Source organism: Halovenus halobia, from assembly GCF_051414135.1.
Classification (GTDB): domain Archaea; phylum Halobacteriota; class Halobacteria; order Halobacteriales; family Haloarculaceae; genus Halovenus; species Halovenus halobia.
In genome coordinates this window covers 1-53561 of the sequence record NZ_JBLKOA010000004.1, presented here as the reverse complement: position 1 = coordinate 53561, position 53561 = coordinate 1, and the positions used below count along the sequence as shown (strand labels likewise).

Here is a 53561-nt window from a genome sequence, read left to right as displayed (position 1 = left end):
ATGCCGCGACGCTCGGCAACGCGAGGCGCGTTGACGGCGTTGACCTGCCATTCCAGTGGTTCGAAGACGCCTTTCAGCGCGCTCGCAGTGACGAGGTCGATATCCTCGTCGGCAATGTCGCCGAAGTAGTCCACGTCGACTTTCTCGACGCGTTCGTCGAAGAGCTGGACGGCGATTTTGCCGGCGGTGTCGGCAAGGTCGATGTACGGCTCGATTTTCGGGAACGAGCTCTCGTCGACCGACGGCGCGTTCAGCGCGTTCATCACTGGTTCTTCGTTGAACGCGGCGAGAATCTGGTCTGCAGTCTCGGTGGCGACGTTTTCCTGTGCGGCCTCGGTCGACGCACCGAGGTGAGGGGTGACGATGATGTCCTCGACCCACAGCAACGGATTGTCTCGTTCGACCGGTTCGTTTGCGAAGACGTCGACCGCAGCGCCGCGGAGGATACCGTCGTCGACAGCCTCGGCCAGCGCTGCCTCGTCGACGATACCGCCCCGGGCGCAGTTGATGACGTAGCCACCTTCTAACTGAGCGAGTTCCTCTGCACCGATCATGTTCTCGGTCTCGTCGGTCAGTGGGGTGTGAATCGTCACGAAATCAGCCCGTCGCAGGCAGGTTGTGAGGTCATCAACGAGCTCTGCGCCGAGCTGTTCGGCGCGCTCCTCGCTGATGTACGGGTCGTAGACGACGAGTTCCATACCGAGGTTGTTGAGTCGTTTCGCGACTTCCTGTCCGACGCGGCCGAAGCCAACGATGCCCAGCGTCTTGTCGTTGACCTCAGTGCCGAGGAAGTCGCCTTTTGCCCACTCGCCCTCGGAGAGTCGTTCGTGGGCCTGTGGGATCGAGCGCGCAGTGGCGAACGTCATCGCAACGGTGTGTTCGGCCGCGGCGCGGACGTTGCCTTCCGGTGCGTTGGCGACGATGACACCGTTGTCTGTCGCCGCTTCGATATCGATGTTGTCGACACCGATCCCGGCACGGCCGACGATAACAAGTTCCTCGGCGGTGTCGAGTACCTCGCGAGACACCTCAGTTCCAGACCGGACAATCAAGGCATTTGCGTCGGCAACCGCGTCGAGCAGTTCCTCCTGAGAGAGGTTGTAGGACTTTTCGATATCGTGGCCCTGTTCGCGTAATCGCTCGATGCCAGCCTCGGCGATCGGGTCGGTGACGAGTACCTTCATGCGCGTCACAAACCATGGCGGGGAGATAACTGTTGTTTTCTCGGACGCAGACACGCCTGTGAACGTGCGACTCACTCACACAACTGCAAAAAAGGCGTGTTATCGCCAGGCCGGCAGCGAGGCGGCCTCCGCAAGCGGCACTGTCAGGTAGGCTTCGTCTGTGTTGATGTCTGCGAGGATGAACTCCTCCTGTGGACCATCCTCGACCGCTGCCATCACTTCCGAGTCCGCTCCCCCCGTCTGGACGACAGTATCCGACTCCATGTATGAGAGTATGTAACAACCAATCATAAACGTATCGGAATCAGTATCGATAGCCTAGTCAGAAAACTCCGGGAATGCACGCCGGGCGTCAGACAACAGTCAGCGAATAATCACATTTGACGAACAAATCATATGCAGAAAATGAAATGACTTGTCGGTCGTCTGGGATTTGAACACCGTTTTGGCGGGTGTCTCCGGTCAGTCCTGTGGCCGCCAGCCCGAAGTGTAAGGACTTAGTGGGTGGGGAGAAGAATAGAGGCAAGTATGAACGTCGAAGATATCATGACGCCAGCCGCCGATGTTGTGACGGTCGAAATTCCGGGTACCCGTGACGACGTCCTCGACTATCTGCAGGACCGACAGTTCTCCTCCGTTCCCGCGGTCAAAGTCGAGGACGGCCACGAGGTCTATCGGGGGCTCATCTCGCGGTCAGCACTGATCGAACGGCCAGACGAAGACCAGCTCGCGCTGCTGGCCGAAGAGGTTCCAACAACGTCACGCGAGACGAGTCTCGCGGCCGCCGCAGCACAGATGGTCGAAACGAACGCCCGGCGCATGCCCGTCGTCAACGGCGATTCGCTCGAAGGCATCGTCACGGTCACCGACGTGATTCGAGCAATCGCCCGGGGCGAGGCCGCCACGGAGGCGACGGCCGGTGACGTTGCCGGCGAGGAAGTCAACTGTGTCTACGATGACGCGCCGCTGCCGGTCGCCGAACGCGAGCTCTCCTTCGCTCGCGTGCCCTACGCGGTCGTTCTCGATGAGGAGGGGGAAATGTGTGGGATGCTCACCGAAGTCGACATCATCGACGTCGCCCGAGTTGTCGAGGGCGAGGAAGGCACCGGCGACTCTATCGCCGGTGAGGACGACGACTGGGCGTGGGAGGGAATCAAGGCGGTCGGAAACCGCTACATGCCGACGCGAAACGTCGAGATTCCAGCCGAACCCGTCTCGGCGTTCATGACCGCCGACCTGGTGACCGTGAGCCGCAAGCGGCCAGTCGAAGAGGTCGCACAACTGCTGATCGAGCACGACATCGAGCAGATTCCGCTGGTCAGCGGCGGTAGTCTCGCCGGTATCGTCCAGGACATGGACCTGCTGGAGGCGATCCAATGAGCGAGGGCGACCGCCTTACCGAACTCGCGAAACGCCGCGGGTTCTTTCTACAGTCTTCTGGCTCCTACGGCGGCGTGGCCGGCTTCTACACCTACGGCCCGCAAGGCGCAACTCTCAAGGAGAACATCGAGTCTGCCTGGCGTGACCGCTACGTCACCCGCGAGGGCCACATGGAAATTGACGGCCCGACCGTGATGCCCGAGGCTGTCTTCGAGGCGTCCGGCCACCTCGATGGCTTCGACGATATGATCATCGAGTGCCCCGAGTGTGGCGAAAGTCACCGCGCCGACCACCTCGTCGAGGACGCACCGGGGTCGACGGTCGAAGACGCCGAGGCGCTGCCGATTTCAGAGGTCGAAGCGCTATTCAGCGAGTACGACATCGACTGTCCGACCTGCGGGACGGCACTGGCCGGCGAGCCAATCGACGATTTCAACCTCATGTTCGGCACGAACATCGGCCCCGGCAGTTCCTCGCCCGGCTATCTCCGCCCGGAGACGGCACAGGGGATTTTCGTCGAGTTCCCACAACTGGCCGAATACGCTCGCAATCAGTTACCGTTCGGTGTGACCCAGATTGGCCGAGCCTACCGCAACGAAATCAGCCCGCGGAAGGCGCTGGTTCGGGTGCGTGAGTTCACCCAGGCCGAACTCGAACACTTCATCGACCCCGAGGAAGACGAGCCACCGCTGCACCGCGTCGAAGACGTTGTGCTCCCGCTGTACTCTGTCGAGCAACAGCAGGCCGACGACGGCGAGATGCAGGAGCTTACCGTCCGAGAGGCGGTCGACGAGGGTGTCGTCGCGGACCCGTGGATTGCCTACTATCTCGGTGTCTCGAAGGGCTGGTACGACCGCATTGGCGTCGATATGGACCGCTTTCGGTACCGCCAGCATCTGCCAGGCGAACTCGCACACTACGCCTCAGATTGCTGGGACGCAGAAACGGAGATTGGCGGCGACTGGATCGAGGTCACCGGCTTCGCCTACCGAGGGGATTACGACCTCGCAAAGCACGAGAAACACTCCGGCGAGGACTACTCAGTGTTCAAACAGTACAACGACCCTATTACCGTCGAGAGACCGACAGTTGACCCCGATATGAGTGCGCTCGGTCCCGAGTTCGGCGGCGCCGCAGGTGCGATTGCCGACGAACTCGAAGCCCTCGCCGAGCGTGACCCCGACGCCTTCGACGGCGAGACGGTCGACGTGACGGTTGACGGCGAGAGCTACGAGGTAGCCGTCGAGCAGACCGGATTCTCCGTCGAGGAAGTCACCGAAGCGGGCGAACACGTTACACCACATACAGTTGAGCCCTCCTTCGGCGTGGACCGGTTGATCTACACAGTTCTCGCACACGCTTACGAGGAAGACGAGGTCGACGGCGAGGAGCGGACCTATCTCTCCCTGCCACCCGAAACCGCGCCGACCACCGTCGGCGTCTTCCCGCTGATGGACAAAGACGGACTGGCCGACCGCGCCCAGGAACTGGCTCGGGACCTTCGTGCAGCGGGACTGGAAGTGACCTACGACGACTCCGGCGCAATCGGGCGCCGGTACCGCCGACAGGACGAGGTCGGCACGCCGTTCTGTGTCACCGTCGACTACGACACGCTGGAGGATGGGACGGTGACTGTCCGCGAGCGAGATAGTACGGAACAGACACGTATCGCACTCGAGGCGGTCGGCGAGCAGCTGCTCGCGCTTCGCGACGGCGAACAGCGCTTCGAGAGCCTCTAAGCGATGTCCTCTGCACCGACTGTCTTCGACCGAGTCGAACGACAGCTCCGCGGCGAGTTCGGCCGCAGACTCGTCCACGCAAGTGGAACTGGGCTCCCGCTTCTGTACCTGCTCAACCTCATCACGTGGGCACAGACAAGAGCGCTGTATCTCTTCTTTGCGGCAGGTGTCATTATACTGGAGTCGCTTCGGCTCATTGTCGGCCTGGATGTCTGGCTGTTCAACCACCTCATCCGCGAGTACGAGGAAGACAACATCGCCGGCTACGTCCTCTATATGTTGTCGAGTACGGTCGCCGCAGTGGCGTTCGAGCCACAGATTGCGGTGCCGGCGATCCTGATGCTCACACTTGGAGACCCAATCAGCGGCACCGTCGGCGGTGACGAACTGCGGGTTGTCAAACGACCGGTAGCACTGGCCGCAATGTTCATCATCTGTGCAGCCATCACTGTGCCGTTTCATTACACGACGCCGATTGTGGTGGTCTGTGGCGGTCTCGGCGGCATGCTCGCTGACGGCGTCAAACCGATTATCCGCGGCTACGTCATCGACGACAACCTGACGATTCCAATCGTCGCCGGGGTTGCGATGCGGCTCGGACTCGAATTGAGTATAGCAGTGTAACGGCGAGTCTAGCGGCCGTCTCAGTCGAGCGAGGCTCCGTCGACCCGGTCGGTCGCGGCCGCGATATTTTTGTCTTCGCGGTCGATTCGGTCCTCTGCAGTGAGTTCGTTGAGGTTGTCGACCATATCGTCGATGGCGTTACGCTGTTCGGCTGTTTCCTCTGTGATCTCACCGATACGGTCCTCGATGTCATCAGCCCACCCGGCAACCTGCTCGGAGGTACTCGTGATTTCTTCGACCGACGCGGCCTGGTCGTCGTTGGCGTCAGCGACCTCAGCAATTCCTTCGGAGGCCTCCTGTGACGCGACAACAACCTCGTCGAGTGCGTCGAGCAGGTCACGGCTGTCTGTGTAATCGACGCGGGCGCTGAGGTTGCCGTCTTCGAGTGCCTGTGCCGTGTCGACCGCCTCCTCGACGAGGTTGCCCATCGCCTCCCGGCGGCGAATGAGTTCGGTGTTATCCTGAACGAGTTGGATAACTCCTTGGAGGCGGTCGTCCTGATAAATCGGCGTGGCGACGGAGTGAACGTACAGCATCTTGCCGTCCTGGTTTTTCATCTCCTGTTCGACCTCGTAAGCGCGCTGGTCCCGGCCCGAGCGCTCTGCACCGAACTCTTCATCAGCCCGGCGAGGGTGTTCGACGACGGCGTTTGCGAGCGTCTGGGTCCGGTTATCGCGGAAGAATTTCGCGGTGTCGTCGTCACCCAAGACCTCGCTCCGGTCGATACCCGTCAGCACTTCCATCTCTCGGTTCCAGCCGATGACACGGTGTTGTGTGTCGATCAGAAAGGCTGGGGCAGCGTATCCAGCAGTGCATCTGTTGCAATATCGATATCGTCTGACCCCGAGTCTCGACTTCGAGTGTCGAATCGTCGGCGTGTTCTTGTTGAGTTGCAGGACCCGATTGCTCACTCGTGTCAGCGGGCTGGCTTCGATATACTTGAAAGGATAGCCAACCATATCAGCAGTGATAACTGTTCACCCAGCAGGGACATTCTTTAACCGTTGGGTCCGTTACCAGCGAGTAGATGGACGAGGAGTACGGGTTACTCGACACAGACGAGACAGACGCGCCGGGCGACGAGTGGGAAGAGATAGATTACTCGGACACGGAAGCCGACCGGATCGCTCGCGAACGCGACCGGAAGTTCAGCCAGTTCCGCGACCGAATCAAAGACGCCGACCAGTTCAAGGTTACAGAGTCGGTCTTCGACGACGCAACCTACGGCGCGCTGTACAAACTCGTCCAGGACGGTCACATCGACGCCTTCGGCGGCCCAATCTCGACCGGCAAGGAGGCCAACGTTTACACCGCCCTTGCCGGTGACAAAGAGGTTGCGGTGAAGATCTACAGGATCAACGCCTCCGACTTCCGGGAGATGGGCGAGTATCTGGAGGGCGACCCCCGGTTCGAGGAGGTCGCCGGCACCAAGAAAGCGGTCGTTGTCGGGTGGGTCCGCAAGGAATTCGCAAATCTCCAGCGCGCTCGCGCGGCCGGCGTTCGCGTCCCGGAGCCGATTGCCGTCGAGCGAAACGTGCTCGTCATGGAGTATCTCGGCGCTGAAGACGGCCGGGCGAAACGACTTGCAGAGGTGAGCATCGAGAACCCCGAGACGGCCTACGAAGTCGTCAGGGAGTATATGTACCGCCTCTACGACGCGGGAATCGTCCACGGTGACCTCTCAGAGTACAACATCGTCGTGCAGGATTCAGAACTGTACGTCATCGATGTCGGGCAGGCGGTGACGGTCCATCACCCCAACAGCGAGGATTTCCTCATCCGCGATTGCGAGAACGTCGCGGCGTTTTTCAACAGACAGGGTGTCGACACTGACGGCGACCAGTTGCTCGCGTACATCCACGAACACGCGAACCCTACCGAGGACTGACGGGGGGAGTCTCGAAAATGGTTTTTGTCGTGCGCTGGAAGAGTGTGTATGCTCCGTCTCATCGGGCTGTTGTTGCTCATTCCCCTCCTCGACGCAATCCTGCTGGTCGTCTTCGGCTGGTATTTCAACTGGGTACTGGTCGTGTTGCTGGTGGTGCTCTCGGCGCTTATCGGACTGCTGCTTGCGCGTGCAGAGGGGAGACACACGCTCAGGAAGATTCAACAGCGGACAGCCAAGGGCGAGGCCCCGACAAACGAACTGATCGATGGTGCGCTGTTGCTCATCGCGGGTGCCTTCCTGCTCACGCCGGGGCTTGTCACTGACGCGATTGGACTGCTGCTGGTCATCCCAGTAACGCGGTATCCGTTCCGCGTGCTCCTGAAGAAGTACGTCCTCGTCCCGTACGCGGACAAAAAGACCGGCGGGTTCGTCACTGGCAACGTCTACATCGGCGGCTTCCCCGGCGGCGACAGTGACCCGAACGTCGGCGGCTCTGGCGGCTCTGGCTCCGGTTCTGGAGACGGCGGGTTCGACGACGCACAAGACGTCGAGTTCGAGGAAGTGGACGATACCGACCGGTGAGTCGGCGCGACTGCGTGCGAAAAGAAACGCTTAACAGTGGCCCTCGGGTACACCCTGATGCGTGATGGGCCAATAGCTCAGTTAGGTTGAGCGCTCGGCTGATAACCGGGAGGTCCGCGGTTCAAATCCGTGTTGGCCCACGTGTCAGGTGTTTTATACAAATCCCGTGTAGCGAGAGCTGTCTGTGATCGAAGGATGTGCTACCCAATATTTTAAACAGTATAACGCAACCAAGTGGTCATATCGGAAGCCACTCAGACAATCATGTCTGTGAGGAGCGGATCCGGTGTTGGAGCACCGATCTTCCGTGGATGAGCACGGAAGCATGCTACGAAAGCTATCCCCGAGGAATAAACCCCTCGCTCAACCGTATCGTCTGACCGACCTACAACAATGTGAATGTGCTACTGGGCCGCGAAGGTCAGGAGGATTGAGATGATCCGGCGCAGGGCACTGCTGGACGAACTCAAACGCGTCAGCGAGATCGTCGGTCGCCAACAGAACAAGATATGCTCGACCACGGAAATTTTGCATATTCCACATATTTCAGGTATTTTGAATCCTGGACGCGTGCGAAGTCGATCGCTGGCGTGGATGACCCAACAGAAACCAAGGTTAGCGATGACGAACTCCTCACAGAACTTCGGCGTGTTGAGCAGTCAGTGGACGAATCACCGACGCGACGGGAGATGGATAGAGTGGGCGAGTACCCGTCTTCGACCTACAAATATCGATTCGGTTCGTGGAATGGAGCGCTCGAAGCGGCCAATCTCCCACCGAACGAATGTACGACAGAGAGTGGAACCGATCCGTACGGCCCTGAGTGGGAAACATGTCGACGGCGCATACTGCAGCGTGATGAATATCAATGTCGTGTCTGCAAGCGCGACGCCACAGAACTGGCTAAATCACTCCACGTACATCATATCAAGCCACTTCGAACATTCGTAGAGCACGATGGGAGCGTGGATTTCGAGCAGGCACACGAGCCAACGAATCTCGTCACCCTTTGCCCGTCCTGCCATCTAACGTATGAAGGTACATATCGCGAGTCTTCGCCTTCGGAATTCGTTCGACAAGTCAGAGACGCGGAAACCGAAAAGTGAGACCACCCAACCTCGTAAGCCACAATGTCGTCACGTGAGAAATAGTCAATACGCCAGAGCCTACTTGCCCCTGCAGTCCTCTCTGTCTGTATGGACCTCGACCGGTTCAGCGACGACACACCGGCAGACGACGCCCCCGGCGACGGGACAGTCTGTGCGGTCGCAACCCAGCCGGACACCTTCGAGCGCTGTCGGCGTGGGTTCTACCCGGCACCGCGGTCGTACGAACGAACACGCAAATCCGTCGAGTACATGGCTTTCTACCGGACTGCGCCGGTCTCGGCCATCACCCACTACGCACGGGTCGAAAATCGCGTCGAACAGGACCGCGGCGAGGACGGACCGATGAGCGAGGCCGACTGGGAGGCGACAATCGACCCATTCTCCGAGGAGCGTCGAGTCGTCGTTTTCGAGTTCGGCGACCTGATTCCACTCGATTCGCCCGTCGAGAACGACGGCACAGGAGTGCGCGGCGCGTGGTACTGCACGATTGCGGACCTCCGGGCTGCGGGCACACTGTCAGCGCTCGCCGAGCGGGCAGACACCTGACCGAGCGCAAAGTCCTTTGGGAGACGCCACCTGTGTAGTTGTGTGTCCGACGACGTACCCACGGACGTCGAGACGGTGCTCACCCAACTGTTCGCGGCCGGGCAGGACGCACTCGACGACGACGACATCGACACTTGCCAGCAGGTCGTCGGGAGCGTCGAGTCCGTGGCGACGAACAAACTCGCCGAGGGCGAGCGTAAAGCACGACTGTTGCACGGCTGTGAGCGCGTGCGGGAACTGCTTGCGGAAGAAGAGGTGGCAGTCGCAGTCGAATACCTGCGGGCGATGGACGAGCAGTTGACCGACGGCGGCTGACCAGACTGGCTGAACGGGTAACTCAAGCGCGGGACGGTGGGGAAATAGGGGCAAATGTTGCCCAAACCTGTCATATGACAACAAATGACAACGTCGGTTATGTTGCATGAGCGACACACAATCACCGCCAGAGGGGGACACCGAGGCACACGACGACCACGGCCACGAGGGGCCGGGATACGCGACGCCACAGGCCGCAATCGAGGAGGCGAAGCGTGAGAAGACGGCCTACGTCATGGGGCTGTACGTCGGTACCGACGTCGACGCGTCGGATTTTCTCGCTGTTGTCGACCTCGACCCAGAATCAGACACGTACAGCGAAATCGTCGACCGCATCGACATGCCGAACCGGGGGGACGAACTGCACCACTTCGGCTGGAACGCCTGCTCGTCGTCCTGTCATATGGATGGTCTCGAGCGCCGCCATCTGGTCATCCCTGGCCAGCGCTCCTCGCGCATCCACATCGTCGATACGAAAGACCGCCGCAACCCAGAGATTACCAAAGTCATCGAGCCTGAGGAGGTGTTCGAGCACGACCTCTCGGCACCGCACACCGTCCACTGCGTCCCGGACGGCGAGATTCTCATCTCGATGCTCGGCGACGCCGACGGCGACCTGCCGGGGGGATTCCTCGAACTGAACGACGACTTCGAGGTCAACGGGCGGTGGGAGCCACCGGGCGAAATCGAGATGAACTACGACTACTGGTATCAGCCCCGCCAGAACGTGATGCTCTCGACAGAGTGGGCCGCGCCGAAAACCTACTACCCGGGCTTCGACCTGGAAGATGTCGAGAACGGGAAGTACGGCCAGCGGTTGCACTTCTGGGACTGGGAAGCGGGCACCGTCGAACAGACCATCGACCTCGGCGAGGAGGGACTGATTCCGCTGGAAGCGCGATTCCTGCACACTCCCGAGAGTACCCACGGCTTCGTCGGGGCGGCGCTGTCCTCGAACATCATCCACTTCGCCGAGAAAGACGGCGAGTATCACGCCGAACCGGTCATCGAATTCAAGGAGCGCGAGCACGAGGACTGGGACATTCCCGTCCCCGCGCTGACGACGGACATCCTGATTTCGATGGACGACCGCTACCTGTTCGGGTCGAACTGGATTCACGGCGAGGTCTGGATGTACGACATCTCCGACCCGTCGAATCCACGGAAAGCCGACTCCATCTCCATCGGCGGACTGTTCGGCGACATTCAGGCAGTACAGGGGCGTGAGCTCAATGCCGGCCCACAAATGCTGCAGTTGAGTCTCGACGGCGAGCGACTGTACTGGACGAGTTCGCTGTTTTCCTCGTGGGATAACCAGTTCTTCCCGGAGATAGCCGAGAAGGGGTCGGTGATGCTCAAAGCCGACGTGAACCCGCGAAAAGGAACGCTGAGCCTCGACGAGGACTTCCTCGTCGACTTCGGGGACTGTGAGCCGGGGCCAGCCCGCGCACACGAAATTCGCTGGCCCGACGGCGACTGTACGAGCGACGTCTGGCAGTAATGCCCGACGTGACGCTCGTCTGGCGAGACGGCCGCGAGGAGACAGTGAATGTCAACCCTGACGAAACAGTGCTGAACGCCGCCGAGGACGACGGACTCGGGTTGCCCTACGGCTGTGAGACCGGTGCCTGCGGAACCTGCGTGGGACGACTGCTCGACGGCGAGCTGTCGTTTACCCGTCCACAGCGGGGGCTCAAACAGCGCCATCGAGACGACGGGTACGTACTGACGTGTGTCGCCACGCCGGTGAGTGACTGCTCTATTGCAGTCGGGGCGCATCATCAGGCAGAGATGATGTCGACACCCTGGCGGTGAGCCTCAGCACAGGACGGTCTCGACGTCCAGCCCGGTTGCCCGTCGGACGACCGCCGACACCGGGTTCTCTGTCCCGGCGAGATTGTGCGAGTCACCGTCGAGAACGACCAGTGCGGCGCGCCGCCCAGGTTCGATAACGCCACAGTTCAGCCTAGCAATCTCGGCACCGGCGGTCGTCGCCATCCGCAACACTTCGCGGTCAGTCACGTCGAAGTGTTTGGCTGTGTAGGCCATCTCGCGGAACATCGACGGCTGATTCAGCATGACGTTGTCCGTCCCGAGCGCGACGGTCGTGTAGTCGAAGAGCTGTCGGATGTTCGCTTTCCCGACATCCAGCACGGTATTAGCGCGCGGACAGACCGCGATGGGGACCGACTGCTCGGCGACGCGGTCGAGGTGCTCAGCCTCGGCGTGGACCATGTGGACGAGCAGTTCTGGCTCGAGGTCCAGCGCAGGGTGGATATCGGTCGGGTCCGGTTCGCCGGCGTGAATCGCGAACGGAAGCCCCGCCTCGCGGGCCGCCGCACGTTCGTCGCTGAAGTCGTTGTCGTTGGCTCCGCTGGCTCCAAACCCATCAGCAACCTCGAGAACTGCTCGCTCGTCGCTGCCGAAGATGAACGGGTCGATTCCCAACCCATCTCCCGCCTCTCGAAGTGCGGTTGCGCCCTCGACGCCAAACTCCCGGAAATCCAGCGTCGAAATCGTCCCGGTTTGCTGCATGAACTGCAGCGTTCGTCGCATCGCAGTCACGAGTTCCTCCCGGTCGGCCGCCGCCAGTCGGCGGTGTTTTCGGCTGTCTGGCGGGACGACCGCTTTTTCGAGTCCCATCCCGACGGCGGCTTCTTTCGCCACGGAGTCGCCGAGATGCGTGTGTGCGTTGACGAACGCCGGGACAACGATGCGCTGTGAATCGGTCTTCGTCTCTTCGATAGCCTCGATGTGTCCGTCGTCGATGACGACGCGGCCGCGAATCGGCTCGAACTCCTCGCCAGTGAGAATTGTTCCGGCAACCTCGTCCATACTGTGAGTCCGTGCCTGACCACAATATGGATTTGTATTGGTATCGTGTGCGCTCAGGTTGGCTCCGGATTCGGTGTCGCCGTCGTGGCTGTTCAACCTGCGGGACGCAGTTAGCAAAAGCGAGTCGCTGAGACACCCCAGATTGCTGGCGGGACTGAGTGTATCGGTTTGCGAATCCGTCGCTGACAGCCACCTATTCGTCGAGGTAGGGAGTCTCGATCTGTTGGTTGCCCCCAACTCGTGCCGTGAGCCATCGAGTGACGATATCGAACACCGCCACGAGTGGACCGAGTGCACGTTCCACGTACGAGATTGGGCGGGCAACGCGAAGACTCCACGATTCTGCGTGACCAAGCCCGTAGGATTTCGGCACGATTTCGCCGAAGACGAGGATGAGCACGCTCACGCTGAGTGTTGCGATGACGACTGTGAAGCCGGCGGGCACAAACCGTGCAACCAGCAGTGTTACGATGCTGGTGATGGCGATATTGACGAGGTTGTTGCCAACGAGCAGTGTGACGAGCAGGCGGTGTGGATTTGCGCGGAGTTCTTCGAGTGTCCGACTGTCTGCTGTGCTGGCTTGGTCAGCAGACTGGACCCAGTCGTCTGACAGCGAGAAAATTGCCGACTCGCTGCTCGAAAAGAAGGCACTCAACGACAGCAGGATGGCGACTGCGACGAGCGACGGCACCAAAATCGAGACTGGAGTCATACAGCAACGGTATGCTGGCACGTATATGAATCTCGGTGGTTGGGGGGCAGTCGCTCTCTGGCGACGACCGGTCAGGTGCACTCGAAACGGCGATTGGTACAGGACAGTAAGCGGACCAGCGCCAGCGGGCGAGCAAAGGCTCGGTGTTCGTTCCGCTGAACGGATTCGATATAGCGGCATACCATTGACGGCCGCAGATCGGCTGTACAGTTGGCCGCAGACCAAATCATTATACACACGGGCTGAGACGGCATCAGCATGGATTTTGGACTCAGCGACCGAACGGCAGTGGTAACAGGCGGCGGCGGTCGAATCGGGGGCGAAGACTGTCGAGTACTCGCCGAGGAAGGGGCCGAGGTAGTGGTCCTCGACGTCAACCTCGAAACAGCAGAGAACATCTCCGAGGAGATTAACGACGGCGACTACGCGGGCGAAGCGCACGCTGTCGAGTGCGACCTCACAGACCGAGCGGATGTGAGCGAGACTGTTGCAGCTCTGGAAGAGGAGACCGGAGGCATTGACGTGTTGGTAAACAACGCCGGGATGGTCGACGCCCGGGACCGCGTCGAATCCTTCGACGACGACATCTGGGACCGTGACCTTGCGGTGAATCTCACCGGCGCGTACAACATCACTACCGAGGTGTTCCCGCACATGAAAGAACGGGAGTGGGGCCGAATCATCAACATGTCCTCGATGGCTGGCTGGCAGGGTGGGTTCGGCCAGATCTCCTACTCGGCGACGAAGGCTGCGCTGATTGGCTTCGGGAAAACGCTCGCACTGGAGGGCGCACAGCACGGCATCACCTCGAACGTCATTGCGCCGAGTATCGTCGTTGGCCAGCTCGCGGACCTGCCGATCGACCAGCTCGAAGAGATGGACGAGCACTTCGCCAGAATTGCGAAGGCAACACCGATGCGGAAACTCGGCAAAGAAGAAGACGTGGCCAACTTGGTCGCGTATCTCGCGTCCGAACAATCGAACTACATTACCGGACAAGTAGTCGGCGTGACCGGCGGCATCGACCTGTTCTCATTCTGAGCCGCGTCTCAGAATTTCCGGCGTTAGCTGCCCCAGAAGTTGTCCCGACTGCCCAGACGGGGGTCGTCTTCTTCGTACTGCTCGGTTTCCTCGACTTCCTCGTCGGCCTCGTCTTCCTCGTCCAAATCGGCCGTTTCTTCGGAGTCAGCGTCTTCCTCGGCTTCTTCGGGAAGTCGTTCGAGCTCCTCACCGCGAGCGTGGTTAGACATGACGTTGGTTACTTTCACGCGAGCGCGGGCTGGCGGGAGGAGCCCATCGACCATGATGATGAACCCATCCTCAGTTCGGCCGACCCCCGCTCCGCTCTCGTGAATATCTTCAACCTCGATAACCACTTCCTCGCCGGGTTTGACCGGCTGTGATTTCAGGTCTTCAATCGGCTGATTGTAGTGGTTGCACCACTCTGCACCCCCCCGGTCACCGTAGTGTTGACAGCCCATCCCCTCGATATGTTCGCTGAAACTGGGACAGTCATCCGCGAGTGGACAGTCGGACATGCACTCGGCTACTCTGCCGGCGAATTAAACGCTTACGCACCCACGCGGAGAGACCCCAGGCGACACAATTTTGCCCGGTGGGAAGGTTCTTCAATGAGTAGGAACAATCTCGGGTCATCAAATGGCCCGTGCGGATGACACCGAACTGATCGACAACTTCGAGGAGTTCTACCGGAGTTACTACCGCAACGAAATTGCTGAACTCGCACAGAAGTACCCGAACGAACAGAAATCGCTGTATATCGACTGGCAAGACCTCTACCGATTCGACTCTGACCTTGCCGACGATTTCCGGAACAAACCGGACCAACTCCGAGAGTACGCCGAAGAGGCACTCCGCCTGTACGACCTCCCTGTCGACGTGTCTCTCGGGCAGGCACACGTCCGCGTCCGGAATCTCCCAGAGAAGACCGAAATTCGTGGCATCCGTTCAGACCACCGCGGAATGCTTATTTCCGTCCAGGGAATTATCCGGAAGGCGACCGACGTGCGGCCCAAAATCACGACCGCAGCATTCGAGTGTCAGCGCTGTGGCACACTCACCCGGATTCCACAGGAGGGCGGCGATTTTCAGGAACCCCACGAGTGCCAGGGCTGTGAACGGCAGGGCCCGTTCCGGATCAACTACGACCAGTCGGAGTTCATCGACGCCCAGAAACTCCGCGTGCAGGAATCACCGGAGGGACTGCGCGGCGGCGAAACGCCACAGAACATCGACGTCAATATCGAAGACGACATCACGGGAGAAGTCACCCCCGGCGACCACGTCACGGCGACGGGCATCCTCAAACTCGAACAGCAGGGCAACGACCGCGAGAAGTCAGCCATGTTCGATGTCTACATGGAAGGGCTGACCATCGACATCGAAGACGAGCAGTTCGAGGAGATGGAAATTACCGACGAAGACAAAAAAGAGATTGTCGAACTCTCCAACCAAGAGAACATCTACGAGGAGATGGTCGGCGCAATTGCGCCCTCCATCTACGGCTACGAAAAAGAGAAGAAAGCAATGGCCTTCCAGCTGTTTTCGGGTGTGACGAAGTTCCTCCCCGACGGCTCGCGAACCCGTGGCGACCTCCACATTCTTCTGGTCGGGGATCCCGGGACAGGGAAGTGCTTGAAAGGCGATACGAAGGTTACGCTCGGCGACGGACAGCGGAGACAGATTCGTGACCTTGTCGAGGAGAATCTCGACGACCCGAAGCCGGTAGACGACGGAGTCTACGATACCGTCGATTTCGCCGTTCCGTCGATGACGGCAGATGGTCAAATTAGCCAGCGGCGTGCGACGAAGGTGTGGAAACGTGAATCGCCGGATGAGATGTATCGGATTACGACCGCGAGCGGACGAGAACTAGAGGTCACGCCGTCGCACCCGCTGTTCATCCAGTCTGGGGGTGAGTTCGTTCCAGAAAAAGCCGAGGAACTTACCGAAAAAGACCAGATCGCCGTAGCTCCCGGTACAACTTCCGTTGCTGATGGCGGGACAGCAGTTCGATTACCACGGGGGAGAGGACGGGACAGTTACGAATACCGGACTGAAGCCGAAGCAGAGTCAGTCGAGGCGATCGAAACTGTCACCCCGGAGTACGATTGGGTGTACGACTTGGAGGTCGAAGGCACGCACAACTACGTCTCGGAAGGAATTATTTCGCACAATTCCCAGCTGCTTCAGTACATCAAAGAAATTGCGCCACGGTCGGTGTATACCTCGGGGAAAGGTTCGTCCTCGGCAGGACTCACAGCCGCAGCAGTCCGTGACGACTTCGGTGAAGGCCAGCAGTGGACGCTGGAAGCAGGTGCACTCGTGCTGGCAGACCAGGGGATTGCAGCAGTGGACGAGTTAGATAAGATGCGGTCGGAAGACCAAAGCGCAATGCACGAAGCGCTCGAACAGCAGTCCTACCACCCGAATTCGGAGGTGTTACTGTCTGACGGCCGCCGGGTCGAGATTGGCGAGTTCGTCGACGAGAAGTTCGAGACGAATCCAGAGCAAGCAGTCGATGGGGTCGACTGCGAGATTTTGCCGACCGACGACGTCGGCGTCCACACGGTCGATTTGGAGACGAATGAAGTAACGAAAACCGATGTCGACCGGGTGAGTCGACACGAAGCGCCCGAGGAGTTCGTGCGCGTGACGTTCTCGAACGGCCGGGACGTACTCGTCACGCCAGAACATCCGATGTTCGTCGACCAAGACGGCGAGGTCGGGACGGTCGAAGCCGAAACCATTGAGGAAGGAGCCTTCGTGCCCGCGCCGCGGAAGCTCCCGAACTCCACCGAGGCAGTCGAATTGGACGATGAACCACACGTCGGCAAGGAGAAGGATATCGAGCTTCCAGAGGCGGTCACGCCCGACCTCGCGGAGATTCTCGGACTGCTGACTGCCGAGGGGCATTCCTACGCTGGCTCGGCCCACGAGATTGGCTTCTCGAACCAAGACGAACGACTGCTCGGCCGGTTCAGTCGGTTGATGAACGACGTGTTCGGGATGGACAGCACCGACACGACGAACGACGCCGGAACCGTCACCCAGCGGTACGTCTCGACGAAACTGTATCGCTGGTTCGAGTCGAACGTCCCCGAGTTGATGCACACTGCACGGGATAAGCGCATTCCAGCGGCTGTGCTTGGAGCGTCCGAAGAGGTAATCCGTCGGTTCCTCGTCGGGGCGTTCGCCGGGGATGGCGGCGTCGAGAGCGAAGCGATGTCCTTTTCGACTGCTTCGGACGGGCTGGCCGAGGACTACGCAGACGCACTCGCAAAGATTGGTGTCGCGTCACGGATTCACTACACCCGCCACGAGGACGCGTGGAAGACGTACGTCATGGGCGATTCGACAGAACGGTTCGTCGAACGGGTTGTCGAGCCAGCAGACGACCGCTACGAGAATGCCCAGTCGTTCGTTGAGCGAAGCAACGAGACCGCGCGCCATCACGACGTGTTACCAACCAGCGCCGCAACCGAGCTTCGAGAGTTGCGTTCGCTCGTTGGCCTCCCGCTTACCGGCCGGTACCGTCCAAATCTCGATGACAGCTACGGAGTACAGGTCGAAACTGTTGAAGCGGAGCTGACAGAACTCCAGGACCGAATCGAGACAGTGCAAGCAGAACTCGAAACTGCCGAGACCGTCTCGGACATTCGGGCAGCTATCGACTGGTCGGGACGTGAGCTAGCAGACCGGCTGGATGGCGTCACCACGAGTGCGATCCACTACGCCGAAGACGGCGGCTACGACGACGAGAAGCGGCGCTCGCTCGCTCAGCGAGGCGAAGAAGCTGTCGAGACAGCGCTCGACGAAGCGGGCGACCGAATCGACGAACTCGAACGGAAAACCGAGCTTCGCTACTACCGCGTTCAGAACGTCGAAACCGTCCCGAACGAGGGCGAGTACGAGTGTGAGTGGGTCTACGACGTAACTGTCGAACCGACGAACACCTTCGTCAGTCAAGGCGTCGTGTTGCACAACTCCATCAGCGTCTCGAAGGCCGGAATTAACGCCACACTAAAGTCGAGATGTTCACTTCTCGGCGCAGCAAACCCAACATACGGTCGGTTCGACGAGTTCGAGCCAATCGGCGAGCAGATTGACCTTGCGCCGCCGCTGATCAGTCGATTCGACCTGATTTTTACCGTCACTGACCAGCCTGACGAGGAGAAAGACAACGAACTGGCCGAGCACATCCTCCAGACGAACTACGCCGGGGAGTTGAACACCCACCGAACGGAGACCAGCACCTCGAACTACACCAAAGAAGAGGTCGAGCGCATCACCGACGATGTCGCGCCGACAATCGACGCCGAGTTCCTCCGCAAGTACGTCGCCTACGCGCAGCGAAACTGCTATCCGACGATGACCGAAGAGGCGAAGTCAGCAATTCAGGAGTTCTACGTCGAGTTGCGGATGCAGGGCTCCGGTGAGGACGCGCCAGTGCCTGTCACAGCGCGAAAACTGGAGGCGATGGTTCGACTGGCCGAAGCCAGCGCCCGTGTGCGATTATCCGATAGCGTCACCAACGAGGACGCACAGCGAGCAATCGAGATTGCTCGCTACTCGCTCGAAGATATTGGCCTCGACCCAGAGACCGGCGAACTCGACGCGGATATGATCGAGACTGGCACCTCGAAGAGCCAGCGCGACCGGATCAAAAACGTCCTGAAGCTCATCGAATCCATCGAAGACGAATACGACGAGGGTGCACCTGTCGACGTAGTCATCGAGCGCGCCGAGGAAGAGGGGATGGACACGAGCAAGGCCGAGCACGAAATTGACAAGCTAAAACAAAAAGGCGAAGTGTACGAACCGCGCAACAACCACCTCAGAACGACGTAGTATGGACAGAATTGCCGCCCTCCGAACAATCGAAGAGGCACTGAGCAACTACGAAGCTGACGATATTGCCCTCCCAGAACTCGAGCGCGAAGTCCAGGGAATCCTGCGAACCTACGCAACGGAGTTCGATGACGAGACGACGGCCTACCGCGCCAGCGGCGACCCCAGTGCTGACGGGCTTGTCGTCGTGGCGTCCTCCCGGACCGAGGCCCGTAAACGAGTTGAACAGCACCTCGTTGACCCCGCTGGGACCGATTTCGATATCGAACCCGACGAGTGAGCCGAGGGTTTTTGTCCCAATCCGGGACCACGGTCCCTATGCACGCGTTTCGGGATATCGAGACTGCAGCGTACTGTCCTCGGAAACTGTACTACCGCCGTCAGGACCCCAGCGAGATAGAGCGTCCGTCAATTGTCGCCGAACGTCGTGACCTGGCGTTCGAGTATCAACGTCTGCTCGACGGCGAGAGTCTCGAAACGGCGCCAATCGAGGTGACGCCGACGCAGTTTCGCTCACGGCTGGGCTGCGCACGAGCGCAACTGGCGCGCTGGGAGGACCTCCTCAACCCTGCCGAGCGCGAGGCCTTCCTTAGCGGGCGAGAGTGCCGCGGTATTGCCCACAAGCGACTTGCCGACCCGCCGTCACTGTCGCTCGTCTTTGCCGGCCAGCCCCCCGACAACGGCGTCTGGCGACCACAGAGCGCGCGCCTGGTCGCCGCGGCAAAGGCCCTCGCGTGGGAAGAAGAGACACCGATTGAGACCGTGTACGCGGAGTATCCGGCCTACGGCGTGATTAGGCGAGTTGACGTGGACGCTCGGCGGACCGCCGCCTACCGAGAGGCAGTGCGAATCGCAGATTCGATTGAGGGACCGCCAGCCCGAATCGACAACGACCAGAAATGTGAGCCCTGTGAGTACCGCAGCGAGTGCGGTGTGCGCACGCGGTCGCTACTGAGCCGACTGGGCTGATTACGCAGAGAGCCAGTCGGCGACAGCGTCGGCTTCTTTCCCACGACGGTGAATCGTGTCTGCGGATACGTCGACAACCGTCGACCCGCCGCCGGGAGCAGTTCCGGTGTCGAGAATGACTGCCGCGCGTTGGCGGATTCGAGCGGCGAGGGCGTCGGGGTCGCGGACGCTGCCAGTGCCGCTGACGTTGGCACTGGTCGCCGTGATTGGGCCGGTGTGGTCGAGCAACTTCAGGGCGGCGTCGTGGTCCGGGATGCGGATACCGACGCGGTCACGGCCAGCAGTGAGCACGTCCGGGACCTGCGGGCCAGCCTCGACGACCACCGTCACCGGGCCGGGAAGAAACTCGGCGATGAACGCTCGTTCCCGGTCAGCGAGGATTGTGTACTCGGCGGCAGTCTCGATATCCGGGACGGCCATCGAGACGGGTTTCGAGCGGTCACGGTCTTTCGCGTCGAAGACTCCTTCGACAGCGTCGGCGTCCAGTGCGTCCGCTCCGAGGCCGTAGACAGTCTCTGTCGGGTAGACGACGAGTTTGCCGTCGCTGATGGCGCGGGCAGCACGGTCGAAATCGAGGCCGGTCATCTCACTCGGCGACGTCTTCGACGGCGGCTTCGAGCTCGTCGTAGTCGGGGAATGCAGGGTGTTCCTCGGCCGCCCAGGCGTACTGGACGGTGCGCTCCTCGTCGAGGACGAACGTCGCGGGCCGGGGTTCGGAGACCCCAGTCATCCCGTCGAGGTCGTTGACGATACCGTAGCGTTCTGCGACTTCGTTTGCGGGGTCGGAGAAGAGTGCGAAGTCGGTGTCCTCGATGTTGCGTTCGTCGAGTGTTGTCTTGTGCTCGTAGGGAGTCGAAATCGAGAGGCCGACCACGGTGGCGTCGTAGTCGTCGAACCCGCGGTCACGAATCTCGTTCCACATGTACGTGGTTGGGAAGGCGCCGTCCATCGGGTGGAACAAGAGGACGACAGGCCCCTCGTCGGTGAGGTCCGACAGCGAGGTGTCCTCCCAGTATTCGTCGTTGACCAGCGGGCGCTCGAAGTCGGGTGCAAGTTCGCCTTCCTCGGGGTGGTCCGGTGCGTCGAGGTCGACAACGTCGAAGTCCAGTTCCATTCAGGCACCCTCCGCTGACTCGGCCGGTGTGCTCGATTGGGCTGCCTGCTCGCCGTAGGTCTTGTCGAGATACTCGACGATGTTCGCACTCTCGGCGGTCGTGAGCCCGGTGTTCTCGTCGACGATAACCGGGACGGTCCGAACGCCGCTTGCGCGTTTGACCGCGTCGCGGGCCGAGTGCATCGGTTCGACGAACCGAGACTCGTACTCGAGGCCGTACTCCTGCAGTTTACGGACAACCCGCTCACAGAACGGGCACGCCTGTAGTCGATACAGCGTGATTTGGGACTCTGTCATGGTCGTCAGTACGAGCGAGAGACGTGTAAGCGTTTGCACCGCAGTCCGCGGGAAGTACAAAAACGCTTAATTCGGGAGGGCCAGAAAGTCAGGCGTGATGCATACTCTCGCTGGCGACACGCTCCAGAGTCTCCCGTTGTTGGGAATCGAAGTTGTCGGTATCTCGCTCTCGGGCACAGCGTTTGCCGCCATCGGTGCGTTAGCAATTGTCGTCCTGTTGGCACTGTCAGCGTTCTTTTCCTCCTCAGAGATTGCGCTGTTCTCATTGCCAACACACCGCGTCGATAGCATTGCCGAAAGCGGCGGGAAGGACGCAAAAACGCTCCAAGCGCTGAAATCCGACCCGCACCGGCTGCTCGTGACGATTCTCGTCGGGAACAACCTCGTCAACGTCGCGATGTCCTCGATTGCCACCGGACTATTGGGGTTTTTCATCGGTAATCAGGGCGTCGCTGTCGCGCTGGCTACGTTTGGAATCACCGCCCTCGTGTTGCTATTCGGCGAGAGTGCGCCCAAGTCCTACGCAGTCGACCACACCGAGTCGTGGGCGCTTCGGGTTGCTCGCCCCGTCCGGTTTGCTGAAGTGCTGCTGATGCCGCTGGTGTGGCTGTTCGACCACCTGACCAGAATCGTCAACAAGGTCACCGGCGGCCGAGCAGCCATCGAGGAGTCCTACATTACCCGCCAGGAGATCAGAGATATCATCGAGACAGGCGAACGCGAAGGGGTGCTCGAAGCGGACGAGCGTGAGATGATTCAGCGGACGCTACGGTTCAACCGGACCATCGCCAAGGAAGTGATGACGCCGCGACTCGATATGACCGCCGTCTCGAAAGACGCCTCCATCGACGAGGCCATCGAAACCTGCGTCCAGAGCGGCCACAACCGCCTGCCGGTCTACGACGGCGAACTCGACAACGTCATCGGAATTGTCGAGGTGACAGAGCTCGTCCGGGACCGACACTACAGCCCCGAGGAAAACGTCGACCTCGACGACCTCATCAACCCGACGCTACACGTCCCAGAGTCGAAAAACGTCGACGAACTCCTGACCGAAATGCGCGAAAAGCGACTGAATATGGTCATCGTCATCGACGAGTTCGGAACTACTGAAGGACTCGTCACGATGGAGGACCTCGTCGAGGAGATTGTCGGCGAGATTCTCGAAGGCGGCGAACAAGAGCCAATCGAGTTCGAGAACGACGACGCCGCGGTGGTCAAAGGCGAAGTCAACATCGACGAAGTCAACGAGACTCTGGGAATCGAACTGCCAGAAGGCGAAGAGTTCGAGACGATTGCTGGCTTCATCTTCAACCGGGCCGGTCGGCTGGTCGAGCAGGGTGAACAGATCGAGTACGACGGACTCAACATCCGCGTCGAGCAGGTCGAGAACACCCGAATCATGCGCGCTCGCATCTCCGGACTCGAAGCGTATCAGGCCGAACAGGAAATCGAAATTGACGAAGAGTAACTCAGAGGACGGCACTGATAGCAGTAAACAGCCCGAAACTGAGGACGAACGCCCCAACCAGTGAGGCAATCCACGCCAGTACTGTGTAGGCCATCTTGCCGCCGCTGACTTCTCCTTCGCCGTCGCCGCTGGCCGCGTAGCCGCTGCCGATAATCGCGGAGACAATAATCTCGTTGAACGAGACAGGGATGCCGAAAAACACCGCCGTCTGTGCAATTGCGAACGAGGGAATCAATGCTGCAATCGAGCGGTTCGGCCCCAGCGCGGAGTAATCCTGTGAGAGTGCCTTGATCATCCGCGGCGCGCCGGTCCATGACCCGACCAGCAGCCCCAGTCCGCCGAAGGCAAGCACAGCAACAAGCGGGACCTGAACGTCTCCAAGCAGCGGGATGAGCGGCCCTAGCGCGAGGCCAACCTGACTCCCCCCGGCCGAGAACGCGACCAGTCCACCGAGGACGAGCAGAAACTGTTGCTGTGCGCCAGCGGGGTCGACGCGGGTCCGGTACCACAACAGGAGCGTGATGACCGCGGCGACGGCAAGCGAAACACCGACGAACGTTACCGTGCCGCCGCCGAGCGCGCGGACTGACGCTCCCGCAAGCGAGCCCTGTTGGTCGCCAGGGGCGAAGAAAACGAACTGGATATTGGCGAGCAACAATCCAATCACGCCGCCCAGCAGCGGAACCGCGAGTTCAGTCGGAACGGCCTCAGCCCGGAGCAGTCGGGCAATCGCGTATGAGAACCCACCGCCAATGAACGGCGTTAACACCCACAGCGTCGCGATTTCCTGGTATTTGGCCCATGCCGGGTCACCGCCCATCGCCAACCCAACGCCGACGACCGCGCCTGTCACGGTGAACGCAGTTGCGATTGGGTAGCCGGTGAAAATGCCGATTGCGACGAGGATTGCGGCCATCATCAGCGCGATAATCGCGGCCAGCGCCGACAGTTGCGTGCCGATAATAAGTTCCTCACCGACGGCCGAGGTGACGTTTGCACCCTGTAAAATTGCGCCAGAGAAGCCAAGAATGCCGACCAGAAAGCCGGCACGCATAATCGAGATTGCGTTGGCCCCGACAGCAGGGGCAAACGGTGTTGATCCTGACGATCCAGCACCAATCGCCCACGCCATGAACAGACTGGCGAGGCCGGCGACCAGAAGCGTAGCGACCAGCGTCCCAGTGACCATCTGGGCGTCGGTACACAGCGAACCCGTATGAGACTGCCGGTTGACCGCCGTCAGCGGGGCGAGATAGCTGTCTGACGCCGGTCAGTTCTCGCGTCTGGTCTGAAGGTACCAGCTGAAGACTCCGAACGAGAGTCCGCCGAACAGGCCGGGAATCAGCCCGTCGGCCAGTCCGTCGCCAAGAATGAAACTACCAAGTGTGAATATCCCAACCCAGACGGCGACATTGACGGCGACGTAGACCAGTGGATGTTCTATATCGACACCAAGTAGCTCGGCCATGTTACCGGCTACCACAGGTTGTTTGATAAACCACACTGCAGCGTTTCTCAGCCTGAAGCCCGTACCGACTCGGCCCGTGAAGCGAATATTGATTGGGGTTGGGACGAACAGACGGGTATGTACGCGGTCGTTGGTTGTGGCGAGTGCCAGGCGCTGTGGATTGTCGAGGGCAGACCCGAGCGCAGCGAGTGTCCTCGCTGTGGGACGAGTCGGAAATACGAGAAGCGACGCGAGTTCGTGACGACTGACGACGAGGACCACGCTCGCGAGGTGCGCGCGTCGATGCTGGCCGCCCGACAGGACCAGAGCGACGCCTTCGCCGAACTGGATTCCTTTGGGGAACTCGACGACCAGGTCGAACAGGCAGGAATCGACGACGAAACGTATCTCGCCGAGTCGGGAATCGACCCCGGGGAAGTCGCCGCTGCCGGCGAGGAAGACGCCACATCGCGGAGTCGCGAGGAAATCGTGCGTGCAGCCATTCGCGAGCAGTCAGCACCCACAGAGGCAGACATCGTCGAATACGCGAGCGAGCACGACGTGTCGGCGTCCTACACTGAGCGAGCGCTCGAAAAGCTTCGCCGGGCCGGAGAAGCGAGCGAGAGCGGCGGGCAGTATCGGCTGTTGTGAACGGAGCAGTGAGAGCGGTGGTTATTTTTCTCTCGGCAGCGAGTGCCAGACGTGCGCCTCGTCCAGATTACGATTCCCTCGGGCAAGCGGGAAACGCTGCTCTCGACACTCGACGACGAGGGCGTCGATTACGTCGTCTCCGACGAGACGAGCGGTCGGGAGTACTCCGGTGTCGTCCACATTCCGCTGCCGACCAACGCAGTCGAACCTGTGCTCGAGTCGCTGCGGGCTGCCGGACTGGACGACAGTTCCTACACCGTCGTGATGGAGGCGAATACGGTCGTTTCCCGGCAGTTCGACCAACTCGAAGAGAAGTACGCCGAGGAGAAAGACGAAGACCAGATTGCACGGGACGAACTGGTCGCCGCGGCTGACAGTCTCGCACCCTCGACGCGAACATACATCATCATGACCGTCGTCAGCGCGCTGATTGCAACGGCCGGGCTACTGCTCGACTCGCCAGCAGTCGTCGTCGGGTCGATGGTCATCGCGCCGCTCGTCGGCCCGGCGATGGCCGCCAGCGTCGGCACTGTCGTCGACGACCGCGAGATGTTCGCTCGCGGTGTCCGGCTCCAGATTGTGGGGCTGTTACTGGCGATTGGGACAGCCTTCGTGTTCGCCTTTGCCGTCCGAGAAATCAACCTCATCCCGCCGCTGGCAGATGTGACGGCAATTCCGGAAGTCCGCGAGCGGGTCGCGCCAGACTTTCTGTCGTTGATTATCGCCATCGGTGCTGGTATCGCGGGGATTGTCAGCCTCATGACCGGTGTTTCGGCGGCGCTGGTGGGCGTGATGATTTCCGTCGCGTTGATTCCGCCGGCGGCGACTGTCGGTATCGGGCTGGCGTGGGGCCAGCCGATGGTCAGCCTCAGTTCGGTCGTGCTCGTGTTGGTGAACGTGCTGTCGATCAACCTCTCGGCGCTGGTGGTGCTGTGGTACAGCGGCTACCGGCCAGAACACTGGTTCCGTCGCTCCGACGCGAAGCGAGCGACGGCTACCCGGGTCGGCGCGCTCGTCGTCGCGATTGCCGTGCTCTCGGTGTTTCTGGTCGGCGTGACCCTCGACTCCTTCCAGCGCGCCACGACCGAAGAGCAGATTCAAGACGACACCGCCGCGGCAATCGCAGAGTACGACGACGACCGCGGTATCCAGCAGTTGAGCGTCGAGGTGGAGTACCCCTCAGAAGTTCCCTTCGAGGACCCCGAGCGGGCAGTCGTGACCGTCGGGGTACCACCGGGCGAACAGGTCACCGGACTGGCCGAGGAGATTAGCCGCCGGGTCCAAGAGTCGACGGGAACCAACCCCGTAATTGAGGTCCGGTACGTCACCATCGAGCGCGGATAGCCGGCCAGTTCCGCGTTCGGTACTTAAGGGGACACATATCGAAACCTAAAACAGTGTTTCTCCCGACCCTGTGAGTGAACATGAGTGTTGACAAGCGGCTCCACGAGCGAAAGTTCGTTCGGACGTTTTTCACGACGCCGACGGCAGAGCAGGGCGAAGACGATTCCGCGAAGAAGCTGCGCAGTGCAATCGGCCTGCGCGGGATGCAGGCACCTGACGTCTGGGTGCCGGACAACGAGGACGCCACCGCGCCGAACATGCGCGACGAAGGTGCAGAGAACATCGCTGACGTCGTCGCCGAGGACGGTGAGGAGTTCCCTGGTGAGATTCACCCCCGCGTCGTCTGGCACCGCGACAGCCCCCAGACACGCTACAAGGGCTTCCAGCACATGCTCGAAATCGCCGACCCCGAAAACGGCGCTGTCGAAAACATCGACGGCTTCGTCATCCCGGAAGTCGGTGACCTCGACGACTGGAAGAAAGCAGACGAGTTCATGACCATCGTCGAAAACGAGTACGGCCTCGAAGAGGGTAGCCTCGCCATGTCGGTCATCATCGAGAGCGGAACGGCCGAACTGGAAATGGGCCGTCTCCGTGACGAGATTGGCAAACCATCGAACAACCTCGAACGGATGTTCCTGCTGGTCGACGGCGAAGTCGACTACACGAAGGACATGCGCGCCATCACGCCAACCGGCGCGCTCCCCGAGTGGAAGGAACTGCGACACAACACCTCCCGCGCAGCCAGCGCCGCCGGCCTCATCGCCGTCGACGGTCCGTTCGACGACATCCGCGACGTTGCGGGCTACCGCCAGCGCATGACCGAAAACCAGGCAATGGGTCAGCTCGGTATCTGGTCGCTGACGCCGGGTCAGGTTGTCGAAGCCAACAAAGCCCCACTCCCACCGAAAGAGGGCTACTGGCTCATTGACGAGGACGGCGAAGAAGTCGAACTCGACGCCGAAGACGGCGTGCAGCAGTACGTCGGCGACAAGATTTCCCTCGAAGCAGATGGCGACGAGTACCACCTCACCGTCGGCAACGACACGCAGGTGCTCAGCCACGACGAACTGCAGACTGAACTGGTCGACCTGACGGCCTACGTGCCGAGCCTTGACGACATCGTCGACTCCATGGAGGAGTTCGAGGCCGCCAAGGAAGCCGGCAAGGGCGCAATCGCCATGACCCGCGCGACGACCGTCAGCATCGACGGCGTCGAGGTCGACATTAGCTCCGACCGAATGTGGGACGAGGCAACCTATCAGGCTCTGCAGACGCCGATTACGCTGTTCCAGGACGTCTACGACAACCGTCCAGACCAGCACGACGACCTCGCCGAACTCTACGGCGAGGACGTCGTCAACCGCGCGAACGAAGTCGGTAACTGAGCGGATTCGACCTGCGAATTTTTTGACGAGCGGTACTGCGGCTGGTAACTCTGAATCTAAAGCGTGCAACAGCCGTGGTGACCGGAGAGCGCGTGCTGGCACCCTGGCGACAGCAGCGTTTTTGTATATACGTCTGCAAAGCATCTGTATATGTCTGGTACGGATAATACGGCAGGCGACGACGGCCCCGAGATGGTCCAGATTAATCTCCGACTCAGCAAGGCGTTCCTCGAAGATATCGACGCAACGTGGGAGCAAGAGGGCTTTAATTCCCGAAGTGAGTTTCTCCGGTACGCCGCGCGTGACGCGGTGAAACACCCAGCGTTCTCCCGCGAGGGCTGGAAACAGATTGCGGCGAGCGAACACGAACTCCGGTCGGGTGAGTCGGAGATGGTCTCTCGGGAGGACGTGCTTGAGATGATGGGTGAGGATGACGAGTGAGGAGGACTGGAGCTGGCAGTTCACGCCGCAGGCTGCGGACCAGTTCGAGTTACTCGACGGGCACGTTCAGGACCGAATCGTCTCGAAGCTCCGAGTCGGCCAGTATTGTCTCGCCTGCGTACTCAACCATGGCGGCCAGGTTCTCGAAATCCACCGAATCGAACACCGGAGTGGAGCGTACACAGCTGATGACGACTGAAAACGAAGCGCTCCGGGCAGCCAACAGCGTGGCAGAAGACGTCGAGAGAACGAGTGCGATTCTCAACGCCAACGTTTTGGACGCCGAGCCACCAGTATAGCGTATGACGTTTGACCCCACGGAACCAGACCTGAGTCCCGACGAAGTACAGGAGGTCGTCGACGAGGCAATCGAATCGGAGGAAGTCGTCCTGTTCATGAAAGGCGACGCGCGGATGCCACAGTGTGGCTACTCACAGAAGGCAGTCACACTGCTCCAGCAGTACCGCGGTGCTGACGGTGTCGCCACCGTCGACGTACTCCAGAATCTGGAAGCGTTCCGCGAGGCGCTGAACGAACACAGCGGCTGGGAGACCACCCCGCAGACGTTCGTCGACGGCGAGTTCATCGGTGGCAGCGACATCCTCGAAGAGCACCACGAGAACGGTGACCTGGCCGAGAAGGTGAATGTCGACCCCGAAACCGTCGAAGTCGGCGCAGAATCCGACAGTGCAGGCGAGAGCAGCGACGTCGAAGCTCCATTCTAGCGCGGCCCACGGCGCTTATATGCGAGCCACTCAGTAGACACGGGTATGGAGTTGTCCGTCGTCGTTCCAACACTGAACGCCCGTGACGAGCTGACGGGCTGTCTGGACGCACTTGCCGAGCACGCGCCAGACACAGAAGTGCTCGTCGTCAACGGGCCCTCAGCGGACGGGACGACGGGGATGGTTCGCGAGCGCGACGACGTCGATGTTCTGATCGAGTTGGCCGACCGGACGATCAACGCCGCACGGAACGCCGGTATCGACCGGGCTCGCGGCGACGCAATCGCGCTGGTCAACCACACCCTCTCTGTCACTGAGCGGTGGCTTGAGGCCGTCCGGGAGGGGATTCAATCCAACAAGGTCGTGACCGGCCCGACGCTGACGCTTCCCGACGGACGGGTCGTCCGGGATGTCGAACGCGAGACGGTCGCCGGCCGAGCGATTACCTATCTGAATGCTGGTAACATGGCCTTCCAGCGAGAGGTCAGCGAGCAACTGGATGGGTTCGACGAATACCTGCAGATTGGTGGCGCACGAGATTTCGCCCACCGACTCGCCGCGACAGGTGTCGAGGCACGCTGGGACGAAGAGATGAGTGTCACCCGCGGCGTCGACGCCGACGGCGGCGAACTCGAAGTCGACAGAGACTGGAAATACCGCTCGCTGGGCTACCGACTCGTCAAAAACTACAGTTTGCGCCCGAGGGTTCTCGGGCGGCTAGGTGGCCTCGCACTGCGCGACGCGGGCGGTGAACTCAAAGCCGTCTCCCGCGGTGAAAGTCGTCCATCGCAATGGTTCGGGGCGGGTCGTGACGTGGTGACAAATATTCTCGGCGGCTGTAAGGATGGGCTCGCTGCCCGCCGACAGGACGACGCGCCGCGGCGCAACCCCAACGGTCGCTCGTCCCGGACTGACCGCGCAGTGACGGTCTACGACTGGCGCTGAGCCGTGAGGTCGTCGAGTGTGTGTGCGAGCGCTTCTCGGTTACTGCGCAGTCAGATACATACGAATTCGGCTCTAATGTCGCGTATGTCCGACAAGGCAACATTCGGCGGCGGCTGTTTCTGGTGTGTCGAAGCGGCGTTCAAAGAACTCGACGGCGTCCATGCGGCCGTCTCGGGCTACGCCGGTGGCCATACCGAGGACCCCAGTTATCGGGCGGTCTGTTCGGGAAATACCGGCCACGCTGAGGTCGTACAGGTCGAGTACGACCCCGATGTAATTGGCTACGACGAACTGCTGGAGGTGTTTTTCGCGGTTCACGACCCGACACAACTCAACCGACAAGGGCCGGACGTGGGGACGCAGTATCGTTCGATCATCCTCTACGACGGCGAAGACCAGCGCGAGCAGGCCGAAGCCTACATCGAAGCGCTCGACGAGGAGTACGACGACGATGTCGTGACCGAACTCGACCGACTTGAGACCTTCTACCGGGCAGAGGAGAAACATCAAGACTACTTCGAGAAAAATCCCAACGACGCCTACTGTCAGATGCACGCCCAGCCGAAAATCGAGAAAGTCCGCGAGAAATTCGAGCAGAAACTGCAGGCCTGAGTCGGGCACCGAGAAATGTTGGGCAGTACGGAACTTTAAGTAACAGTTTTCCCTAGAGGAGGTATGAGCGAAACAGATGCTCCAGAAGAACATGTCGACGAGACAACGACCTGGCCAGAACTCGCAATCGGTCTCTATGACCGGCTGACCGGTCGCGGCGCAGAAATCACCTACGAGTTCACCGATATGGAGATAGACGTGCCGAGTAAGACCGGTGAGGACGCCGAACATGCCCGCTGGCGTGTCGACGGTGAACTACGAATTACGACTGAAGACCGCGACTGATGGCCGTCGACGCCGCCGGTGACTCGCTTGCGGAGCTTGCTCACCAGCGTGGCCGACTGCAGATCGAGGCAAATCTGTCGGTGACAGTCGAGGGGCGGGTGTTCGCAGTTGACGGACGCGGAGACCGGGTCGTCGTACAGGCACCCTCGGTTGCGGCCTGTCTTGTTGTGCTGCAACAGGGTAGCGGATTCGTTGCAGAACTGGCGAATTTTTTGGATGCAGCCGGCGTAACTCTCGAAGTCAGAACGGGGGATGCCGTGCTCGCAGTTGTCGGTGCCGAGGCCAACGCGGGGCGACTGACCGCAGCGTTGGTTTCTGAGGCTGTCGAGGTCCGGGCTGGCGGCGTGCTCGCCGGGTTGCTCCGCCTGCGGTAAGCTACGGCCCGTTTTCGCCGGTAGCGCGACGAGTACTCGTCTGGGAGGGTCACTGACGAGTATTTCGCGATAAACCAAATGCCGCGATATCAAATAGCGGTTCTGCAGCGAACCCACGCCGGAGTAGACTGACAAAACGCAGTGTCGTGGTGCCAAAGCCGGGGCTGGGAGTGAAACGCGAGTTCTCTCCGGCAGAATAGGGCGAGTCGGTAGTTAGGCTTCGGCGCGGATATCGCGGTCCTGTGAGTTGGCCGCGAGCGCGTCGAAGGCGGCCGCGCCAGCCTCGGTTAGTTCGTAGCGTTCGTGCACGTCGTCGGGGTCACGGCCCCGGCCGCTGGCCAGTCCGACGACCTTGGCAATCGACTCGTAATTATCTCGGACAAGCGAGCCGACCAGTCCCGGCATGCCGGCACGGTCGGTCAACTCCTCGGCGGCGGCCCGGCCACCGTAGACGGCCTTCTCGGTGCGGTCGACCAGCACCATCGCGAAGGGCGTCTCGCCGAACTGTGCTTCGAGGAACTGCTGTGCGGCGTCGTCGTACCACGAAATCGCACCGATGTCGTCGATGGCTTCCAGAGCCCGAGCGGCGACCGAGCAGTACGGACACTCGCCGTCGTAAATCAGAACGGAGTCGTAATCGCTCACGACTTGTATTGGGGCTGGAGGGGCAAAAACTGTCGTCTGAGCTGCTCACACACAACCGATTGTCCTTTAATCCCGCCGCCGGATATATCGTGTATGAGCGACGAGCAGACTGGGGGTCACGGCCGATTCGAGGACGTGACCGACCAGTACGAGCCTGCGGCAGTCGAAGACCGGGTCTTCGAGTACTGGGATGCGGTCGACGCCTACGAACAGACGGTCGAGCACCGTGCCGATGAGGAGACGTTTTTCTTTGTCGACGGCCCACCGTACACCTCCGGCGCAGCGCACATGGGCACAACCTGGAACAAGACGCTGAAGGACGCCTACATCCGCTATCACCGGATGCAAGGCTACGACGTGACCGACCGGCCGGGCTACGACATGCACGGCCTCCCCATCGAGACGAAAGTCGAGGAGCGACTTGACTTCGAGAACAAGAAAGATATCGAGGAGTTCGGCGAGCAGGCCTTCATCGAGGAGTGCAAGGACTTCGCCGAGGAGCAACTCGACGGCCTGCAGGAGGACTTCCAGGACTTCGGCGTCTGGATGGACTGGGACGACCCGTACAAAACAGTGAATCCCGAGTACATGGAAGCCGCGTGGTGGGGCTTCGAGCAGGCTCACGAGCGCGGCCTCGTCGAGCAGGGGATGCGCTCGATCAACCAGTGTCCCCGCTGTGAGACCGCCATCGCCAACAACGAGGTCGAGTACCACGAAGTGCACAAGCCGTCGATTTACGTCAAGTTCCCACTGCGCGAGACTGACCGAGGGGAGGTCTCGGACGGCGCGAGCGGCGAAGCCGCGAGCGAAGAGCGTGAGGGGAACCTCGTTATCTGGACGACGACGCCGTGGACCATCGTCGCAAACACCTTCGTCGCCGTCGACGGTGACCTCGATTACGTTGGCGTGGATGCAGAGAAAAACGGCGAAACCGAGCGCCTGTACGTTGCCGAGGCAGTCGTCGAAGAAGTGCTGAAAGAGGGTCGCTACGAGGAGTACGAAATCGTCGAGACCCTCAGCGGCGAGGAGATGGTCGGCTGGGAGTACGACCACCCACTGGCCGAGGAGGTGCCAGACCACGCGAGCGCCGAAGGTTCGGGACAGGTCTACACCGCAGAATACGTCGAAGCCGACCGAACTGGACTGGTCCACTCCGCGCCCGGTCACGGTGAAGAGGACTTCGAGCGCGGGCAGGAACTCGGGCTAGAAGTGTTCTGTCCGGTCGACAGCGACGGGCGGTACAACGACGACGCCGGCGAGTACGCCGGCACATTCGTCCGCGAGGCAAACGACGCGATTATCGGCGACCTCAGCGCGAAGGGGCACCTGCTCGCAGACGACCAGACGAACGTCCGCGAGGGGCAGTGCTGGCGCTGTGACACCGATATCGTCCGCATCGTCACCGACCAGTGGTTCATCACCATCACCGACATCAAGGATGACCTGCTCGCGAACATCGAGGATTCCGAGTGGCATCCGTCGTGGGCCCGAGACAACCGCTTCCGCGACTTCGTCGAGGAGGCCCCGGACTGGAACGTCTCCCGACAGCGCTACTGGGGCATTCCGATTCCAATCTGGACACCCGAAGACTGGGATGGTGATATGTCGAACGTCGTCGTCGTCGGCGACCGCGAGGAGTTGGCCGACCGAGCAGACCAGGAAATCGACCCCGAATCGGTCGACCTTCACAAGGGCACCGTCGACGAGATTACAATTACCGAGGACGGGACGACCTACAGTCGCGTCGGCGACGTGTTCGACGTGTGGCTGGATTCCTCCGTTGCGTCGTGGGGAACACTCGATTATCCCGAGAAGCAAGCCGAGTTCGACGAACTGTGGCCTGCTGACTTGATTATGGAAGCCCACGACCAGACCCGCGGGTGGTTCTGGTCGCAGCTCGGGATGGCCACTGCTGCGATGGACGAAATTCCGTACAAACAGGTGCTGATGCACGGCTACGCGAACATGCCCGACGGTCGCGGGATGTCCAAGTCGAAGGGCGTGCTCATCGACCCGCACGACGTCATCGAGAAGCACGGCCGCGACCCGATGCGGTTGTTCCTGCTGTCGGTGACCGCTCAGGGCGAGGACATGAACTTCTCGTGGGAGGAGACCAGCGAAATGCAGCGGCGACTCAACATCCTTTGGAACGTCGCGCGCTTCCCACTGCCGTACATGCGCGCGGACGATTTCAATCCCGACGAGACGACAGTCGAGGCAGTCGAGGACGACCTCGAACTCGTCGACGAGTGGGTGCTCTCGCGGCTCCAGAGCGTCGAGGTTGCGATGACCGAGCACATGGACGACTTCGAGAACGACAAGGCCGTTGAGGAACTGCTGGACTTCGTCGTCGAGGACGTCTCGCGGTTCTACATCCAGGTCGTTCGCGAGCGAATGTGGGAGGAGAGTGAGTCGGCCTCCAAGCAGGCCGCCTACGCCACGCTGTATCGCGTGCTCGAAGAGGTCTCGGCCCTCTTTGCGCCGTTCACGCCCTTCGTCGCCGAGGAGATTTACGACGCGCTGACCGGCGACGCCGGCCACCCGACCGTCCACATGTGTGACTGGCCCGAGGCAGACGAGCAGTTCCGCGACCCGCAACTGGAACGGGAAATCGAAATCGTGCGGGAGGTCGAACAGGCCGGCTCTGCAGCGCGCCAGCAGGCCGAGCGGAAACTCCGCTGGCCCATCGCACGAGCGGTCGTCAGCGCACCGACCACGGAGGTCGTCGAGGCTGTCGAGGCCCAGCGCGACCTGCTCGAAGAGCGGCTAAACGCCCGGAGTATCGAGATTGTCGGCCCCGACGAGGACTGGGCGGAACTGGCCTACTCCGCGGAGGCAGACATGAGCGAACTCGGTCCTGCCTTCGGCGATGACGCCGGCCGTGTGATGAATGCGCTCAACGAGGCCTCAGTGGACGAGTGGAGTCTCGACGCGCTCGAAGCAGCCGTCGAAGACGCGACCGGACTCGCTGTCGACCTCGAAGACTCGATGGTCAAGCCAGTGCTGGAACTGCCCGATGGCGTCTCCAGCGCCGAGTTCGCGGTCGAGGATGCCGACGAGCAGGTGAGCGGGCAGGTCTACGTCGATACCACGCTGACCGACGACATCGAGAGTGAGGGCTACGCTCGCGAGGTTATTCGGCGGGTGCAGGAGATGCGCAAAGACCTCGAACTGGACATTCAGGCAGGCATCCGTCTCAGTCTCGACGTGCAGGACGACCGCGTCGCTGACCTCGTCCGCGAGCACGAGGACCTAATCGCCGATGAGGTCCGCGGCAAATTCGGGGCTGTCGAGGACGGCCACCGCAAGGAGTGGGAGGTCGAAGGCGTGACGATGGACATCGCCATCGAGAAGATTGCCGAAGCGACGGCGTAACGCAGTCTGAGCGGATTTTCCATTTGGATAGCATCCGCGCGAGCGCAGCGAGCGCGGTTCACTCGCTGCGAGCGGCGCGAGCAGCGAGAGCTTTTTCGCCCACGTTTTTTCGGCGAGCGGTGCGCGGAGCGCACCCGAGTCGAAAAAAGGTGGTCTGTCGGGAACGGAGGGATGTGCAGCCACGGAACGGGACTGGATTTATGTCGTCGCCGGCCGCCATCGTAAGTATGAAACAAATCATCAGCACCGACGACGCACCAGCCGCACTCGGCGCCTACAGCCAAGCAGCAGCGACAGAAGACCTCGTCTTTACGGCCGGACAGATTGCCCTGACCCCGGACGGCGACCTGCTCGACAGTGCGGCAATCGACGTCCAGACCGAGCAGGCCCTGGAGAATCTCGAAGCAGTCCTGAACGAGGCCGGTGTCGAGATGACCGACATCCTGAAAACGACGGTTTTCCTGGCCGATATGGATGATTTTGAGGGGATGAACTCCACCTACGAGTCGTTTTTCGACGACGAACCACCAGCTCGGAGTGCAATCGGCGTCAACGAACTCCCGAAAGGCGTCGGCGTCGAAATCGAAGCTATCGCCACGAAGTAATGGAGCCGCGGACCAAAGCGAGTCTGCTCTGGGGACTGGTCGGATCGCTCACCTTTCTGGTCTTGCTGCAGGCCTACCAGCTCACGACTCAACAGTTCGCGGCGCTCGGCGTCGTTGTCGCTGTCACGACAGTCGTCGGGGGTGGAACTGCACTCGCAGCGCACGTGCTCAGGCCGTGGTTCCAGACGCGACTAAACTGAGTCAGTCAGACGTGCTGAACACGCCGGCCATACTTGCGAGACGGTGTTTCACCCGTCGTTTCGCCCCGCCGGCAGCCTGACGGAAACTGATCCGCCAGGGCGTTCTCGTCCCCTTGACGCGGGTTCGCCCCTCGCGAATCTCCGTCAGAATGCCGTCGACACTGCGTTCGTCGGGGTCGACTTCGGTGACTGCCTGCCCGACCATCTCACAGACGTGGGCGTCGCTGCCGGCAGTCATCGGGAGGTCACGCTCGGTCGCAAACTGGCGAGCCTGTCTGTTTGCACGGCCAGTGAGCAGCCGAGAGTTGTACACCTCGATGGCGTCGGCAATCTCCAGGGCGTCCTCGGCGACGTTTTTCAGGACGCCGCTTCTGGTCTCCTGGTACGGATGGGGAACGACAGCGAGTCCGCCCGCGTCGCGGATGCGTGCAACAGTCTCCGCGAAGGAGAGATTCGGCGGAATCTCTGTTTCAGTTCCCAGCGAGAGGACGTGACCGGCAGCACTTGAGACTTCCATCCCGGGGATGGCAACCAAGTCGTACTCCGAGGCGCGTTCGACAGCCTCGCGACTGGCCCAGATTTCGTCGTGGTCGGTGATAGCGACCGCGTCCAGCCCGACCGCCTCGGCCTGTTGGAGGATGAGGTCGACCGAATCACGGCCGTCGAAGGAAGCCTCGGAGTGAGTGTGCAGGTCGATAGAGAGCACACGCGAGGGTACTGGCCAGATATATTTAAGTCGTTGGAGACGGCCTTGCTGTCATCCGGCTCACCGCCGGCCGAGCATGGCTGTCGTGACAGCGAGCGAACCACAGAGCCAAATTGTGAGGCTAGCCAGACTGAGCAGAACCGAGGCCTGTGGAGCCGACACTCCCGGAGTGCCGAGGACAATCTCGAAGACAAGCCCGCGGTAGGCGCTGGTTGGCGACGCGGCGAGCAGCGCAACCAGTTGGTCACTGCCAAGTGTGCCGGCGGTGAATCCACGGAGAACGAGCAGGTCCAGCACGACCACCACGAACACGAGCGCGCCACCGGCGAAGATGAATGCACTGCGTTGGGAGCGGGCCAGCGCCGACAGGCAAAGTGCCAGCGCGAGAACCACCAGTCCGAACAGCAGCGTGAGCAGGAGAAACCGGACGTAGGTGAGCGGCGAGTCCATCCCCTGCTGTGTCGCAAACAGCGACGGTGTCTCGGGGCTGGTGACGCCGAGATAGACACCAAGAATCAGCAGCGGGACCGCCAGCATCGCCACCAGCGCAACGGCTCGGCCGAGAAAGACACCGAGAGTGTACTCGCCGTCGTGCAGCGGGTAGGTCTGCAGCACGGCCAGTTCACCACGCTGTGCGTCACTGGCGATCGGCCGGTAGCCAAGCGCCAGCGCAACCGTCGGGACGAGCAACTCCATCGGCAGCAGCAAGTCCGCAATTGTCGGTAAATATCGTGCCTCGCCGCCGAGGATACCGACGCCGACGACCACCGCGAAGAGTCCGGCAAACAGCACGAACGGACTCCGGGCACGCCCGACGGTAAACAGTTCTCGAACCGCAACCGCTTGGATCAAGTCAGCCGCGGGAGGGGTGTCGCTGGAACTCATCTATCAGACTCACCTAGGACAGTCACCGCCTCGCCCGTGTCGGCGAGATGGTCGAACACCTCTCGCAAACTTGTGGCGTCGTACGCCTCAAGCAGTTCTGTCGGCGACCCTGTCGCAGCGACGCTGCCGGCGTTGAGCACCGAGAGGGAATCACAGAACTGCTCGGCGAGTTCGAGGTCGTGTGTCGTGTACAGCACGCTCGTCCCGTCGTCGGCCAGCGAGCGAGCCACCTCGATTGTCCGGGCGCGCATTCCGGGGTCGAGTCCGCTGCCGGGTTCGTCGAGCAGGACAATCGGCGGGTCGCCCGCAATCGCCTGTGCCAGCCCCAGCAGACGAGTCATTCCACCCGAGAGGTCCTCGACACGGCGGTCAGCCGCGTCGCCCAGTCCAACGCGAGCGAGCAACGCCTCGGGGTCGTCACCGACCAGTGCGGTGTAGAATTCGAGCGTTTCTAGTGCGGTAAAGGAAGGACGAAACGCCGGTCGCTGGGGCAGATACCCGATCGTTCGAGGGGTGGCGTCGACGTGAGCCGTGACAGTGCCGGACGTGGGCTGGCCGAGGCCTGCAAGCAGTTCGAGCAGCGTCGTCTTGCCCGAGCCGTTCGGCCCGATTACTGCGTGGAGCGTGCCGCGAGACAGTGACAGGTCAACGTCAGCAACGACGGTGACCGAACCGAAGGCTCGACTCAGGCCCTCGGCACTGAGACAGGGCTGGTCGGCGGTGCTGTTCGCTGTCGTGGTGGATTGTTGCTCAGTCATCATCAGTTGTTTCGAGGTCGGCAACTGTCTCGGGGTGAACCGGCCGCGACCGTGGGTGAGTGTCGAGTACTTCGCTCTTGCGGGAGCCAGCAACGGTATCTCTGACCAGACCAAGTGCCGTCGCGGCAGGCGAGGCTGTCAGTGTCCACACGCCGGGGTCGCGCAGGCTGGTATCCAGCCGACCGGTTGGGGAGTACGACCCGGTAGCCAGGCGGTTCGGTCGCTTGGACCAGTAGTTGCCCTCGCCGTCGTGATTCCAGATCCGCAACGGGCCAGCACCGACCTCGACGGTGTCATCGTTGTCGACGAAATCGTTACCGACGACGCGATTCGAGGGCCGGAGTGACCCGATGCGAAACCCGAGGTCGTTACCGAAGATGACGTTTCGTTCGTACAGCGAGCGCTCGGTCCCAGCCATGATACCGCGGTCGTTCTCGGCGAGAATATTGTCCGCGACGTAGCTGTTGGCACCGCTGAGCGTCAGTCCCGTCGTCGAGTTGCGGACATCGTTGCCGACGATTGCATTGCTGGATGGGTCGGTCATGACCGTCACGCCAGCAAATCGCTCCTGTCGGGCCACGTTATCGGCAATCAGTGTCTCGGAGGTGTACATCAGGTGGACACCGTAGCGGTTCGAGACGAACCGATTGTCCCGGATAACGGAGCCGTCGGCGCGGTGGAGATAGACCCCATCGCGGCCGTCGACGAGCGTCGAGTTCTGTACGACGACCGGCGAGCGAATCGACGTCAGACCCATGAATCCCTCGCGATGTTGCTTCGCGCCGCGGATTGTCGTGTTCTCAACGACGGTGGTGCCGACGTCTCTGAGGAGGACGCCGGTGGTCGGGGTGGTGATGTCGACATCGGCAACGAACAGCGTCGAGACGTTGTCAGCCTCGATGGCGGCGTCACTGCGGCCGTAGCCCGACTCGACGAAGGAATCCCACTGTTCCTGTTCGACCTCGCCGTCCTCAGGTTCGGTCGAGTCGCCAACGCCGGTGATTGTGAGGCCAGTAATCGCCACGTCAGTGCCGGTCACGCTGAGTACCGAGCCGTTGCCGTCGCCGCGGACTGTTGCTCCGGGGCCGCGGATTGTCACCGAGCGATTGATCTGCAGTTGTTCGGTGTACGTGCCGGGCGGGACACGGATCGTCGCGTTTGGCGGCGCTGCGTCGAGTGCAGCCTGAATGGTCGGGGCGTCCTCACCGACGACGATGGCGGCGTCTTGGTCGGTGAGTGTTCGGGTGCTGGCGACGCGGTCGTCGGCGCTGCTGTGCTGCCGGTCGACGCGGCCGCGCACTCGACTGACGGTATCGAGGCCGGTCTCTCGGGTTCTGACCGCCTCCCAGTCGAGAATCTGGCCGCCGTGGTCGTCGGTAAAGCTGGTGGCGTCGCGGCGCGAACTGAACGGCACAATGGCGTCACCGGCGGGCAAGCGTGCCTCGCTGTCGACGACAAAGACGGCGTCTTGGACCCGGACCCAGCCGGGGTCAGTTGCAGTCTGTGGGTAGCCCGCCTCGGTCAGCGTCGGCTCCGTGTCTGTATAATCAGAAACGTAAATGGCGACCGGACGGCCGAACTGCTTGGCGTGGCCGGACTGTTGGAGCCCGTCGATGAGATAGCTCACGCCCCGATAGCCGACGACAAACTGGTACTGCGAGTGAAAGACTTCGGCCCGAGGAACTGTTGCGTCGACCTGCTTGAGGACCTGCTCGGATTCGGCAGCGAGACCCGCCTCGACAGTCTGATCGAATGGAACTGGTTCCGTGGCCCCGCCCGCGTCAATAGCGAATATCCCGACAGAGAGAACGAGGACCAGCGTAATGACGGCAAGACTGGCCCGTCTGGAGGGTGTCGCACGAACGAGTCTGCCGAACGTCGAGCTCACTGTTCAATCCCTGCTTCTGTCACGTATAGCTTCATTGGTGCACCTCCCGAATCGGAGTTAGTTCATCGTTCCCGAATCCTGCAGGGAGTCGATCAGCGGCCGCGTAATGTCGTCAAATTCGTAGCGCGTGCCGTTGTACGTCTCGGCGAAGGATTCTGCCTCGGATTGGTCGGAAAAGGGGTGCAACGCCGGGCCCATCCCGCCCATTACGTCGCTGTCACCGACATAGGTAAGCTCCGTCGCGTCGGCAAACGTGTCTGCGGCCGTCGGGGAGGGCATCACGGGCCGGGAGTCGTCTTCGGAGAGGTCCCAGTCGACGCGGCTGTAATCCGTGACGTAGATTACCTCGGCCGTCCAGCCACGGTCACGTCGCGTAAAGTGGTACGGAAACAGTCCGTGCACGAGGGTGTGAAACCACGCAAGGTTCTCTGTCGAGGCGTCGCTGTGAGAGCCGTTGTCACCGCCGTCTTCGTGGCCCTCGTGGACGGGCTGGAAACTGGCGGAACCACCGAGTTGCTGGGGCTGTTCGTCGGCGTAGAATATCTGGCCGTTCGGCCCGCCGTGGGAACCGATTACCATCCCGCCCTGATAGTCGTATTTCGTTCCGGACAGTGAGACGGGGTCGGGCACTGACTCATCGGAGTTACTCGTCCCGAGACAGCCAGCGAGCGAACTGGCGCCAACGGCAGCCGCTGTCGCCAGTACCGTTCGACGATGCATAGCTACCGATGCGAGACTGGTGATAAAGGGGGTTCTGGTGCTCCTGTAGAATCGACTACTCCAGGAGTTCGTCGGTCAGCCGCGAGAAGCGGTCGACGACGCGGTCGAGCAGCCGTGGCTCGATCTCGCGCAGCAGTCGGTACAGTTCCTGCTTGTTCGAGAGTGTCACCACGAGTCGAGCGTCCTCGGATTTCACAGGCTCTTTCCGCGCAATGTCGCGTTCGATGAGCCGGGACAGGTGCCACTCGACAGTGCTTCGTGCGAGGTCGAGTTGCGCCGTGATTTCTGCAGGTGGCGCTGGGTCGTTGCGCAGCAGGTAGAGGACAATTTCGCGGGTCGTTTCACGACGGAGGAGCGCAATTGCTTCTCGTTCCCACGCCGAGTACGTCGGCGGGAAGTAGTGTGTCCGACCTTCGATCGACTCTTTGTGGAGTTTGCCGGCACTCACCAGTTTTCGGACGTGGTACTGGGTCTGTCCAGTGGCGATATCGAGTTCTCGCGTGATATCGTTGAAGTGGATGCCGGGTTCGCGGTTGATACAGTCACGAATCCGTGACCGCGTGTCGGACACTGTGTGGTCACCAAATCGAGCTTAGATGTGTGTGTATCTAAATGGCGCGGTTGTCCCCAACGCGTGGGAGACGGGTTGCAGAGAATCCTCGAATCAACAGGCAATTCGAGAGACGCACCTCGCAGCTAATAAGCATGGCTCTGCAAAGGGTGGATATATGGACCCGAGTGGCACGCTGTTGCATGCGGGCGGTGAGTGGGCCGGCGAGGGCTCGCTGCTGTTGCTCGGTATTGTCTTCCTTGCGAGTCTCGGGACCGGACTGCTGTTCGTGGTGAGTCTGTTCGCCTACCGCCAGCGGCGCTCGCGGCGGTACTTTCTCATCGCGGTTGCTGTTGGAGCGCTGTTCACGCGGTCGATCGTCGGGGCTGGCACCGTCCTCGGCTACACCCCGATGGTGGTGCATCATCTCATCGAGCACACCTTCGATTTCCTCATCGCTGCGCTGATTCTGTACATCGTCCTGCAGAGCGGGCCATCGAGCGACCGGCCAGAGGCAGTGTCGGCTGACGGCGGTGAGCGCGATAGCTTTGAAGCCGATGCTGCGCGGTCGACCGAGAGCGAAAGGTCTTAACCTTCCTCCCGGCAAGCGTAGGACGAGCCAGGATGGCCGAATCTGGTAAGGCGCACGCCTGGAAAGCGTGTTCCCGTTTGGGATTCAGGGTTCAAATCCCTGTCCTGGCGTAGCGAGATTCGAGTGAAGCGAGAATCTCGGGTAAAGCGAGCGGGGAGGAACGACCCGCGAGATTTTGAGTGTAACGAGAAATCTCGAACATCCGAGCGGGGAACGAAGTGACCCGCGAGGCACTTTCTGTCGAAGTTACTCGAGAGTCCCGAGACCACAGCCGCAGACATAACGACAATATAGGGGGGTATCGTACTCTCGGGTATGTCGAGTAGTGACGACACACCGACAGTGCCTATCATCTGTCCCGAGTGTGAGACAACGACGCGGATTCCAGTCGATAACCTGGCCGAGAGCCTCGAACGCCACAACGAGCAACTGCACGACGGGGAGGATGTTGCACACATCGACCCAGATATCGCCGACCAGATTCAGAATATGGTCGCCGAGGACATGGGCTTGCTCGAGTGAGGATCTGCAACGCTTAGGTGAGCGCCGCTCAGACGGGGAGGTATGGGAACGGAGAAACTGGACGCGCTGATCGACCGTCTCGAAGCAGAGGCCGAGGCTGACCGTCCGAACGACGAGACACCTGATGTGGGGATCATCATGGGCTCAGACTCGGATCTTGACGTGATGGCTGGCTCCGAGGACGGCCGACCCGGTGCCTACGACTGTCTCACTGACCTCGGCTTCGAGGAACAGACCGACTACGACCAGCCGCCGGACTCAGAGTTTACCTTCGAGACCTACGTTGTCTCCGCACACCGCACGCCCGAGTTGATGTACAGCTACGCCGAGACGGCCGAAGCCCGCGGCATCGACGTGATCATCGCCGGTGCGGGCGGCAAGAGCGCAGACCTGCCGAACATGACCGCATCGATTGCCTACCCACTGCCGGTCATCGGCGTCCCAGTCCAGGAGAAATCGCTGCAGTCGGTCATCGGGATGCCACAGGGCGCTCCCCTCGTCGCCGTCGACGCCGGCAAATCTTTTAATGCCGCACTCTCTGCGACGCAGATTCTCGCCCGCGAACACGGTGAGTTGCGGGAGCGACTCATGGAGTACCACGAGAAACTGAAAGATGGTGTCGGCGAAGTATCGACAGAACTGCACGACCTCGGCACGCCGGCGTTCAAAGACCAGCGCTGAGGACTCAGGCCGCAGGGACGAACACAGAGACGAGACCGCCGCCAACGATTGCGATGGCTCCGAGAACGAAACAGACCAGCCAGAATGGAATACGCTCAACCACCCGGAGAAGCAAGTCGATCATCAGATAGCCAACGACGGCGCTGACAGCGAGGGCAACGCCTGCGGCCGTCGGGCTAATGCCTGGCAGCCCACCGGCACTGGCGACGGTCAGCACTGCCGCGCCGACACTGGCCGGGATCGAGAGCAGGAACGAAAGGTTGAACGCCGCTGGCGGGTCGTAACTCCGGAACAAGAGTGTACTAGAGGTCATCCCCGAGCGAGAGATGCCGGGCAGAATTGCGAGGCCCTGTGCCGCCCCAACCAGCACCGAATCGAACAGCGTCGGCGTCTGTTTGCCACCCATCGAGCGCGATTCTGAGGCGACGAGGACGAGGCCAGTCAGCACTAGCAGCGCGCCAATGGTTGCAATGAAGACGCCGCCGGTGAGTTGACCAGCCAAGTCGACAGCAAATATGTACAGCGGAATCCCAACGATACCGGTACAAAACGAGGCGACGATGATGTACGAGACGAGTGCGTTGTCGTCTGCGTAGGCGGCTTGCGGTCGCCAGCCGGGCAGTGAGCGAGTTGCCTCAGCAATCTCTGTCCGGTAGTACGCTGCCGCGGAAACTGTCGTGCCAAGTTGCATAAAAAGCGCGAGTTGTGTTGCGACGACAGGGTCGGTGCCCACGAGAGAAAGAAACAGCGAGAGGTTGCCGGAACTCGACACGGGCAGCCACTCGACGATGCCCTGGATGATGCCAGCGAGCACCGCGACGACGAGGTCCGTCTCTGTCACACCTCTCCGTCTGATTCGCGCTCACTTAAGCGGGGTGCACTCGACTCCTCAGCGGTCGTCATCTGTCTCGTGTTCTTCGTCGCGAGTCGGTGGCTCTGGCGGCTCGAAGGCAGCGACGAGTAATTCGACGGGACGCGTCTCTCGTAGCTCTGCCCACGACGACTCGACACGGCTTCCGAGCGCAGCACCAAGGGCGAACACAGCAGCCGCGACGACGAGAAAGAGCGACTCGCTGCCCGTGGCGACTATGAGCACGAGGAAGGCGAGCGCACCCGCGCCGAGACCAGCGCTCAGTAGCTGGACCGGTCGACGAACGACGAGTCGGTAGCCACGCCGTGCAGCACCAGCGAGCAGCGAGCCGTCGCTGCCCGCACCGAGGCTGGCGAACAGCCAGTCAAGCACGCGGAGAATCGGGCCGACAATGCGCGTCTCCCGGAGGTCGATGACGATTACGTCGGGGTCGGGTTCGGCGGTGAGCCAGCGATACAGCCACGAGCCCCGGATCCACGCACTCGTTCGAGCGAACACGGCAAAGAGCAAGGAGCCGGCAGCGACGCCAGATGATGTTGCGGCGTCGGTCGTATCGCCGCTTGGCTCGTCCGGTTCGGTGTCAGCAGCGTCCTGCGCGTCCGCGGAGTCGTCACTAACCGCTCGGCGGATTCTCATCAGAAGCGCTGCTACCCGCGAGTTGCGAACAATGTAGACGACTGTCGAGTTCCGGAGTGCGCTGCGCATACTCAGTTTCCGAGGGCGGTCACCTGTGCGTTGATACGAAGCTGGCCGAGTTCGAGCACAATCGTGTCACCAGTTCGGAGTGACTCTGTGCGGAACCGAAGCGAGCCATCCTCAAGTTCACGAATCCGGAGGTTGGCCTCGAGTTCAACATCGAGATTACGGGGGTGCTCCCGGAGGAAGATGTCCCCGCTCTCACTTTCGAGGATGATTTCCGCTGGCTGAGTGGTTTTCGAGACAACCTCGACGAGTGTCTGTTCGCCGATTTGTTCAGTCTCCCCCTGCTCGATTGCTGCCGCAATCTCCGGGCGGATGTTCCGGATATCGAGCGTCGCAGTAACCATATCCGACTGACCGGGCTCTGTGGTGCTGTCCCGGCGGACAATTTCACCGGAGATATCGTACTCGGCGGTCTGAACCGGAAGCGTCTGGCCGAGTCGGAGTTCACGGTTGCCGAATAGGATGGTGCCGTCGTCTTCGCGGGTGAGGGCCGACACGCCGAGCACAGCCCGGCGCTGGTCCGCTTGGGCTGCCGTGTAGAACGTCGTCGATTCGACGCGCACGAGCGTCTGGTCGCCGAGTCGGTACTCGTCTCCTGTGTCGATGTCCCCGGCGAGGCTCGCTGGCACTGTCGTCTCAATGACGAAGGGTCGGAGTTCGGTTTCGACCGTACTCGTCCCGCGGCGAGTAATCGTCCCTGAAATATCGTACTCGGCAGTCTGGATTGGAATCGATGCCCCGAACCGGAGTTCACGGTCGCCGAACACGACAGTTCCGTCTTCTTCGCCTGACAGCACCGAGACGCCAAGCACGGCTTGGCGTCGGTCCGCGTCGCCAGCAGGATAGAACGTCGTTGATTCGACGCGAACGAGTGTCCGGTCGTTGAGCCGGTACTCGTCGCCTTCCTCAATATCTTCGACGATGTCTGCGGGCACAGTCGTCTCGATGACGAACGGTCGCTCTTGCGTGTCGACCGAACTCGACCCGAGTCGCTGTATCGCACCCGACAGCTGGTAATTTTCACCACGGAACGGTATCGCGTTGCCGATTCGAAGCGGCGTATCTCCAAACTGGACTGTTCCACGGTCAATCGTCTGAGCCGAAAGGCCGAGTCGGAGGATGCGTTCTCCCGGCGTCTGTGAGGGGAACTGCTGGATGGCAGTAATCTCTGCCACAGCGTTCCCCGCAACGTCGTACGTATCACCCACCGCCACCTCATCCGCAGTTCCAGCGGGGACCGTCGTCTCTATCGTGAACTCGCGCTGCTGGGTCGGCAGCGACTCACCGGAGCGCTGAATCTGGGTAAGTTGGCCTTCGACGCTGTAATCTGCGGTCTGAACCGGAATCTGCTGGCCCACCTGTAACTCGTTGCCCTGGAACTGGAAGGTTGGGTCGTCTTCCGGGTTTTCGGGCTCGATAGCCGTTCCTCGAACTGTCGCTCTGACGAGCACATTCGTGCCCTCTCCGCCCTCGTAGCGATAGACGTCAGTAATCGTCACCGAATCGTTCGTACCCTGTGGTTCGAAGGTATCGCCGGGTGAGATTTCTTCGGCGATGAAATCGGGCTGTGAGCCGAGATTCATCGTGACGTGGCGCGTATCAGCTTCTCCCGAATCCGAGAGCAATAGCGCCGCACCAGCAACGACTACTGCAATCACGAGCAACACGACAAGCAGGTCAACGATGTTGACGAGGCCGAACAACCGACCCTCGTCGTCGAGAATCGTCCGCCCGTCGTCGCCACCTAAGGAACTCATTGCGCCACGGTTGTCAGGGCGGTGGCAAAAATCCTGTTATCCCCATCGAGAGCTACATCCGAACTGCTTAGTGAGTCGGCACGGAGACAGTGTCCATGCACCGGCGTCGTCGTCTCGCGGTGATGGTGGTCGTCCTCGCCTGTACGCTCGGGCTCTGTGTCCACTACGGCGCGAGTTACGACCAAAACTGGCCGCATCCGACCGGCGACCAACTGGCTGAGGACCCCGACGGCTGGGACGGCGAGACAGTGTTGTTGTTCGGCGAAGTGCAGGAGCAGACGCCGGACGGGTTGGTGATGACCGTCGAGGACGACAGCGGGACGGTCGTGCGAACGGTTACGGTGCGCGGGACAACTGTCAACGTCGAACCCGGTGGCGTGGTTCAGGTGTACGGCCGACTCTCCCAGCAGGGGACCGTCCAGACGGCCGAGTCGGTGGTCGTCGTCAACAAATCGTCGGGTGATACCTCGTACAAGCTACTCACCTCGCTACTCGGTGGACTGGTTGCCGCCGGGTTGTTCCTGCGATACTGGCGAATCGACCTGCGAGAGCTACGGTTCGTGTCTCGGGACGGAGGTGAGAGAGATGGCTGAGGGCCTGACGCACGTCTTGCTCGCTTTCGGGCTGTTCACGGCCACGGGCTGGACTGTTGGGTGGCTCGACCGTCGGTGGGTCGCGGTCGGAATGGTCGGCTCGCTACTGCCAGACCTGAGTCGTCTCTACCTGCTTGTCGATGACTACATCATCTCACAAGCGCTCGGGATACCGTTCGACTGGGCCGCGTTGCACACCCTCGGGGGCGTGGTGGTACTCGCCACGTTGGGCGCGGTGCTGTTCGACAAGCGACAGCAGCGCCTGCGCGGGTTTGGACTGCTCGTCGCTGGTGGCTGTTCACACCTGGCCGTCGATGCGGTGAAAGCGTGGGCCGACGGTACGGGTGGGACAGCGCTGTATCCGCTGTCGTGGTGGCGGCCACCGACGCCCGGGCTGTACGTCTCCGCTGACCGGTGGGTGCTCGGTGTTGCGGTGGCAGTAGCGCTCGTCGTGGCAATAATCGAGCGATACGGCAAAACCTAATTACTGATACACAGCACAGACTCGCTCGATGCCCTCCTCGAAGTCGATTTCAGGCACCCAGCCCGTCGCCTCGCGCATCTTCGCGGCGTCGGCACAGGTGTCGTGGACGTAGACATCCTCGGGAATTGGGTTCTCGACGTACTCTGGGTTGATACTGGTTCCGAGTTCGTCGTTGAGCATCTCGACGACCGTGTTGAACGAGTACCGGTTCCCGGTGCCGAGATTGTAGACATCGTCGAGTTCGTGGTCGGCGGCCAGTTCCAGCCCCGCGACGATGTCCTCGACGTGGGTGAAATCGCGTGTCTGCTCACCGTCGCCGTACAGTACTGGCGCCTCGCCGTTGGCGATGTCATCGGCAAATTGTGCGATGACATTTGCGTACTCGCCTTTGTGAGCCTCGGCGCCACCGTAGCCCTGATACACCGAGAAGAATCGCAGCCCGGCCATCGACATGTCGTAGTGATTCGAGAAGTACTCGCCGTAGCTCTCGCGGGCCATCTTCGAGGCTTCGTAGCCAGTGTTGACCGTCACGTCCATCGACTCCGGCGAGGGAGTGGTCTGGCTGCCGTAGATTGAGGACGTCGAGGCGTAGACGACGGTGTTACACCCGTCTTCGCGGGCCTGGTCGACAACGTTGACGAAACCTTCAACATTGACGCGAGCGCCGCGGCGCGGTTCGTCTTCGTGCATCGCGTACGACGACAGCGCAGCGAGGTGAAAGACCACGTCTACGTCGGTTGGGAGGTCATCAGCAAGGACGGATTTGTCGTGGAATTCGACAGCGTCGTCGAGGTTTTCGGGCGTGCCGAGGTAGCAGTCGTCGACAACGATTACCTCGTTGTCTGAGGCGAGGCTATTGGCGAGATTTGAGCCAATGAATCCCGCGCCGCCAGTCACGAGAACGCGCTTGTCTTGCATAGGCGGGTGGTCGGGAATCGCAATAAAAAACCTTCTCACATAGAATTCAGGCCTGGTGTGTCTTCGAGTGTGACTATACCGAGTCCGCCACCGGTAGTACTGGCAACTGCCGTGCTCAAATTCAAGACAAAAAGAGGAACGAGCACGGAAATTGTAAGCTAATCTTGTGCTGCACTGTCAGAAAACAACACTGTCATGCCTTCTGCTTCTGTAGGAATTCATCAACGAAGATGACCCACGATGTGCTCAGTGCGCTTCCCGAAGCCGACCGACCGACTGGCAAACAGATTCTCGTGACTGGCGGCGCGGGGTTCATCGGTTCACATCTCGTTGACGCACTTGTTTCTGACAACGAGGTCCGTGTGTTCGACAATCTGTCCAGCGGTCATGCCGAGTTTGTCCACGACGATGCCGAACTTATCGAAGCAGATATTCGTGACCGGGCAGCCGTTGCGGAGGCCGCAGCGGATGTCGATATCATCTACCACTTCGCAGCCAACGTCAGCGTCCAGCGGTCTGTCGAACAGCCTGCCGAGAGCCACGACGTGAACATCAGCGGGACAGTCAACGTCCTGGAGGCTGCGAGACAGGCCGACGCCCGTGTTGTCTTCGCGTCGAGTGCCGCCATCTACGGGGACCCCGAGTATATTCCGATCGACGAAGACCACCCAACCGAGCCACTCTCGCCGTATGGGCTGGAGAAACTGAGTAGTGACCGATACGTTCGGTTGTATAACGAGCTCTATGACTTGCCAACAGTGGCGCTTCGATATTTCAACGTCTTTGGCCCGCGCCAGAGCGGTGAGTATGCCGGTGTGATCTCTGTCTTCCTCGAGCAGGCGCGCGATGGTCGTGAATTGACCCTCCACGGTGATGGGTCACAGACACGAGATTTTGTCTTCGTCGACGATGTCGTGCAAGCGAATCTGTTGGCCGGGACAACCGATGTCACCGGGATGGCGTTCAATATCGGGACCGGTGAGAGCATCTCGATTCGTGGGCTGGCCGAGACTGTGCAATCGTTAGGTGACGAGTCGCCAGGGATTCGCCACGAAAGCGCCCGGGAGGGTGATATTGATGCGAGTAAGGCGGATATTGCACGAGCGATGGACGAGCTTGGGTTCACGCCGGAATACGAACTGCGCGAGGGGCTTTCGAAGATCTGGTGAGTACGGGTATAATGAACTCGTGATGTTCTCGTACGTGTTCGTCTGGTCGTACCAATTCATCCATTGCCGTCTCGTAGGCGTCGGTTCCCTGCTCGTATTGCAACTCGACACCGAGCCGAAGTTCAGTCACCGAGACCATGCTGAGCAGGTGTCTGCCTTGTTCGTCGAGTTTCTGGACTTTCTCCTCGATTCCACCACGGTCGATGTCGACGACGACCGAGGTGTCAAGAAGTTTCATCAGTCACGCGATCAAGCGTCCCCTCACTCAATGTGCTGATTTCCTCAGAAACCTGCTCGTACGCCCCAGGCTCGAAGATTTCCTGGCCGGTCACATCCGCCAGCCGTCCGCCGCGGTCCAGACGCTCTTCGATGAGTTCACTGAAACTACGGTCGCCCTTTTCACGTTTCAAGCGACGGTACACGTCGTCGCTGATTTCGATATTTTTGCTCATATATCAGGTCTGTGTACCCATACGCAAAAGAGTATCAACGATGATGACTCAGCGGTGACGAACGGTCTCGGCGTGCTCTCTAGAATAAATATACTGGTCCGTGTCAACTGTTCTGACAACCTCCTGTCACTGAAACCACGGCACAATGACCAGCTTAGGGCAGATCAGCGATGCGACAAGTGCCGAAAGCGAGGATAAGTTGCGATACGATCTGTAGTGCGTTCACCAGCAACCTTTTTGTCCGATCTGAAGATCGTCGTGCAACAGTTGTGGACGGTTGGTTCGGAACCCACGGGGTTTGTGGTTGGGGGAGACACAGAGACGGACTCTCGCGGTGACAATCACCGAGAAGGAGAGCGATGAGAGAGTGGGTTCGGAGTAACAGTCGCTGCTGGGCAGTTACCAGGTCTCGATAGCCAGCCCTTCAACGGGACCGAAATCGTCGGTGTCATTGGTAATCACCGGTTCAGCGTACACGAGACCAGTCGCTGCGACGATGGCATCGAAGGCACCAAGTTGCGGTTTCGTGTCGCTTGCCCTGTGGAGACCGAGTAGTGTTCCCGCCTTCTTGGCGATGTTTGCATCAAGTGCAAGGACAGGATAGTTTGCGACGAGTGCTTCGAGTGCAGCTGCGTTGGTGTTTGGGTCTGATCCAAGCCCGACCGAGACGTACAGTTCCATGAGCACAGCTGTGGGTATTCGAAGCGGAATCCCAGCCGTCTCTGTGTTCTCAACTAACCGGATAGCGTCGCTATCATTCTGATCAAGCGCGATGAGGAGGCTCGTGTCGACGATCATTCAGGGTTGGCATTCAATTCATCAACCGTTTCGTCGACGTTCTCAGTGGTCGTCATCTCTATCTCTGTGATTGCATTAGCGAACTGCTCTGTGTCATCTTCGCCGAGGCCAAGGTCGAACTCTGTGAGTGACCAGTCGGTGATCAATCGCTCGATAGCTTCGCTGAACGTTTCGTTTGGCCGCTTCTCGTCGGCAATTTTGGCATACACGTCCTCGTCGAGCCGAACCTGTTTTGTTCCCATGCGTAAACGTCGTTGACAACGATTGATGTATCTATCGCCGCGCCGGAATCGTGACAAATTGGAAGAAGTCTGGCAGGGCCAAATGGATATATCCACTGTGTGCCGGGGAACAGCTCTACGACAGCACCGTTTGGGTGGTCCCAACCGTCGTGGCGAGAAGTGGATACCGAACGCTCTCTCTTCTCGGATCTAGAAACCGCAACACAGGGGATTGAGAGTATTTTTATTTACATGCAAACTGGGCGTTCATGTCGTCCAGCCCGAACAGTGACCATCGGTTAGGCAGGTCGGCGGCAAGCCCATCCACGAACCCGCTCTTCGAGAACAACGCAAATTCGACCTCCCTCGTATCGGAGCCCCATCGCACACGCTCGGATTTCTCGCGGAGTTGTGCGGCCAGCGCCTGGCCAACCGGTTCGCTCGTCCACTTACACTCTGCGAGCAAAATGCGGTCGTCGTTCGGAGCGAGCCCAACGATGTCGATTTCATCTTCACCGTACCACCAGCGCCCGACCGCAGCATACGGCCCGAGATCACCACCACGGATCGCGTCCCAGACGACTTCCTGACAGACAGCCTCGAAGGTTGTGGCGACGTGATCAGGGAGGTTTGGTTCGATGGTTCCGTCGTAGACAATATCGGGCGCTTCTTCGATGCTGGACCGATTCGGCTCGACGAACCGAAACCAGAATCGAAGGAACTCATCAGCAACGTGATACCGCGACCGCTTGGACTGCTTCGGTGAGGCCGTCACAGGCACCTCCCGGTCAATGAGCCGCAGGTTGCGAAGCGTCTGGAGGTACTTCGACAACGGACCAGCATCGATACCAGTCGCGCCAGCGATTTCGTTGGGCGTCGTGTGGCCCGTGGCGATTGCTTCGAGAATACTCAGATACCGGGCCGGGTTTCGAAGCTCGGTGCGGAGCAGAAACTCAGGTTCGTTGTAGAGGACGGCTGTTGGAGATAGGATTTCAGTCTGGATGTTCTCCGCGAGCGGTTTCGAGTAGTCGAACAGTGTGAGATACAGGGGCGTCCCACCGGTGACGGCATATGACTGAATTGCGGTTTCAATATCGTATGCGATGACTTCCTGGGCTTGTTTGAACGAAAACGGCTGCAGGTCAATCTGTCCCGTGCGACGGCCATAGAGTGGGCTCTCATGGCCGAGGACATCCGATTCCATCGTACTCACGCTGGACCCACACAAGACGAGCATCGAATCTGTCTCTTGGAGTTGCTCGTCAACAAACGACTGGAGGTAGGACGGGAGAGAGTCGTTTTCCCCTACTAAGTACGGGAACTCATCAATAATGACGACCAGTTGCTCGGTGGCGAGTTTGTCGCCGAGGTACTCGAGGGCTTCGTCCCACCCATCAATCCGAGGGACACGGTCATCGAAATAGGTCGCAACCGTTTCGACGAACTTCTCGCGCTGCCGACGTTCCGCTTCTTGGGCCGCGAGGAAGTAGATATGCGGACGGTCGGAACAGAATTCTTTGAGGAGGTTGGTCTTCCCAACGCGGCGGCGACCGTATACCACGTAGAAATCATGGCCCGGAGACGAAAACGCCGTTTCGAGGGCGTCCAATTCCTCGTTCCGATCGTAGAAGGTCATACTCTACGTAATGATTACTGCGATAATGACTTAGCAGTTTCCCCAATCATAAGTTCAAACACATCACAAAGAACCTGGTTCAATCCGGTCCACGACACCATCGAAGTCATCATCGAAGCTTACCACGGCATCGATGGCGTGTCGTTCACACAGTGCGACCGTCGACGCGTCAGTGAAGCTGAGTCGCTGGTCGTCGTACCGCTCAAATACTGTGACTGCGTCAGCAAACACGGCGGCAGAAACAGAAAGCATCTCGTATGTTGTGGGATATGAATCGACACCACGAACCCGCTTCCCGAGTCGCTTAGCCGCCTCAACGTCGCTCCGCTTCAGAGTTAGCGTGGTGGCCTCGTCGTATATATAATCGCTCACGTACGGCTGTCCGAGTTCTCCGTCGTACATAGCCTCGACCGCATTCGTTGCAGCCTCGTGTCTACTCGCATCTGTGTCGTGATCCGCATACAACACGCCAGTGTCGACAATCACCGTCATCCGTATAGGATGTCATCGATATCGTCTTCGTCGGTTTCGACCCCGGAACTAATCCGCCCACGAGCCATTGCTTCTTTCTCCTCTTCGGAGAGCGGGACGGTGGATTCCCGGAAGGAATCGATGACCTCATCTCGGGACTCATAGGCGTCGTCAATCAGTCGAGAAAGCAACTCCTGCTGTGTTACCTTCTGCCCAGTCCGCAGTCGGATCTCGGCCTGGAGTTCTTCCAAACGGGACTTGGCATCCTCATCAACTTTGACCGCTGTCGTCATACCTGTGGTTAGATACGTAACTGCGTAAATGTTTCTACTTGTCTGGTATCTGGGGTTGTAATATACAGATGGCCCTCCTCTGCACAGTGCTCAAGAAGGTCTTTATAGGTGGAGCAGGCGCAATACCACGGCCTTCAGGCCGTGGATACGCGCCGTCACTCAGTGATACATTCCACCGCTTCCGACAAGGCCGGATATTCCACCGTTTTCAACCCAAACTT

At 60.5% G+C, this 53561-nt stretch carries 63 protein-coding genes, 2 tRNA genes and 1 pseudogene (1 of these 66 running past the window's edge); 37 read left to right on the top strand and 29 right to left on the bottom strand.

Annotated elements, in window-relative coordinates:
• Positions 1–1184, bottom strand: the 5' portion of a protein-coding gene (gene serA / locus ACMGFM_RS11095; protein WP_436902677.1) for a phosphoglycerate dehydrogenase. It extends 403 nt beyond the left edge of the window; 1184 of the gene's 1587 nt are visible here — the first part of the coding sequence; the start codon lies at positions 1182–1184; the stop codon falls past the left edge of the window.
• Positions 1185–1283: 99 nt separating this feature from the next.
• Positions 1284–1448: a DUF7556 family protein gene (locus ACMGFM_RS11090; protein WP_436902676.1), complete on the bottom strand. Its 165-nt coding sequence runs from the start codon at positions 1446–1448 to the stop codon at positions 1284–1286.
• Positions 1449–1712: 264 nt separating this feature from the next.
• Here ACMGFM_RS11090 and ACMGFM_RS11085 point away from each other — a divergent pair, with 264 nt between their 5' ends.
• From ACMGFM_RS11085 to ACMGFM_RS11075, 3 genes are read left to right on the top strand one after another with little or no spacing between them, the layout of a single operon-like run.
• A complete protein-coding gene (locus ACMGFM_RS11085; RefSeq protein ID WP_436902675.1) occupies positions 1713–2564 on the top strand; it encodes a CBS domain-containing protein in 852 nt (283 codons plus the stop codon).
• Positions 2561–4303 (top strand): glycine--tRNA ligase, encoded by a 1743-nt coding sequence (gene glyS, locus ACMGFM_RS11080; RefSeq protein ID WP_436902674.1) that lies wholly within the window; start codon positions 2561–2563, stop codon positions 4301–4303. The genes ACMGFM_RS11085 and glyS overlap by 4 nt, the downstream gene beginning before the upstream one ends.
• Before the next feature lie 3 nt (positions 4304–4306).
• Positions 4307–4927, top strand: coding sequence for a dolichol kinase (locus ACMGFM_RS11075; protein ID WP_436902672.1), 621 nt, complete (start codon positions 4307–4309; stop codon positions 4925–4927).
• A 20-nt stretch (positions 4928–4947) separates the two neighbouring features.
• On the opposite strand, the gene ACMGFM_RS11070 is transcribed toward ACMGFM_RS11075, so the two are convergent.
• On the bottom strand, positions 4948–5670 hold the full coding sequence (locus ACMGFM_RS11070) for a methyl-accepting chemotaxis protein (RefSeq protein WP_436902671.1): 723 nt from the start codon (positions 5668–5670) through the stop codon (positions 4948–4950).
• Positions 5671–5954: 284 nt separating this feature from the next.
• Between ACMGFM_RS11070 and rio1 the strand changes: the two genes are divergently transcribed.
• From rio1 to ACMGFM_RS11025, 9 genes and pseudogenes are all read left to right on the top strand, one after another.
• Entirely contained in the window at positions 5955–6815 is an 861-nt protein-coding gene (gene rio1, locus ACMGFM_RS11065; RefSeq protein WP_436902669.1) for a serine/threonine-protein kinase Rio1, read from the top strand.
• 48 nt (positions 6816–6863) lie between these two features.
• Positions 6864–7397 carry an FxsA family protein gene (locus ACMGFM_RS11060; RefSeq protein WP_436902668.1) on the top strand — a complete coding sequence of 178 codons (534 nt, stop codon included), beginning with the start codon at positions 6864–6866 and terminating at the stop codon, positions 7395–7397.
• A gap of 66 nt (positions 7398–7463) precedes the next feature.
• Positions 7464–7537 (top strand) — tRNA-Ile (locus ACMGFM_RS11055).
• Between the two features lie 360 nt (positions 7538–7897).
• Positions 7898–7978: pseudogene (locus tag ACMGFM_RS11050) on the top strand (hypothetical protein); the annotation flags it as partial.
• A 9-nt stretch (positions 7979–7987) separates the two neighbouring features.
• A complete protein-coding gene (locus tag ACMGFM_RS11045; protein WP_436902808.1) occupies positions 7988–8503 on the top strand; it encodes a homing endonuclease associated repeat-containing protein in 516 nt (171 codons plus the stop codon).
• Between the two features lie 90 nt (positions 8504–8593).
• A complete protein-coding gene (locus tag ACMGFM_RS11040; protein ID WP_436902667.1) occupies positions 8594–9052 on the top strand; it encodes a DUF8743 domain-containing protein in 459 nt (152 codons plus the stop codon).
• Positions 9053–9094: 42 nt separating this feature from the next.
• Positions 9095–9367: a DUF8101 family protein gene (locus ACMGFM_RS11035; protein WP_436902666.1), complete on the top strand. Its 273-nt coding sequence runs from the start codon at positions 9095–9097 to the stop codon at positions 9365–9367.
• Between the two features lie 106 nt (positions 9368–9473).
• Positions 9474–10868: a selenium-binding family protein gene (locus tag ACMGFM_RS11030; RefSeq protein WP_436902665.1), complete on the top strand. Its 1395-nt coding sequence runs from the start codon at positions 9474–9476 to the stop codon at positions 10866–10868.
• Positions 10868–11182 carry a 2Fe-2S iron-sulfur cluster-binding protein gene (locus ACMGFM_RS11025; protein ID WP_436902664.1) on the top strand — a complete coding sequence of 105 codons (315 nt, stop codon included), beginning with the start codon at positions 10868–10870 and terminating at the stop codon, positions 11180–11182. The genes ACMGFM_RS11030 and ACMGFM_RS11025 overlap by 1 nt, the downstream gene beginning before the upstream one ends.
• Positions 11183–11185: 3 nt before the next feature.
• On the opposite strand, the gene ACMGFM_RS11020 is transcribed toward ACMGFM_RS11025, so the two are convergent.
• On the bottom strand, positions 11186–12202 hold the full coding sequence (locus tag ACMGFM_RS11020; protein WP_436902663.1) for an amidohydrolase family protein: 1017 nt from the start codon (positions 12200–12202) through the stop codon (positions 11186–11188).
• A 193-nt stretch (positions 12203–12395) separates the two neighbouring features.
• Positions 12396–12914 (bottom strand): DUF21 domain-containing protein, encoded by a 519-nt coding sequence (locus ACMGFM_RS11015; RefSeq protein ID WP_436902662.1) that lies wholly within the window; start codon positions 12912–12914, stop codon positions 12396–12398.
• 258 nt (positions 12915–13172) lie between these two features.
• Between ACMGFM_RS11015 and ACMGFM_RS11010 the strand changes: the two genes are divergently transcribed.
• A complete protein-coding gene (locus tag ACMGFM_RS11010) occupies positions 13173–13955 on the top strand; it encodes an SDR family oxidoreductase (RefSeq protein WP_436902661.1) in 783 nt (260 codons plus the stop codon).
• A gap of 23 nt (positions 13956–13978) precedes the next feature.
• Here the strand turns inward: ACMGFM_RS11010 and ACMGFM_RS11005 are convergent, their stop codons facing one another.
• Positions 13979–14452 carry a TRAM domain-containing protein gene (locus tag ACMGFM_RS11005; RefSeq protein ID WP_436902660.1) on the bottom strand — a complete coding sequence of 158 codons (474 nt, stop codon included), beginning with the start codon at positions 14450–14452 and terminating at the stop codon, positions 13979–13981.
• A 121-nt stretch (positions 14453–14573) separates the two neighbouring features.
• Between ACMGFM_RS11005 and ACMGFM_RS11000 the strand changes: the two genes are divergently transcribed.
• The 3 genes from ACMGFM_RS11000 to ACMGFM_RS10990 are packed head-to-tail and all read left to right on the top strand — an operon-like array spanning position 14574 to position 19754.
• Positions 14574–18785, top strand: coding sequence for an LAGLIDADG family homing endonuclease (locus tag ACMGFM_RS11000; RefSeq protein ID WP_436902659.1), 4212 nt, complete (start codon positions 14574–14576; stop codon positions 18783–18785).
• Between the two features lies 1 nt (position 18786).
• Positions 18787–19065 (top strand): DUF7854 family protein, encoded by a 279-nt coding sequence (locus tag ACMGFM_RS10995; RefSeq protein WP_436902658.1) that lies wholly within the window; start codon positions 18787–18789, stop codon positions 19063–19065.
• 38 nt (positions 19066–19103) lie between these two features.
• A complete protein-coding gene (locus ACMGFM_RS10990; protein ID WP_436902657.1) occupies positions 19104–19754 on the top strand; it encodes a CRISPR-associated protein Cas4 in 651 nt (216 codons plus the stop codon).
• On the opposite strand, the gene ACMGFM_RS10985 is transcribed toward ACMGFM_RS10990, so the two are convergent.
• From ACMGFM_RS10985 to ACMGFM_RS10975, 3 genes are read right to left on the bottom strand one after another with little or no spacing between them, the layout of a single operon-like run.
• Complete coding sequence (locus ACMGFM_RS10985; protein ID WP_436902656.1) at positions 19755–20339, bottom strand: L-threonylcarbamoyladenylate synthase; 585 nt, start codon at positions 20337–20339, stop codon at positions 19755–19757. It lies immediately after the preceding gene.
• A gap of 1 nt (position 20340) precedes the next feature.
• Positions 20341–20868 carry a redoxin domain-containing protein gene (locus ACMGFM_RS10980; protein WP_436902655.1) on the bottom strand — a complete coding sequence of 176 codons (528 nt, stop codon included), beginning with the start codon at positions 20866–20868 and terminating at the stop codon, positions 20341–20343.
• On the bottom strand, positions 20869–21165 hold the full coding sequence (locus ACMGFM_RS10975; protein WP_436902654.1) for a glutaredoxin family protein: 297 nt from the start codon (positions 21163–21165) through the stop codon (positions 20869–20871).
• 97 nt (positions 21166–21262) lie between these two features.
• Here ACMGFM_RS10975 and ACMGFM_RS10970 point away from each other — a divergent pair, with 97 nt between their 5' ends.
• Positions 21263–22636: a hemolysin family protein gene (locus ACMGFM_RS10970; RefSeq protein WP_436902653.1), complete on the top strand. Its 1374-nt coding sequence runs from the start codon at positions 21263–21265 to the stop codon at positions 22634–22636.
• Position 22637: 1 nt separating this feature from the next.
• Here the strand turns inward: ACMGFM_RS10970 and ACMGFM_RS10965 are convergent, their stop codons facing one another.
• Positions 22638–23825, bottom strand: coding sequence for an inorganic phosphate transporter (locus ACMGFM_RS10965; RefSeq protein ID WP_436902652.1), 1188 nt, complete (start codon positions 23823–23825; stop codon positions 22638–22640).
• Positions 23826–23906: 81 nt separating this feature from the next.
• Positions 23907–24104, bottom strand: coding sequence for a hypothetical protein (locus tag ACMGFM_RS10960; protein WP_436902651.1), 198 nt, complete (start codon positions 24102–24104; stop codon positions 23907–23909).
• A 117-nt stretch (positions 24105–24221) separates the two neighbouring features.
• Between ACMGFM_RS10960 and ACMGFM_RS10955 the strand changes: the two genes are divergently transcribed.
• From ACMGFM_RS10955 to ACMGFM_RS10910, 10 genes are all read left to right on the top strand, one after another.
• Complete coding sequence (locus tag ACMGFM_RS10955) at positions 24222–24734, top strand: DUF5817 domain-containing protein (RefSeq protein ID WP_436902650.1); 513 nt, start codon at positions 24222–24224, stop codon at positions 24732–24734.
• Positions 24735–24785: 51 nt separating this feature from the next.
• Positions 24786–26078 carry a TIGR00341 family protein gene (locus tag ACMGFM_RS10950; protein ID WP_436902649.1) on the top strand — a complete coding sequence of 431 codons (1293 nt, stop codon included), beginning with the start codon at positions 24786–24788 and terminating at the stop codon, positions 26076–26078.
• Positions 26079–26158: 80 nt separating this feature from the next.
• Positions 26159–27466 carry a malate synthase AceB gene (gene aceB, locus ACMGFM_RS10945; protein WP_436902648.1) on the top strand — a complete coding sequence of 436 codons (1308 nt, stop codon included), beginning with the start codon at positions 26159–26161 and terminating at the stop codon, positions 27464–27466.
• A gap of 150 nt (positions 27467–27616) precedes the next feature.
• Positions 27617–27907: a ribbon-helix-helix domain-containing protein gene (locus tag ACMGFM_RS10940; RefSeq protein ID WP_436902647.1), complete on the top strand. Its 291-nt coding sequence runs from the start codon at positions 27617–27619 to the stop codon at positions 27905–27907.
• Positions 27897–28106 (top strand): type II toxin-antitoxin system RelE family toxin, encoded by a 210-nt coding sequence (locus ACMGFM_RS10935; protein ID WP_436902646.1) that lies wholly within the window; start codon positions 27897–27899, stop codon positions 28104–28106. The genes ACMGFM_RS10940 and ACMGFM_RS10935 overlap by 11 nt, the downstream gene beginning before the upstream one ends.
• 103 nt (positions 28107–28209) lie before the next feature.
• Positions 28210–28632 (top strand): glutaredoxin family protein, encoded by a 423-nt coding sequence (locus tag ACMGFM_RS10930; RefSeq protein WP_436902645.1) that lies wholly within the window; start codon positions 28210–28212, stop codon positions 28630–28632.
• 45 nt (positions 28633–28677) lie between these two features.
• Entirely contained in the window at positions 28678–29577 is a 900-nt protein-coding gene (locus ACMGFM_RS10925) for a glycosyltransferase family 2 protein (protein ID WP_436902644.1), read from the top strand.
• An 84-nt stretch (positions 29578–29661) separates the two neighbouring features.
• A complete protein-coding gene (gene msrA / locus ACMGFM_RS10920; RefSeq protein ID WP_436902643.1) occupies positions 29662–30189 on the top strand; it encodes a peptide-methionine (S)-S-oxide reductase MsrA in 528 nt (175 codons plus the stop codon).
• 63 nt (positions 30190–30252) lie between these two features.
• Positions 30253–30474: a hypothetical protein gene (locus ACMGFM_RS10915; RefSeq protein ID WP_436902642.1), complete on the top strand. Its 222-nt coding sequence runs from the start codon at positions 30253–30255 to the stop codon at positions 30472–30474.
• Positions 30474–30848: a hypothetical protein gene (locus tag ACMGFM_RS10910; RefSeq protein ID WP_436902641.1), complete on the top strand. Its 375-nt coding sequence runs from the start codon at positions 30474–30476 to the stop codon at positions 30846–30848. The genes ACMGFM_RS10915 and ACMGFM_RS10910 overlap by 1 nt, the downstream gene beginning before the upstream one ends.
• Positions 30849–31061: 213 nt before the next feature.
• On the opposite strand, the gene ACMGFM_RS10905 is transcribed toward ACMGFM_RS10910, so the two are convergent.
• Positions 31062–31493 (bottom strand): DCC1-like thiol-disulfide oxidoreductase family protein, encoded by a 432-nt coding sequence (locus ACMGFM_RS10905; protein ID WP_436902640.1) that lies wholly within the window; start codon positions 31491–31493, stop codon positions 31062–31064.
• A 93-nt stretch (positions 31494–31586) separates the two neighbouring features.
• Between ACMGFM_RS10905 and ileS the strand changes: the two genes are divergently transcribed.
• The 3 genes from ileS (at position 31587) to ACMGFM_RS10890 (ending at position 35673) form a co-directional block, all read left to right on the top strand.
• Positions 31587–34868 carry an isoleucine--tRNA ligase gene (ileS, locus tag ACMGFM_RS10900; RefSeq protein WP_436902639.1) on the top strand — a complete coding sequence of 1094 codons (3282 nt, stop codon included), beginning with the start codon at positions 31587–31589 and terminating at the stop codon, positions 34866–34868.
• A gap of 227 nt (positions 34869–35095) precedes the next feature.
• Entirely contained in the window at positions 35096–35473 is a 378-nt protein-coding gene (locus tag ACMGFM_RS10895) for a Rid family detoxifying hydrolase (RefSeq protein ID WP_436902638.1), read from the top strand.
• Positions 35473–35673 (top strand): DUF7981 family protein, encoded by a 201-nt coding sequence (locus tag ACMGFM_RS10890; RefSeq protein ID WP_436902637.1) that lies wholly within the window; start codon positions 35473–35475, stop codon positions 35671–35673. The genes ACMGFM_RS10895 and ACMGFM_RS10890 overlap by 1 nt, the downstream gene beginning before the upstream one ends.
• A gap of 1 nt (position 35674) precedes the next feature.
• On the opposite strand, the gene ACMGFM_RS10885 is transcribed toward ACMGFM_RS10890, so the two are convergent.
• Genes ACMGFM_RS10885 through ACMGFM_RS10860 form a run of 6 tightly spaced genes read right to left on the bottom strand, consistent with a single transcriptional unit; the run spans position 35675 to position 41201 of the window.
• Positions 35675–36379, bottom strand: a complete 705-nt coding sequence (locus tag ACMGFM_RS10885) for a CehA/McbA family metallohydrolase (protein ID WP_436902636.1) — start codon at positions 36377–36379, stop codon at positions 35675–35677.
• Positions 36380–36439: 60 nt separating this feature from the next.
• Positions 36440–37264: an ABC transporter permease gene (locus tag ACMGFM_RS10880; RefSeq protein ID WP_436902635.1), complete on the bottom strand. Its 825-nt coding sequence runs from the start codon at positions 37262–37264 to the stop codon at positions 36440–36442.
• A complete protein-coding gene (locus tag ACMGFM_RS10875; protein ID WP_436902634.1) occupies positions 37261–38022 on the bottom strand; it encodes an ABC transporter ATP-binding protein in 762 nt (253 codons plus the stop codon). Before ACMGFM_RS10875 ends, ACMGFM_RS10880 begins: the two co-directional genes overlap by 4 nt.
• Entirely contained in the window at positions 38015–39910 is a 1896-nt protein-coding gene (locus ACMGFM_RS10870; protein WP_436902632.1) for a NosD domain-containing protein, read from the bottom strand. The genes ACMGFM_RS10875 and ACMGFM_RS10870 overlap by 8 nt, the downstream gene beginning before the upstream one ends.
• Positions 39911–39967: 57 nt before the next feature.
• On the bottom strand, positions 39968–40630 hold the full coding sequence (locus tag ACMGFM_RS10865) for a nitrous oxide reductase accessory protein NosL (RefSeq protein ID WP_436902631.1): 663 nt from the start codon (positions 40628–40630) through the stop codon (positions 39968–39970).
• Between the two features lie 55 nt (positions 40631–40685).
• The gene (locus tag ACMGFM_RS10860) at positions 40686–41201 is read right to left on the bottom strand and encodes a winged helix-turn-helix transcriptional regulator (RefSeq protein WP_436902630.1); all 516 of its coding nucleotides are present in this window, start codon (positions 41199–41201) and stop codon (positions 40686–40688) included.
• Positions 41202–41358: 157 nt separating this feature from the next.
• Between ACMGFM_RS10860 and ACMGFM_RS10855 the strand changes: the two genes are divergently transcribed.
• The 4 genes from ACMGFM_RS10855 to purE all read left to right on the top strand — a co-directional run bounded on the left by ACMGFM_RS10855 (position 41359) and on the right by purE (position 42975).
• Positions 41359–41772, top strand: coding sequence for a DUF7471 family protein (locus tag ACMGFM_RS10855; protein WP_436902628.1), 414 nt, complete (start codon positions 41359–41361; stop codon positions 41770–41772).
• A gap of 26 nt (positions 41773–41798) precedes the next feature.
• Positions 41799–41882 (top strand) — tRNA-Ser (locus tag ACMGFM_RS10850).
• A 205-nt stretch (positions 41883–42087) separates the two neighbouring features.
• Positions 42088–42294: a DUF8149 family protein gene (locus tag ACMGFM_RS10845; RefSeq protein WP_436902626.1), complete on the top strand. Its 207-nt coding sequence runs from the start codon at positions 42088–42090 to the stop codon at positions 42292–42294.
• Positions 42295–42336: 42 nt separating this feature from the next.
• Positions 42337–42975 carry a 5-(carboxyamino)imidazole ribonucleotide mutase gene (purE, locus tag ACMGFM_RS10840; protein ID WP_436902625.1) on the top strand — a complete coding sequence of 213 codons (639 nt, stop codon included), beginning with the start codon at positions 42337–42339 and terminating at the stop codon, positions 42973–42975.
• 4 nt (positions 42976–42979) lie between these two features.
• Here the strand turns inward: purE and ACMGFM_RS10835 are convergent, their stop codons facing one another.
• From ACMGFM_RS10835 to ACMGFM_RS10825, 3 genes are read right to left on the bottom strand one after another with little or no spacing between them, the layout of a single operon-like run.
• A complete protein-coding gene (locus tag ACMGFM_RS10835) occupies positions 42980–43816 on the bottom strand; it encodes an undecaprenyl-diphosphate phosphatase (protein WP_436902624.1) in 837 nt (278 codons plus the stop codon).
• A 48-nt stretch (positions 43817–43864) separates the two neighbouring features.
• Positions 43865–44551, bottom strand: a complete 687-nt coding sequence (locus ACMGFM_RS10830; protein ID WP_436902623.1) for a hypothetical protein — start codon at positions 44549–44551, stop codon at positions 43865–43867.
• Between the two features lie 2 nt (positions 44552–44553).
• Positions 44554–46305: a DUF4330 family protein gene (locus ACMGFM_RS10825; protein ID WP_436902622.1), complete on the bottom strand. Its 1752-nt coding sequence runs from the start codon at positions 46303–46305 to the stop codon at positions 44554–44556.
• A gap of 95 nt (positions 46306–46400) precedes the next feature.
• On the opposite strand from ACMGFM_RS10825, the gene ACMGFM_RS10820 reads away from it, so the two are divergent.
• Together ACMGFM_RS10820 and ACMGFM_RS10815 are read left to right on the top strand one after the other, a co-directional pair.
• Positions 46401–46898 carry an OB-like fold-containing membrane protein gene (locus ACMGFM_RS10820; protein ID WP_436902621.1) on the top strand — a complete coding sequence of 166 codons (498 nt, stop codon included), beginning with the start codon at positions 46401–46403 and terminating at the stop codon, positions 46896–46898.
• The gene (locus ACMGFM_RS10815; protein ID WP_436902619.1) at positions 46891–47382 is read left to right on the top strand and encodes a metal-dependent hydrolase; all 492 of its coding nucleotides are present in this window, start codon (positions 46891–46893) and stop codon (positions 47380–47382) included. Before ACMGFM_RS10820 ends, ACMGFM_RS10815 begins: the two co-directional genes overlap by 8 nt.
• On the opposite strand, the gene ACMGFM_RS10810 is transcribed toward ACMGFM_RS10815, so the two are convergent.
• Positions 47383–48300: an NAD-dependent epimerase/dehydratase family protein gene (locus tag ACMGFM_RS10810; RefSeq protein ID WP_436902618.1), complete on the bottom strand. Its 918-nt coding sequence runs from the start codon at positions 48298–48300 to the stop codon at positions 47383–47385.
• A gap of 230 nt (positions 48301–48530) precedes the next feature.
• On the opposite strand from ACMGFM_RS10810, the gene ACMGFM_RS10805 reads away from it, so the two are divergent.
• Entirely contained in the window at positions 48531–49469 is a 939-nt protein-coding gene (locus tag ACMGFM_RS10805; RefSeq protein WP_436902617.1) for an NAD-dependent epimerase/dehydratase family protein, read from the top strand.
• Here the strand turns inward: ACMGFM_RS10805 and ACMGFM_RS10800 are convergent.
• The 7 genes from ACMGFM_RS10800 to ACMGFM_RS10770 form a co-directional block, all read right to left on the bottom strand.
• Positions 49423–49707 carry a type II toxin-antitoxin system VapC family toxin gene (locus ACMGFM_RS10800; protein ID WP_436902616.1) on the bottom strand — a complete coding sequence of 95 codons (285 nt, stop codon included), beginning with the start codon at positions 49705–49707 and terminating at the stop codon, positions 49423–49425. The genes ACMGFM_RS10805 and ACMGFM_RS10800 overlap by 47 nt on opposite strands.
• Positions 49694–49921, bottom strand: a complete 228-nt coding sequence (locus ACMGFM_RS10795) for an antitoxin VapB family protein (RefSeq protein ID WP_436902615.1) — start codon at positions 49919–49921, stop codon at positions 49694–49696. Before ACMGFM_RS10795 ends, ACMGFM_RS10800 begins: the two co-directional genes overlap by 14 nt.
• A gap of 399 nt (positions 49922–50320) precedes the next feature.
• Complete coding sequence (locus tag ACMGFM_RS10790; protein ID WP_436902614.1) at positions 50321–50719, bottom strand: PIN domain-containing protein; 399 nt, start codon at positions 50717–50719, stop codon at positions 50321–50323.
• Positions 50716–50961, bottom strand: coding sequence for an antitoxin VapB family protein (locus ACMGFM_RS10785; RefSeq protein WP_436902613.1), 246 nt, complete (start codon positions 50959–50961; stop codon positions 50716–50718). The genes ACMGFM_RS10790 and ACMGFM_RS10785 overlap by 4 nt, the downstream gene beginning before the upstream one ends.
• A 223-nt stretch (positions 50962–51184) precedes the next feature.
• Positions 51185–52576, bottom strand: coding sequence for an ATP-binding protein (locus ACMGFM_RS10780; protein WP_436902612.1), 1392 nt, complete (start codon positions 52574–52576; stop codon positions 51185–51187).
• A 63-nt stretch (positions 52577–52639) separates the two neighbouring features.
• Complete coding sequence (locus tag ACMGFM_RS10775) at positions 52640–53068, bottom strand: type II toxin-antitoxin system VapC family toxin (protein ID WP_436902611.1); 429 nt, start codon at positions 53066–53068, stop codon at positions 52640–52642.
• A complete protein-coding gene (locus tag ACMGFM_RS10770; protein WP_436902610.1) occupies positions 53065–53340 on the bottom strand; it encodes a hypothetical protein in 276 nt (91 codons plus the stop codon). Before ACMGFM_RS10770 ends, ACMGFM_RS10775 begins: the two co-directional genes overlap by 4 nt.
• Between the last annotated feature and the right edge of the window lie 221 nt (positions 53341–53561).

What these genes read in the sequence shown, in the direction of transcription:
- ACMGFM_RS11090 (WP_436902676.1), bottom strand. Translation starts at nt 1,448, where the DNA reads ATGGAGTCGGATACTGTCGTCCAGACGGGGGGAGCGGACTCGGAAGTG.
- ACMGFM_RS11085 (WP_436902675.1), top strand. Translation starts at nt 1,713, where the DNA reads ATGAACGTCGAAGATATCATGACGCCAGCCGCCGATGTTGTGACGGTC.
- glyS (WP_436902674.1), top strand. Translation starts at nt 2,561, where the DNA reads ATGAGCGAGGGCGACCGCCTTACCGAACTCGCGAAACGCCGCGGGTTC.
- ACMGFM_RS11075 (WP_436902672.1), top strand. Translation starts at nt 4,307, where the DNA reads ATGTCCTCTGCACCGACTGTCTTCGACCGAGTCGAACGACAGCTCCGC.
- ACMGFM_RS11070 (WP_436902671.1), bottom strand. Translation starts at nt 5,670, where the DNA reads ATGGAAGTGCTGACGGGTATCGACCGGAGCGAGGTCTTGGGTGACGAC.
- rio1 (WP_436902669.1), top strand. Translation starts at nt 5,955, where the DNA reads ATGGACGAGGAGTACGGGTTACTCGACACAGACGAGACAGACGCGCCG.
- ACMGFM_RS11060 (WP_436902668.1), top strand. Translation starts at nt 6,864, where the DNA reads ATGCTCCGTCTCATCGGGCTGTTGTTGCTCATTCCCCTCCTCGACGCA.
- ACMGFM_RS11040 (WP_436902667.1), top strand. Translation starts at nt 8,594, where the DNA reads ATGGACCTCGACCGGTTCAGCGACGACACACCGGCAGACGACGCCCCC.
- ACMGFM_RS11030 (WP_436902665.1), top strand. Translation starts at nt 9,474, where the DNA reads ATGAGCGACACACAATCACCGCCAGAGGGGGACACCGAGGCACACGAC.
- ACMGFM_RS11025 (WP_436902664.1), top strand. Translation starts at nt 10,868, where the DNA reads ATGCCCGACGTGACGCTCGTCTGGCGAGACGGCCGCGAGGAGACAGTG.
- ACMGFM_RS11020 (WP_436902663.1), bottom strand. Translation starts at nt 12,202, where the DNA reads ATGGACGAGGTTGCCGGAACAATTCTCACTGGCGAGGAGTTCGAGCCG.
- ACMGFM_RS11015 (WP_436902662.1), bottom strand. Translation starts at nt 12,914, where the DNA reads ATGACTCCAGTCTCGATTTTGGTGCCGTCGCTCGTCGCAGTCGCCATC.
- ACMGFM_RS11010 (WP_436902661.1), top strand. Translation starts at nt 13,173, where the DNA reads ATGGATTTTGGACTCAGCGACCGAACGGCAGTGGTAACAGGCGGCGGC.
- ACMGFM_RS11005 (WP_436902660.1), bottom strand. Translation starts at nt 14,452, where the DNA reads ATGTCCGACTGTCCACTCGCGGATGACTGTCCCAGTTTCAGCGAACAT.
- ACMGFM_RS11000 (WP_436902659.1), top strand. Translation starts at nt 14,574, where the DNA reads ATGGCCCGTGCGGATGACACCGAACTGATCGACAACTTCGAGGAGTTC.
- ACMGFM_RS10995 (WP_436902658.1), top strand. Translation starts at nt 18,787, where the DNA reads ATGGACAGAATTGCCGCCCTCCGAACAATCGAAGAGGCACTGAGCAAC.
- ACMGFM_RS10990 (WP_436902657.1), top strand. Translation starts at nt 19,104, where the DNA reads ATGCACGCGTTTCGGGATATCGAGACTGCAGCGTACTGTCCTCGGAAA.
- ACMGFM_RS10985 (WP_436902656.1), bottom strand. Translation starts at nt 20,339, where the DNA reads ATGACCGGCCTCGATTTCGACCGTGCTGCCCGCGCCATCAGCGACGGC.
- ACMGFM_RS10980 (WP_436902655.1), bottom strand. Translation starts at nt 20,868, where the DNA reads ATGGAACTGGACTTCGACGTTGTCGACCTCGACGCACCGGACCACCCC.
- ACMGFM_RS10975 (WP_436902654.1), bottom strand. Translation starts at nt 21,165, where the DNA reads ATGACAGAGTCCCAAATCACGCTGTATCGACTACAGGCGTGCCCGTTC.
- ACMGFM_RS10970 (WP_436902653.1), top strand. Translation starts at nt 21,263, where the DNA reads ATGCATACTCTCGCTGGCGACACGCTCCAGAGTCTCCCGTTGTTGGGA.
- ACMGFM_RS10965 (WP_436902652.1), bottom strand. Translation starts at nt 23,825, where the DNA reads ATGGTCACTGGGACGCTGGTCGCTACGCTTCTGGTCGCCGGCCTCGCC.
- ACMGFM_RS10960 (WP_436902651.1), bottom strand. Translation starts at nt 24,104, where the DNA reads ATGGCCGAGCTACTTGGTGTCGATATAGAACATCCACTGGTCTACGTC.
- ACMGFM_RS10955 (WP_436902650.1), top strand. Translation starts at nt 24,222, where the DNA reads ATGTACGCGGTCGTTGGTTGTGGCGAGTGCCAGGCGCTGTGGATTGTC.
- aceB (WP_436902648.1), top strand. Translation starts at nt 26,159, where the DNA reads ATGAGTGTTGACAAGCGGCTCCACGAGCGAAAGTTCGTTCGGACGTTT.
- ACMGFM_RS10940 (WP_436902647.1), top strand. Translation starts at nt 27,617, where the DNA reads ATGTCTGGTACGGATAATACGGCAGGCGACGACGGCCCCGAGATGGTC.
- ACMGFM_RS10935 (WP_436902646.1), top strand. Translation starts at nt 27,897, where the DNA reads ATGACGAGTGAGGAGGACTGGAGCTGGCAGTTCACGCCGCAGGCTGCG.
- ACMGFM_RS10930 (WP_436902645.1), top strand. Translation starts at nt 28,210, where the DNA reads ATGACGTTTGACCCCACGGAACCAGACCTGAGTCCCGACGAAGTACAG.
- ACMGFM_RS10925 (WP_436902644.1), top strand. Translation starts at nt 28,678, where the DNA reads ATGGAGTTGTCCGTCGTCGTTCCAACACTGAACGCCCGTGACGAGCTG.
- msrA (WP_436902643.1), top strand. Translation starts at nt 29,662, where the DNA reads ATGTCCGACAAGGCAACATTCGGCGGCGGCTGTTTCTGGTGTGTCGAA.
- ACMGFM_RS10915 (WP_436902642.1), top strand. Translation starts at nt 30,253, where the DNA reads ATGAGCGAAACAGATGCTCCAGAAGAACATGTCGACGAGACAACGACC.
- ACMGFM_RS10910 (WP_436902641.1), top strand. Translation starts at nt 30,474, where the DNA reads ATGGCCGTCGACGCCGCCGGTGACTCGCTTGCGGAGCTTGCTCACCAG.
- ileS (WP_436902639.1), top strand. Translation starts at nt 31,587, where the DNA reads ATGAGCGACGAGCAGACTGGGGGTCACGGCCGATTCGAGGACGTGACC.
- ACMGFM_RS10895 (WP_436902638.1), top strand. Translation starts at nt 35,096, where the DNA reads ATGAAACAAATCATCAGCACCGACGACGCACCAGCCGCACTCGGCGCC.
- ACMGFM_RS10890 (WP_436902637.1), top strand. Translation starts at nt 35,473, where the DNA reads ATGGAGCCGCGGACCAAAGCGAGTCTGCTCTGGGGACTGGTCGGATCG.
- ACMGFM_RS10880 (WP_436902635.1), bottom strand. Translation starts at nt 37,264, where the DNA reads ATGAGTTCCAGCGACACCCCTCCCGCGGCTGACTTGATCCAAGCGGTT.
- ACMGFM_RS10875 (WP_436902634.1), bottom strand. Translation starts at nt 38,022, where the DNA reads ATGACTGAGCAACAATCCACCACGACAGCGAACAGCACCGCCGACCAG.
- ACMGFM_RS10865 (WP_436902631.1), bottom strand. Translation starts at nt 40,630, where the DNA reads ATGCATCGTCGAACGGTACTGGCGACAGCGGCTGCCGTTGGCGCCAGT.
- ACMGFM_RS10855 (WP_436902628.1), top strand. Translation starts at nt 41,359, where the DNA reads ATGGACCCGAGTGGCACGCTGTTGCATGCGGGCGGTGAGTGGGCCGGC.
- ACMGFM_RS10845 (WP_436902626.1), top strand. Translation starts at nt 42,088, where the DNA reads ATGTCGAGTAGTGACGACACACCGACAGTGCCTATCATCTGTCCCGAG.
- purE (WP_436902625.1), top strand. Translation starts at nt 42,337, where the DNA reads ATGGGAACGGAGAAACTGGACGCGCTGATCGACCGTCTCGAAGCAGAG.
- ACMGFM_RS10830 (WP_436902623.1), bottom strand. Translation starts at nt 44,551, where the DNA reads ATGCGCAGCGCACTCCGGAACTCGACAGTCGTCTACATTGTTCGCAAC.
- ACMGFM_RS10825 (WP_436902622.1), bottom strand. Translation starts at nt 46,305, where the DNA reads ATGAGTTCCTTAGGTGGCGACGACGGGCGGACGATTCTCGACGACGAG.
- ACMGFM_RS10820 (WP_436902621.1), top strand. Translation starts at nt 46,401, where the DNA reads ATGCACCGGCGTCGTCGTCTCGCGGTGATGGTGGTCGTCCTCGCCTGT.
- ACMGFM_RS10815 (WP_436902619.1), top strand. Translation starts at nt 46,891, where the DNA reads ATGGCTGAGGGCCTGACGCACGTCTTGCTCGCTTTCGGGCTGTTCACG.
- ACMGFM_RS10810 (WP_436902618.1), bottom strand. Translation starts at nt 48,300, where the DNA reads ATGCAAGACAAGCGCGTTCTCGTGACTGGCGGCGCGGGATTCATTGGC.
- ACMGFM_RS10805 (WP_436902617.1), top strand. Translation starts at nt 48,531, where the DNA reads ATGACCCACGATGTGCTCAGTGCGCTTCCCGAAGCCGACCGACCGACT.
- ACMGFM_RS10800 (WP_436902616.1), bottom strand. Translation starts at nt 49,707, where the DNA reads ATGAAACTTCTTGACACCTCGGTCGTCGTCGACATCGACCGTGGTGGA.
- ACMGFM_RS10795 (WP_436902615.1), bottom strand. Translation starts at nt 49,921, where the DNA reads ATGAGCAAAAATATCGAAATCAGCGACGACGTGTACCGTCGCTTGAAA.
- ACMGFM_RS10790 (WP_436902614.1), bottom strand. Translation starts at nt 50,719, where the DNA reads ATGATCGTCGACACGAGCCTCCTCATCGCGCTTGATCAGAATGATAGC.
- ACMGFM_RS10785 (WP_436902613.1), bottom strand. Translation starts at nt 50,961, where the DNA reads ATGGGAACAAAACAGGTTCGGCTCGACGAGGACGTGTATGCCAAAATT.
- ACMGFM_RS10780 (WP_436902612.1), bottom strand. Translation starts at nt 52,576, where the DNA reads ATGACCTTCTACGATCGGAACGAGGAATTGGACGCCCTCGAAACGGCG.
- ACMGFM_RS10775 (WP_436902611.1), bottom strand. Translation starts at nt 53,068, where the DNA reads ATGACGGTGATTGTCGACACTGGCGTGTTGTATGCGGATCACGACACA.
- ACMGFM_RS10770 (WP_436902610.1), bottom strand. Translation starts at nt 53,340, where the DNA reads ATGACGACAGCGGTCAAAGTTGATGAGGATGCCAAGTCCCGTTTGGAA.